Here is a 54819-nt window from a genome sequence, read left to right as displayed (position 1 = left end):
GGTGCCGGCCTCCGGCTCCACGTCACGGATCGAGCCGTCGGCGAAGTAGAGCCGCAACTGGCCACCCTGCTCGGGCTGCCAATCGGGATTGAGGTAGAGCACGGCGGAGACCGTGCGGCGATCGTCATCGCGGAAGCGGTCCACGTGCTTCCGGTAGAAGGCGCCGGGCGGGTAGAGCGCAAAGTGCGCCTCGAAATCCTCCAGCCCCAGGAACAGCTCGCGGTTGAGCACCAGCCGCAGCTCGTCCATCAGCGCCAGGTAGCGATCGGAAACCTCGGCCTGCCCCGGCTCCAGCCAATCGATGCTGTCGCCACGGATGCCCTCGCGGACCTGCAGCGCATCGCCACGGCCGATGCCGGCCTGGCTCAGCACCCCGGCCGCAGCACGCGCCCTGCATTCGCCGGCCAGCGCCGCCACGAAGTCGTTGTCCAATGCGCTGGCGAGCAGGCACCAGCCTTGGCGGGCAAGGCCATCGGCAAGCGTGTCCGGGGAAAATTCAAAGGGGGGGGTCGGCATGGTCGGGGCATTCTAAATGGGCGCTATAACGCCGCCTACAGGGCGAACGGAAAAATCTTTCACGCCCGACGAAGGCCTCCTGCAAGCACGCTTCACCGCCCCTGCAACCGCCCGCCAGGCCTGGCGTCCATAGCCTAGAACGAATTTCATGCGCAGGGCCCCGGCATGCCTCGACAAGCACCCCAAGCCCCCGGAAAATAGCCCGCGCCGCACCACCCCYGTGAATCGTCGGCACCCCGGCCGAACCGAGCCCGCCCCTCCGGGTCCTAGAACAACACCGGCTCTCGTTTCCCCCCAGGAGATCCCATGCGCCTGCTTCTCGCTGTCACCTTCCTGCTACTCGGTCTGCCGGCGTTGGCCGACGACCACGCCAGCCTTTACCAGGCGGCGGGCTGGCCGGAACAGCGGGCGCATTTCACCGACGCGCTGAGCGCCGCGCAGCAGCGTTACCAGAAGAGCCTGCCGCCGGCCGTCTACCAGGCGCTGGTGGACAACAGCAACCGCCGCTTCCAGGGCCAGGCCATGGACCAGCGCGCCCTCGCCGCACTGCGAGCCAACCTGAACGATCCACGCCCGGCCCTGGCCTTCTTCCAGTCGCCGCTGGGGCGCAAGATCACCGCCGCCGAGGTTCTGGCCACCCGCCGTGACCAGCTCGCCAAGAACGCCAACGGCCTGCCGCGCATGGAAGCCAACGCCACCCGCCAGTTGCAGGTGCGCCACCTGGCCCAGGCCCTGCCGGCGCGGGAGGCGGGTGCCGAGGTCAGCCTCGCCCTGGCCGGCGTCGCCGCCGACAGCCTGAGCCAGATGCTCCCCGGCCTGCTGGGCGGCGGCCAGGCCCAGGGCATGCTCGACGGCCAGCGCCAGCGCCTGATGGAGCAGATCGGCAACGACCTGGACAACACGCTGCTGTACGTCTATCGCGGGCTGTCGGACCCGGAAATGGAAGAGTTCGTCACCTTCGCCGAATCCCGCGAAGGCCGCGCCTATTACCAGGCCGCCCTGGCCGCCGTGCGCGCCAGCCTGGCGGTGGGGCAGGACGCCTCCAGCCTCGCCCCCTGAGGCGAGGCCCGCCCACTCACTCCAGGCGCTGCCTGAGGAATTCGAAGTAGCGCTCGCGGTAGGCCGCCGACTCGTTCACCAGGTGATGCCCGGCGCCGGGCAGCATCAGCACCTCGGGCGCATCGAACTTGGCCTGCAACACCTGCAGGTTGTGCCGCCAGTCCACCGTCATGTCGCCATCGCCCTGGATCACCAGCGGCCGGTGCGGGCTGCGCTGGGCGGCCTCGATGCGCGGCACCCAGCGCGACAGGGCTCCGACCCAGGCGGTGGGCAGGCTGCGCGGCTGCAGCGGGTCGCGGTTGTGGACGAAGTCGATGAACTCCGCATCGCTGGAGTTGACGCTGAAGCGCCGGGGGATGGACTCCACGAACGGGCGCAGCATCAGGTAGCTGAAACGCGACCAACCCCAGGCACGCGGGCGCACCAGCGGGGCGAACAACAGGGTGCGGCCCAGCCCGGGCGGCGGCAAGCCGGTGAGCAGGAAGTCCAGCAGGATGGCCCCGCCCGTGCTCTGCCCGGCCAGGTGCCAGGGCTGCGGCAACCCCAGCCGCTCGGCCTCGCCCAGCAGCGCCACCAGCACCGCCTGGTACTCGGCGAAATCGCCGATGCTGGCCCGCTCGCCACTGGACAGGCCGTGCCCGGGCAGGTCGCAGGCGATCACCGTAAAGCCCATCTCCAGCGCCCAGTCCACCAGGTGGCGGTACAACCCCATGTGGTCGTAATAGCCATGCAGCATCACCAGGGTGGCGCGGGGCTGTGCCGGCCACCAGGCCTGGGTGGCGATGCGGTAGCCGCCCACGTCCAGGCTGCCGAGGCGCACATGGGGCGCCGGCTTGCGCATCGCCAGGTCCAGCCCGTAGTAGCGACGGTAGGTCGCCGCCAGCTCCAGGTCTGGGGCGTCGGCGGCCAGCGGGCGCAGCAGCGGGCGCAGTTGTTCGGGTTGCGGAGCGTCGGACATCGGGGCTTCCAGGCGGCAGGGCAGTCGGGCTCGCCGCTTCTCGGGGCGGCAGTGGCTGCCGATATTCAGCTGCACGGCCGGCCATGGCAAGCTATGCGCCCCGCACAAGGTCGGCTCCCATGCGTTCATTTCCCCTCAAGTCCCTGCTCCTCGGCCTGCTGGCCCTGGCCGTCGTCATTGCCCTGGGCCTGGCCTACCGCTGGTACGAGGGGCGCTACATCCGCCCCTTCGACGAGCGCACGGCGCTGTTCTCCGGCGATGCACTGCACCTGCCGGCCTCCCTCGCCGGGCCGGGGCCGATCCGCCTGGTGCACTTCTTCGACCCGGCCTGCCCGTGCAACGTCGGCAACCAGCAGCACCTGGGGGAGCTGATCGAACGCTTCGCCGACCAGGGCGTGACCTTCTATGCGGTGCAGAAACCCGGCAGCCAGGGGCACCTGCCGCAGAACCTGCAGCGCATGCAGCTGCTGGCCGGACTGCCGGGGGCCGAGGCCATTCCCGCCACGCCTGCCGTGGGCATCTGGGACCGCGACGGCAAGCTGGCCTACTTCGGCCCCTACAGCGAGGGGGCGGTGTGCAACTCGGCCAACAGCTTCATCGAACCCATCATCGAGGCGCTGCTCGCCGGCCGAGCTGTGGAGGCGACCCACACCCTGGCGGTGGGCTGCTACTGCGAATGGGCGCCGGCCGGCGGCTGATCCAGCCCGGCCGGGCGAAAGCGCTGGAAGATGGCCTCCGTTTCACCGCTGGCGTTCATTGCCCGCAGCTCCCCATTCAGCGCCTTCACCAGGGCCTCGCCCCGGGGCGAACTGCGCGCCACCAGCAGGTAAAAGGCCTTGCGCGACGGCAGCACGAGGTAGCGCAGGGTCCCGTCGGCCCGGTAGGCGCCCAGTTCGATGCCGCCGTAGAGCGGTTCGATTTCGCTGGGGAACAGGTCGCAGCGCTGGCGCGTCACCAGGTCCAAAGCCTGCTGCACACTGGCCACCCGCTGGGGCTCATCGGTGATGCCGTAGGGGTCGTAGTTGTAGCCGATCACGCCGCACAGCCGCTGGCTGGCCAGGGCACCCGGCGCCTTGATGTCCGGCGGTGAGGGAAAGCGGGTGGCGGAATAGAACAGCCCGAGGCGGGTGTGGTAGAGCGGCTCGCTGTAGTGGGCGAACGCCGCTCGCTCGGGGGTGTAGCTGGCGTCCCAGGTCACCTCGCAGTTCTGGCGGGAGGCGTAGTCCGCCAGTTCCTGCTGCACCCGCGCCCAGGGCAGGTAGCTCACGTCGTAGTCGTATCCGAGGTGCTTCAGCGCGGTGAGCACCAGGGTCGCGGCCGAACCGGTGAGCCGCGATTGATCAGGCTTGCCGTCATAGCGCTCCCAGTAGGTGAAGGGTGGCCACTCGTTGCCGCCACCGAGGCAGATCTTCACCGGCTCCGCCGCCCAGGCGCCTGCGCCCCCGGCCAGCAGCCCCAGCATTGCCACACATCTGAGCATTGCACCGCCCTCATCCAGGTCTGGCCGACGCCCCTGTCACTACGGTCGCCTTCCCTGCCGCCACCGCGATGGCCCTTGAGGACGCGGTGTCATTCCGAGCATAGACCAGCCGAGGCGACCGACAGGTGCCGGGCGCCCGGCGTATGCCCCTCCCAGCGCTGGAAGGCCCGGTAGAACGGCGACAGCTCGGCGAAGCCGCAGGCCCGGGCCACCTCGCGCACGCCGTGGCCGGCGTCGAGCAGCTCACGGGCACGCATGCGCCGCACCTCGTCATGCAGGGCGCGAAAGCCCGTGCCCTGTTCGGCCAGACTGCGCTGCAGGGCACTGCGGGTCATGCCCAGGGCCTGGGCGCAGGCAGCCAGGGTGCAGTCACCACGCTCCAGGCGCAGGGCCAGCCAATAGCGCACCCGCTCCTGCAGCTGGTTCTCCACCAGCTCCGCCAGTTGCCGCTCGGCCTCCCGCTCCAGCACCTCGAACACCCTCGGGCTGGCGCTGCCCAGGGGGCGGGCCAGCAGCGACCGGGGCAACAGCAACGCATCGTGGGGCTGGGCGAACAGCGGCTCCACCCCGAACAGCCGACGGTGCTCAGCCAGGCGCCGGGGCGCGGGGTGGCGGAAGCACACACCCAGCAGCGGCAGCGGCTCCCCCAGCACCGCGCCGAGCATGCGGCTCAGCAGCAGGGCGACGCACTCCACCTGCTGGCGCAGGTGCCCCACCCCGACGTAGTGCAGGTCGATGACCAGCCGGGCCACTTCGCCGTGCTCCTCCAGGCGCGCGGCGAAGCCGCCGGAGGCGACGTGCTGGTAGCGCACGAAGGCCTCAAGGCCCTGGCGCAGGTCACGGGCGGCCTGCAGCAGGTAGCCCATGACGTCCATCGGCCGGGGGCGCATGACCTCGCCCAGGTGCAGGCCGATGTCGTCGTCACCGGTCATGCCGGCCATGGCCAGCCAGAAGCGCGGGGCGCTGTCGTGGTCCTCGCGACCGTCCAGCCAGGGCACGGACGGCGCCAGGCCGAACACCCGGCGGTAGGTGTCGGTGGGGTCCAGGCCAAGCTCGGCCAACGCTTCGTAGAGCAGGCGGCGCAGGGTCGAGGAATGGGTCAGGGCAGGGCGGGGGAACGGCGAGAAATCCATGGCACCTCCGGAGTGACCAAATGCTCTGCGCTTCGCGGCATCTGGTCAATGCCAGCGCAGCGGCCGCTGCGCAGAATGGCGCCCACTACAACAAGGAGAATCCGCCCATGAAACGTACCCTGACCGTCCTTGCCGTGGTGGTGGCCGCCGCCGCTGCCGGCGCCACCTGGTACACCCAGAGCAAGAAGCCGGTGCGCGATGGCGAACTGGCCCTGAGCAACCTCCAGGCCCCGGTGAGCGTCCGCTACGACGAACGCGGCGTGCCGCACATCCGCGCCGAGAACGAGGCCGACATGTACCGCGCGCTGGGCTTCGTCCACGCCCAGGACCGCCTGTTCCAGATGGAGATGCTGCGCCGCCTGGCCAAGGGCGAGCTGGCCGAAGTGCTGGGCCCGCGCCTGGTGGAGACCGACCGCCTGTTCCGCACCCTCGAACTGCGCCACCACGCCCAGGAATACGTGCGCCGGATGGACCGCAACAGCCCGTCGGCCAAGGCGCTGGAGGCCTACCTGGACGGCATCAACCAGTACCAGGTCAGCCGTCCGGCTCCGGTCGAGTTCGACCTGCTGGGCATCCAGAAGCAGCCGTTCACCGTCGAGGACACCTTCGCCGTGGCCGGCTACATGGCCTACAGCTTTGCCGCGGCCTTCCGCACCGAGCCGGTGCTGACCTACATCCGCGACGAGCTGGGCGCGGACTACCTGCGCGCCTTCGACCTGGACTGGCACCCCGAAGGGGTGGTGGGCCAGAAGCTGGCCGCTGCCGACTGGAAGGCCCTCAACAGCCTCGCCCGGGTCAGCCACCAGGCGCTGGTGGAGGCCGGCCTGCCACAGTTCGAGGGCAGCAACGCCTGGGCGGTTTCCGGCAGCCGTACCGCCAGTGGCAAGCCGCTGCTGGCCGGTGATCCGCACATCCGCTTCGCCGTGCCGGCCGTGTGGTACGAGGCGCAGATGAGCTACCCGGGCTTCGACCTCTACGGCCACCTGCAGGCGCTCAACCCCACCGCGTCGCTGGGGCACACCGCCCGCTTCGCCTGGAGCCTGACCATGTTCCAGAACGATGACCTGGACCTGGTGGCGGAGAAGGTCAACCCGGACAACCCCAACCAGGTCTGGTACCAGGGCCAGTGGGTGGACATGACCCAGCGCGAGGAAGTGCTGAAGGTGAAGGGCGCCGACCCCATCACCCTCACCCTGCGCCGCTCGCCCCACGGCCCCATCGTCAACGACGCCCTGGGTGCTACCGCCGGCAAGACCCCGATCGCCATGTGGTGGGCCTTCCTGGAGACCGAGAACCCGGTGCTGGACGCCTTCTACCAGCTCAACCGCGCCGACACCCTGGACAAGGCCCGGGCGGCGGCGGAGAAGATCCACGCCCCCGGCCTCAACGTGGTCTGGGCCAATGCCGACGGCGACATCGGCTGGTGGGCCGCCGCACGCCTGCCGAACCGCCCGGCCGGAGTGAACCCGTACTTCATCCTCGACGGCAGCCAGGGCGAGGCGGACAAGCCGGGCTTCCTGCCCTTCAGCGCCAACCCCCACGAGGAGAACCCGGCGCGCGGCTACATCGTCTCGGCCAACTACCAGCCGCAATCGCCCACCGGCGTGGCCATCCCCGGCTACTACAACCTGCCGGACCGCGGCCAGCGCCTGGACAGCCGCCTGGCCGACGCCAGCGTGAAGTGGGACCTGAACAACAGCCAGGCCCTGCAACTGGACACCGCCACCGGCTACGGCCCGCGCCTGCTGGCACCGCTGCTGGACGACCTGCGGGCCGCCGCCGGCAACGACGACGAGCGCGCCCTGGTGGAGCAACTGGCCGCCTGGAAGGGCGATCACCCGCTGGAGTCCACCGCCGCCACGCTGTTCGAGCAGTTGATCTACGAACTGGCCAAGGGCGCCTTCCACGACGAACTGGGCGATGCCTTCTTCGACAACCTGCTGTCGACCCGCGTGCTGGACGTGGCCCTGCCACGCCTGGCCGCCGACGCCCAGTCGCCCTGGTGGGACGTGCGCGGCACCGAGGCCCGGGAGAGCCGGGCCGATGTGGTCAAGGCCGCCTGGCAGGCTAGCCTGGCGCACCTGGAGAAAACCTTCGGCGCCGACCGCGCGAGCTGGACCTGGGGCCGGGCCCACACCCTCACCCACGGCCACCCGCTGGGTCAGCAGAAGCCGCTGGACCGGCTGTTCAACGTCGGCCCCTTTGCAGCACCGGGCGCCCACGAGATGCCCAACAACCTGGCCAACCGGGTCGGCCCGGCGCCGTGGGAGGTGGTCTACGGGCCGTCCACCCGCCGCCTGATCGACCTCGCCGACCCGGCCCACGGGCTCGGCATCAACCCGGTGGGGCAGAGTGGCGTGCCGTTCGACCGTCACTACGCGGACCAGGCCGGGCGCTACATCGAGGGCCAGTACGTGCCGATGCACATGAGCGACGAGGACGTGCGGGCCAACACCCGCGACACGCTGAAGCTGGTGCCACGCGCCCAGTGACCCGAGCACGCCCCCGGCCCCAGCGGGCCGGGGGCGTTGTCGTTGCTACGGCGTGCTCGTGGTACGTCAGGCCCGACGCGCTGGGTACGACCGGCCTGTACAGCTCCACGCCAGGACACGCCCACGAAAAAGGCCACCCGAAGGTGGCCTTTCTCGTTTCACGCGGCGATCAGGCCGAAGCCGGCTGGGCGCTGCGCTTGTTGCTGGAGGCAGCTTCCAGGGCCATGGCTTCCATGGCCTCCTGGATGGCGCGCTTGCGGCGCTCTTCGGCCTTGCGGCTGAAGTACCAGGCCAGGAAGGTGAACAACGAAACGCTCAGCAGGATCAGGCTGGCGACGGCGTTGATCTCCGGCTTCACGCCCAGGCGCACGGCGGAGAAGACCTCCATCGGCAGGGTGGTGGAGCCGGGGCCGGAGACGAAGCTCGCCAGTACCAGGTCGTCCAGGGACAGGGCGAAGGACATCATCCCGCCCGCTGCCAGGGACGGCGCGATCATGGGAATGGTGATCAGCAGGAACACCTTCCACGGGCGCGCGCCCAGGTCCATGGCCGCTTCTTCGATGGACAGGTCCAGCTCCCGCAGGCGCGCCGACACCACGATGGCCACGTAGGCCGAGCAGAAGGTGGTGTGGGCGATCCAGATGGTCACCAGCCCGCGCTCCTGGGGCCAGCCGATGAGCTGGGCCATGGCCACGAACAGCAGCAGCAGGGACAGACCGGTGATCACCTCGGGCATGACCAGCGGCGCGGTGACCATGCCGCCGAACAGCGTGCGGCCACGGAAGCGCGGGATGCGGGTCAGCACGAAGGCCGCCAGGGTGCCCAGGGCCACGGCGGAGATGGCGGTGTAGAAGGCGATCTCCAGGGAGCGCATCACCGAGGTCATCAACTGGGTGTTGTCCAGCAGGCCGACGTACCACTTGATCGACCAGCCGCCCCACACCGTCACCAGCTTGGAGGCGTTGAAGGAGTAGATGACCAGGATGACCATCGGCAGGTAGATGAACAGCAGACCCACCCACAGCATCAGGTTGGAGAAACTGAAGCGCTTCATACCTTGCCCTCCAGTTCCTTGGCCTGGTTACGGTTGAACAGGATGATCGGGACGATCAGGATCGCCAGCATCACCACCGCCAGGGCGGATGCCACCGGCCAGTCGCGGTTGTTGAAGAACTCCTGCCACAACACCTTGCCGATCATCAGCGTCTCCGGTCCGCCGAGCAGCTCGGGGATCACGAACTCGCCCACCACCGGGATGAACACCAGCATGGAGCCGGCGATGATGCCGTTCTTGGACAGCGGCACGGTGATCTTCCAGAAGCTGTTGAAGTTGCTCGAACCAAGGTCCGCAGCGGCTTCCAGCAGGCTGAGGTCGTGCTTGACCAGGTTGGCGTACAGCGGCAGCACCATGAACGGCAGGTACGAATAGACCACGCCGATGTACACCGCGAGGTTGGTGTTGAGGATCTGCAGCGGCTCGCTGATGACCCCGATGCTCATGAGGAAGCCGTTGAGCAGGCCGTTGTTGCTGAGGATGCCCATCCACGCGTAGACGCGGATCAGGATCGCGGTCCAGGTCGGCATCATGATCAGCAGCAGCAGCACGGTCTGCGCTTCCTTGCTGGCGCGGGCGATGGCGTAGGCCATCGGGTAGCCGATCAGCAGGCAGAGCAGGGTGCTGAAGAAGGCGACCTTCAGCGAGCCCAGGTAGGCCGCCAGGTAGAGTTCGTCCTCGTTCAGCATCAGGTAGTTGCCGAGGTTGAGGACGATCTGCAGCTGGTTATCGGCCCAGGTGTAGATCTCGGTGTACGGGGGGATGGCCACGTCCGCTTCCGCGAAGCTGATCTTCAGCACGATGGCGAAGGGCAGCAGGAAGAACAGGAACAGCCAGAGGAACGGGACCCCGATCACCGCATGCCGGCCCGTGGGCAGGCGCTTCTTTATGCTGGATATTTTCATGACCGCAGCACCACCCCGCTGTCGTCCTCCCACCATACGAAGACTTCATCTTCCCAGGTCGGCCGGGCACCGCGACGTTCGGCGTTGGCAACGAACGACTGGACGATGGAGCCGCCGGGCAGCTGCACGTAGAACACCGAGTGGCCGCCGAGGTAGGCGATGTCGTGGATCTTGCCGCGGGACCAGTTGTACTCGCAGGTGGGCTGCTCGGTGGTGACCAGCAGCTTCTCGGGGCGCAGGGCGTAGGTGATGCGCTTGTCCTGCACGGAGGTGGTCACGCCGTGGCCGACGTAGATCGGCCGTTCCAGCTCGGGGCAGGCGATCAGGGCATGGTCTTCGGCGTCCTCCACCACTTCACCGTCGAACAGGTTGACGTTGCCGATGAACTCGCACACCAGGCGGCTGATGGGGGTCTCGTAGATGTCCACCGGGCTGCCGATCTGCTCGATGCAGCCCAGGTGCATGATGGCGATGCGCTGGGCCATGGTCATGGCCTCTTCCTGGTCGTGGGTCACCATCACGCAGGTCACGCCCACGCGCTCGATGATCTCCACCAGTTCCAGCTGCATCTGCGAACGCAGCTTCTTGTCCAGGGCGCCCATGGGCTCGTCGAGCAGCAGCAGCTTGGGCCGCTTGGCCAGGGAGCGGGCCAGGGCCACGCGCTGGCGCTGGCCGCCGGACAGCTGGTGCGGCTTGCGCTTGGCGTACTGGGTCATCTGCACGAGCTTGAGCATCTCGTTGACCCGCTCTTCGATCTCGGCTGCGGGCAGGCGATCTTGTTTGAGTCCGAAGGCGATGTTCTGCGCGACAGTCATATGCGGGAAGAGCGCATAGGACTGGAACATCATGTTGATGGGGCGCTCGTAGGGCGGCATGTCGGTGATGTCGACACCGTCCAGGTAGATGCGCCCTTCGGTCGGGCGTTCGAAACCGGCGAGCATCCGCAACAGGGTCGACTTGCCCGAGCCCGAGCCCCCCAGGAGGGCGAAGATCTCGCCCTTGTTGATGGTCAGCGAGACGTCGTCGACCGCGAGGGTCTCGTCGAACTGCTTGGTTACCCGGTCGATCTTGACCAGCACCTCTTTGGGTTGCTGGCCGCCCTCGAGGGCTTTCTTGTAGGCGCCGGAGGCTATAGCCATTACCACACACTCCCAGATTCTTGCTTAGCCGGCCATTATGGCCGGTCGCGTTCAGTACTGCCTGAAAGGCGCGAGCCATTCATCCTGGTTCGCCCTGCGCCCGCTTGTGTAGGCACCGCACGCTCCCTGCCGCGCGGCGCCCCTGTTATCACTTGCCCGATTTCACCTTGGTCCAGGTGCGGGTCATCAGCCGCTGGACCTTGGGCGGCAGCTCTGCCGATACGTAGAGCTTGTCCAGGACCGCTTGTGGCGGATAGACGGACTCATCGGTCCGTACTTCCTGCTTCATGAACTCGCCGGCCTTGGTGTTGGGGTTTGCATAGCCGACGCTGTCACTGACCTGGGCGATCACCTCGGGACGCAGCAGGTAGTCGATGAAGGCGTGGGCCTCCTTGACGTTGGTGGCGTCGGCCGGGATGGCGATCATGTCGAACCAGAGGTTGGCACCTTCCTTCGGGATGGCGTAGGCGATCTTCACGCCCTTGCCGGCTTCCTCGGCGCGCGCAGCGGCCTGGAAGATATCACCGGAGAAGCCGGCGGCCACGCAGATGTCGCCGTTGGCCAGGTCGCCGATGTACTTGGAGGAATGGAAGTAGGTAACGTAGGGGCGCACCGCCATCAGCTTGGCCTCGGCCTTCTTGTAGTCGGCGGGGTTCTTGCTGTTGGGGTCCAGGCCCAGGTAGTTGAGCACGGCCGGCAGCATCTCGTCGGCCGAGTCGAGGAAGGCGACGCCGCAGCTGCTGAGCTTCTTGATGTTCTCGGGCTCGAAGAGCACGGACCAGGAGTCGATCTTGTCGACGCCCAGCGCCGCCTTGACCTTCTCTTCGTTGTAGCCGATGCCGTTGGTGCCCCAGAGGTAGGGAACGGCGTACTGGTTGCCGGCGTCGTTGGCCTCAAGGCGCTTGAGCAGCACGGGGTCGAGGTTGTCCCAGTTCTTCAGCCGGGCGCGGTCGAGCTTCTGGAAGGCGCCGGCCTTGATCTGCTTGCCGAGGAAGTGGTTCGAGGGGACGACCACGTCATAGCCGGTGCGGCCGGCCAGCAGCTTGCCCTCGAGGGTCTCGTTGGAGTCGAAGACGTCGTAGACCGGGCGGATACCGGTTTCCTTCTGGAAATCGGCCAGGGTGGTCTCGCCGATGTAGTCGGACCAGTTGTAGATGTGCACCGTCTGCTCTGCCTGGGCCTGGCTGGCCAGGGTCAGGACGGCAGCGGTGATCAGGGTTTTGCCGAAGGAAACTCGCACACTTCAGTCCTCTTGTTCGCGCCGGGCCGCCCGCACGCAGGCAGGGCGGCAGTCATTGGGTTCGGGGTCAGCGCCCGCTCTTTATCCGGGTCCAGTCACGGGTCAGCCAGCGCTGCACTTCGCGAGGGCGTTCCCGGGCCACGTAAAGCTTGGCCATCACGTCCGGCGCAGGGTACACGCCGGGGTTGTCGCGCACGCTGGCATCCACCAGCGGCATCGCGTCCTTGTTGGCATTGGCATAGGACACGTAGTTGCTGATGCTGGCGATCACGTCGGGCCGCATCAGGTAGTTGATGAAGGCATGGGCCTCCTCGACGTGCTGGGCGTCGCGGGGGATGGCCAGCATGTCCGCCCACATGGCGGTGCCTTCCTTGGGGATCAGGTAGCGGATCTCGTCCTGGCGTCCGGCTTCCCGGGCGCGGGTGGCGGCCTGGAGCATGTCGCCGGAATAGCCGAAGGCGATGCAGATGTCGCCGTTGGCCAGGTCGGCGATGGACTTGGAGGAGTGGAAGTAGGTGACCGAGGGGCGGACCTGGAGCAGCGCGGCGGTGGCCTTGTCGAAGTCGGCCCGCTCGTGGCTGTGGGGCGACATGCCCAGGTAGTTGATCATCTGCGGGATGACTTCGTCGCCGGTGTCCAGCAGGGCGACGCCGCAGGCGTGCAGCTTCTTCACCACGGCAGGATCGAAGAGCAGCGACCAGGAATCCAGGGCCGCGTCGTTGCCGAGGATGGCGCGGACCTTGTCGACGTTGAGGCCGATGCCGTTGGTCCCCCACAGGTAGGGGACGGAGTATTCGTTGCCCGGATCACCACTGGCCAGGCGTTCCAGCACGGCGGGATCGAGATGGGCGAGGTTGGGCAGCTTGGACTTGTCCAGCTTCTGGTAGGTACCGGCCCGCACCTGCTTGGCCAGGAAGTGGTTGGTGGGCACCACCACGTCGTAGCCGGAATGGCCAGTGGCGAGCTTGCCGTCGAGGGTTTCGTTGGAGTCGAAGACGTCGTAGACCACCCGGATGCCGGTCTCCTTCTGGAAGTTCTCCAGGGTGCCGGGGGCGATGTAGTCCGACCAGTTGTAGACGCGCACCACCCGCTCTTCCGCGCTGGCGGCGGACATGAGGAGGGCGCTGGCCAGCAACCCGTACAGCCAGGGACGTTTTCGCATGAGCGATCCTCTCGGGGATGACCGTCCCCCGGTTCAACCAGGGGACGGGGTACGACGGCTTACTTGCCCGACTTGATGGTGGTCCAGGTACGGGTCATCACGCGCTGCACCTTGGCCGGCAGGTCCGGGAAGGCGTAGAGCTTGGCCATGGTTTCCTGGCTCGGGTAGATGCCCGGGTCGGTACGGATCGCCTCATCCACCAGCGGGGTCGCGGCGGCGTTGCCGTTCGGGAACTGAACGACGTTGGTGATCTCGGCCATGATCTCCGGCTTCATGATGAAGTTCATGAAGGCGTATGCGGCGTCGGGGTTGGCGGCATCGGCGGGGATGGCGACCATGTCGAAGAAGGTGCCGGCGCCTTCCTTCGGAATGTTGTAGGCGACCTTCACGCCACCCTTGGCCTCTTCGGCGCGGGACTTGGCCTGGTACACGTCACCCGAGTAGCCGACTGCCACGCACAGGTTGCCGTTGGCCAGGTCGGAGATGTACTTGGAGGAGTGGAAGTAGGTGATGTAGGGACGGATCTTGAGGAACAGGGCCTCGGCTTCCTTCAGCTGTTTCGGGTCCTGGCTGGTGGGCTTGTAGCCCAGGTAGTGCAGGGCGATGGGGAGGATCTCGGTGGGCGAGTCGAGGAAGGAGACGCCGCAGGACTTCAGCTTCTCGATGTTCTCGGGCTTGAACAGCAGGTCCCAGGAGTTCACCGGGGCATTGTCACCCAGGACGGCCTTGACCTTCTCCGGGTTGTAGCCGATGCCGATGGAGCCCCACATGTAGGGGAAGGCGTACTGGTTGCCCGGGTCGGACACTTCGACGGTCTTCAGCAGGTTCGGGTCCAGGTTCTTCCAGTTCGGCAGCTTGGACTTGTCCAGCGGCTGGTAGACCTTGGCCTTGATCTGCTTGGCCAGGAAGTTGTTGGAGGGCACCACGATGTCATAACCGGACTTGCCGGCCAGGAGCTTGGCTTCGAGGGTCTCGTTGGAGTCGAAAACGTCGTAGACCACCTTGATCCCGGTTTCCTTGGTGAACTTCTCCACGGTGTCCGGGGCGATGTAGTCAGACCAGTTGTAGACGTGCAACACCTTTTCTTCTGCCTGGGCCACGCCGGCCACAGCGCCAGCCAGCGTCACGGCGAGCAGGGTCTTGCCGAAGGTTTTGAACATGCGGGTAGCTCCGTTTGTTGTTTAAGTGTCCGAGCGGCGTCGTAACCGAATACGCCACCGCCCGGTGAGCCTGGCCAACGCACTGGCACAGTCTAGGGTGGGGGGCGGTGCTTACAACAGCTCGCGGTAGCGATTGTTTGCAAACTCGCCCATTTGCTCAACCCAGAACTGCACTCGCGGTGAGGTCAAGGCACTTGCGAGCCTTGGTCACCAGTTCGTCGATCTCGTCCTTGGTGATCACCAGGGGGGGCGAAATGATCATCGTATCGCCCACCGCCCGCATGATCAGGCCATTGCGGAAGCAGTGCTCGCGGCACTGCATGCCCACGCCCAGGTCGTTGAAGCGCTCGCGGGTCTTCTTGTTCTTGACCAGCTCGAGTGCGCCAACCATGCCCACTCCACGCGCTTCACCGACCAGGGGATGGTCAGCCAGCTCCTGCCAGCGTTGCTGCAAATATGGTGCCGTTTCCGCCTTCACCTTCTCGACGATCTTCTCGTCACGCAGGATGCGGATGTTCTCCAGGGCCACGGCGGCCGCCACCGGGTGACCGGAGTAGGTGAAGCCGTGGTAGAACTCGCCACCCTGGTTGAGGACCTCGACGATCTCGTCACGGACGATGACGCCGCCCATGGGGATGTAGCCGGAGGTCAGGCCCTTGGCGATCGGCATCAGGTCCGGGGCGTTGCCGTAGTACTGGCTGCCGAACCATTCGCCGGTACGGCCGAAGCCGCAGATCACTTCGTCGGCGATGAACAGGATGTCGTACTTGGCGAGGATCTCGCGGATCTTCGGCCAGTAGGTTTCCGGCGGGACGATGACGCCACCGGCGCCCTGGATGGGCTCGGCGATGAAGGCGGCGACGTTCTCCTCGCCGACTTCGAGAATCTTCTTCTCCAGTTGCTCGGCCGCCCAGACGCCGAACTCGGCCGGGGCCATGTCGCCGCCCTCGCCGTACCAGTAGGGCTGGGGAATGTGCACGATGCCGGGGATCGGCAGGTCGCCCTGGCCATGCAGGGCCTTCATGCCGCCGAGGCTGACGCCGGCGACGGTGGAGCCGTGGTAGCCGTTCCAGCGGCCGATCACCACTTTCTTCTTCGGCTGGCCCTTGGTCGCCCAGTAGTGGCGGACCATGCGCAGCACGGTGTCGTTGGCCTCGGAGCCGGAGCCGGTGAAGAACACGTGGTTCATGCCGTCCGGCGCCAGCTCGGAAATGGCCTTGGCCAGTTCGATGGCCGGCGGGTGGGCGGTCTGGAAGAACAGGTTGTAGAAGGGCAGTTCGCGCATCTGGTTGGCCGCGGCCTGCACCAGCTCCTCGCGACCATAGCCGACGTTCACGCACCACAGGCCGGCCATGCCGTCCAGGATCTTGTTGCCTTCACTGTCCCAGACGTAGACACCTTCGGCCTTGGTGATGATGCGTGCACCCTTGGCATTCAGCGCCTTGTAGTCGGTGAAGGGCGGCAGGTGGTGGTCACGGCTGAGGGCCTGCCACTCAAGGGTCCTTGGATTGGTCACTTGGCTGTTCATTTCCATACCTCGTTAAACACTCTTCGGCGACGCCGGCCTTCACGGCCGGCGTGCCGGTTCCTGATCAGACGGAGAGCAGCAGGAACTCACGTTCCCAGGAGCTGATCACCCGTTTGAAGTTTTCGTGCTCGGCACGTTTCACGGCCACGTAGGCCTTGATGAACTTGCTGCCCAGGTACTTCTCGATCTCCCGGCAGGATTCCATCCGTTCCAGTGCTGCCTCGATGGTCAGCGGCAGGCGCAGGTTGCGGCGCTCGTAGCCACGGCCCTTCACCGGCGCACTCGGCTTCACGCCTTCCACCATCCCCATGTACCCGCACAGCAGGCTGGCCGCGATGGCCAGGTAGGGGTTGGCGTCGGCACCGGCCAGGCGGTTCTCCACGCGGCGGTTCTGCGGGTTGGCATCCGGCACGCGCAGGCCGACGGTGCGGTTCTCCTCGCCCCACTCCACGTTCACCGGCGCCGAGGTATCGGGCAGGAAACGGCGGAAGGAGTTCACGTTCGGGGCGAACAGCGGCAGTAATTCGGGGATGTACTTCTGCAAGCCCCCGATGTGCTGGAGGAACAGGTCGCTCATCGAACCGTCATCGTTGGAGAAGACGTTCTTGCCCGTCTTGATGTCGATCACGCTCTGGTGCAGGTGCATGGCGCTGCCCGGCTCGTCGGTGATCGGCTTGGCCATGAAGGTGGCGGCCACGTTGTGCTTGAGAGCGGCCTCGCGCATGGTGCGCTTGAACACCAGGATCTGGTCGGCCAGGTCCAGGGCATCGCCGTGACGGAAGTTGATCTCCATCTGCGCCGGGCCTTCCTCATGGATGAGGGTGTCCAGGTCCAGGTCCTGCGTCTCGCACCAGTCGTACATGTCCTCGAACAGCGGGTCGAACTCGTTCGCGGCATCGATGGAGAAGGACTGGCGGCCGGTTTCAGGACGGCCGGAGCGGCCCAGCGGGGCCTGCAGCGGGAAGTCCGGGTCGTCGCAGCGCTTGGTCAGGTAGAACTCCATCTCCGGCGCGACGATCGGCTTCCAGCCCTTGTCAGCGTAGAGCTTGAGCACCTTCTTCAGCAGGTTGCGGGGCGACAGCTCGATGGGGTTGCCCTGCTTGTCGAAGGTGTCGTGGATGACCATGGCGGTGGGCTCGATGGCCCAGGGCACCAGGTAGACGGCCTTCTCGTCCGGGCGGCAGAACATGTCGATATCCGCCGGGTCGAGCAGGTCGTAATAGATGTCGTCCTCGACATAGTCGCCGGTGACGGTCTGCAGCAGCACACTCTCGGGGAGGCGCATGCCCTTCTCGTCGAGGAACTTGTTGGTCGGCGAGATCTTGCCGCGCGCAATGCCGGTAAGGTCGCTGATCAAGCATTCAACTTCGGTGATTTTGCGTTCTTTCAGCCAGCTGGTGAGCTGGTCGAGCTTGGTAGTCATAAAGACCTCAGGGTTTGAGAGCCTCGACTGGAATAGCCGGGCTCAGCGTTGCCCCGCCCTCTCCCTGCAAGCCTCACCAAAGGCCTGGAAGATGGCGAGATATACGGGGTTGGAGCGAACCTGCCACTCGGGGTGCCACTGTACGCCGAGTGCGAAGGACCTGGCGCCTTCGACCGATACGGATTCGACCAACCCGTCGGGCGCCAGCGCTTCAACTCGAAGGCCGGGCGCCAGACGTTCAACGCCCTGGCCGTGGATGGAATTGACGAGAAACTCGCCCGGCACACCGAGGCCGGCGAGCACGCCACCCGGTTGCACGGAAACCGGGTGGCGCGGTGCGTACTGGACCTCCAGCGGCTGGTCTTCAGGCTCGCGGTGGTCCATGAAGCCCTCGACCTCATGCACCTTCTGGTGCAACGAGCCGCCGAAGGCCACGTTCATTTCCTGGAAGCCCCGGCAGATGCCCAGCACCGGCACGCCACGCTCCACTGCAGCACGCAGCAGGGGCAGGGTGATGGCATCGCGATCAGGGTCGTGGAGGGTGCCGGGCGCGCTGGCCGGGCCGGAATAAAGATGAGGTTCTACGTTGGAAGGCGAACCGGTGAACAGGAGTCCGTCTAGACTCTCCAGCAGGGCATCGATGTCCAGAATATCGCCCAGCGCCGGAATGATGAGGGGAATACCGCCAGCCCCAAGGGCTACCGCCCGAAGATATTTGTCACCTGCAACATGGTAGGGATGTGGACCGATCTGCTTGGTGCAAGCGGTTACGCCGATCAACGGCAGGCGAGACATGGGGCACCCGTTTTATTGCTGTTATGGGTTTCGGCCGAGCTTAGCGTTGTTCATTTTTTTACACAATAGGGCTGTAAAAAATTGAACACACCCCACTGGACGCCGCGCCGGGCATGGCTCCGAGCAGGGCCAAGATGCCCTGAAACGCCCCAAAATTGGCCATCGAGCCCCGCTTTAGGGCAAAATAGGGCGCTATTGACATCCAGGGGGCTTTTCGATTGACTCAACCCCTAGTCAATACGTGATTGATATTTTTAACAAGAAAGGTGTTGCATCATGTCGGTACCCCCGCGTGCCGTTCAGCTTCAAGAAGCGAACGAGTTCCTTAAGGAACATCCTGAGGTCCAGTTCGTCGATCTCCTGATCGCAGATATGAATGGTGTGGTTCGAGGCAAGCGAATCGAACGCGCCAGTCTCCACAAGGTCTACGAAAAAGGTATCAACCTCCCCGCCTCCTTATTTGCCCTCGACATCAACGGCTCTACCGTCGAAAGCACCGGCCTCGGCCTGGACATCGGCGATGCGGACCGTATCTGCTACCCGATCCCCGGCACCCTGTGCGACGAGCCCTGGCAGAAGCGCCCCACCGCGCAACTGCTGATGACCATGCACGAAATCGAAGGTGAGCCGTTCTTCGCCGACCCGCGTGAAGTCCTGCGCCAGGTCGTGGAGAAGTTCGACGAGCTGGGCCTGACCATCTGCGCCGCGTTCGAGCTGGAGTTCTACCTGATCGACCAGGAGAACGTGAACGGCCGTCCGCAGCCGCCGCGCTCCCCGATCTCCGGCAAGCGCCCGCAGTCCACCCAGGTCTACCTGATCGACGACCTCGACGAGTACGCCGATTGCCTGCAGGACATCCTCGAAGGTGCCAAGGTCCAGGACATCCCGGCCGACGCCATCGTCAAGGAAAGCGCCCCTGCCCAGTTCGAAGTCAACCTGCACCACGTGAACGACGCTCTCAAGGCGTGCGACTACGCGGTCCTGCTCAAGCGGTTGATCAAGAACATCGCCTACGACCATGAGATGGACAGCACCTTCATGGCCAAGCCCTACCCGGGCCAGGCGGGCAACGGTCTGCACGTGCACATCTCCCTGATCGACAAGAAGACCGGCAAGAACATCTTCGCTGCCGATGATCCCGAGCAGAACGCCGCCCTTCGTCATGCGGTCGGCGGTGTGCTCGAGACCATGGCCGCCTCGATGGCCTTCCTCTGCCCCAACGTCAACTCCTACCGCCGCTTCGGCGCACAGTTCTACGTGCCGAACGCGCCGAGCTGGGGCCTGGACAACCGCACCGTGGCCGTTCGCGTGCCCACCGGCAGTTCCGACGCAGTGCGCATCGAACACCGCGTAGCCGGTGCCGACGCCAACCCGTACCTGATGATGGCGGCCATCCTGTCCGGCATCCACCACGGCCTGACCAACAAGATCGAGCCCGGTGCGCCCATCGAGGGCAACTCGTACGAGCAGCTGGAGCAGAGCCTGCCGAACAACCTGCGCGATGCCCTGCGCGAACTGGATGACAGTGAAATCCTGGCCAAGTACATCAGCCCGGACTACATCGACATCTTCGTCGCGTGCAAGGAAAGCGAGCTGGAGGAGTTCGAGCACTCCATCTCCGACCTCGAATACAACTGGTACCTGCATACCGTGTAATCGAGTCCAGAAACGCCGGCCCCAGGGCCGGCGTTTTTTTGCCTGCAATCCGCCTCCCCGCGTGCGGAATGGGCAGTGGAAAATGCGCAAAGGCCCGAGCTAGAGAGGCCCAGGCGCTGATGTGAATCAACCTGCTGAACCTCATGCCGCCGCACAATGCTGCGCCATCCACCAGGGAGGACTCCATGCCCCGCTTCCTCGCCCCATTGCTGCTCGCGTTGCTGCCGACCCTTGCCGCCGCCGACGAGAGCATCCGCGTCTACAACTGGAATGACTACATCGCGCCCCAGGTCCTCAAGGACTTCGAGCAGCAGACCGGCATCCGCGTCGACTACCGCACCTACACCAGCGCCGAAGAGCTGCTCAAGGTCATCGACAGCGGCGAAGCGGCCGACGTGGTGGTGCCCTCCCACAACAACCTTCCCGAGCTGATCCGCGCCGGCAAGCTGCAGCCGCTGGACCTCGCCCGCCTGCCCAACCGCAAGCACCTCGACCCGCAGCTGATGAGCAAGCTCGCCGGCGTCGACCCCGACAACCGCTACGCCGTGCCCTACCTCTGGGGCGCCGTCGGCCTCGCCGTGAACGGCCCGCAGGCCGAGAAAGCCTTCGGCGGCCCGCTGCCCAACAGCTGGGCCGTGCTCTTCGACCCCGCGCAGAGCAAGCGCCTCTCCAGCTGCGGCATGAGCGTGCTGGACGCCCCGGACGAAGCCCTCTCCGTACTCATGACCTACCAGGGCCGCAGCCTCGCCCGCACCGCGCCCAGCCGGCTCAAGCGCTCGGCCGAAGTCCTGGCAGGCCTGCGCCCGAACCTGCGCTACATCGACAGCGAGCGCTATATCGAGGACCTCAACAAGGGCCACCTGTGCGTCGCCATGGCCTGGGTCGGCGACGCCCTGAACGCCGCAGCCGCCGGCCAGCCGGTGCGCTTCGTGGTACCCGACGAAGGCTCGGTGCTGTTCATCGACAACCTGGTCATCCCCAAGAGCGCCAACCGCGCCGACCTGGCCCACCGCTTCATCGACTTCCTGATGCAGCCCGAGGTCGCCGCCCGGATCACCAGCGAAACGCTCTACCCCAACGGCAACGTCGACTCGCGCCAGTTCCTCGAACCCAGCCTGCGAGACCAGCCCGGCCTCTACCCGGACAAGGAGACCAAGCGCCGCCTGTTCGCCCTGGAACCCCTGCCCGAGAAGCTCGGCGCCACCCGCGACGAGATCTGGACCGCCTTCCGCGACGGCCGCTGAGCCATTCAGCCCAGGCAGTCGCGCAGACCGCGCTCCAGGGCTTCACGCCCGGCAAACCCCTGCCGGGCGATGAACACCAGCTGTGAACCCTCCGCCCGCTCCCGCATCGCCTCGAACTGGCTACGTCCGCCCACCTGCTGCAGCCAGAGGCTCTCCTCCCGCCCGGCCAGCCGTATGCAGCCCTTGATGCGGAACACCTCCGCCGGCACCTGCCCCAGCCAGGCCTGCAGGCGCGCACCGTCGAAGCGCTCACCGCTGCGCCACAGCCAGCTCTCGAACAGCCCGGCGTGGGCCACGCCCGCCACCGGTACCAACCCCGGCGCCCGCTGCACCGGCTCCAGCCACAGCGCCTCCGGCAGGTCGGCCTGCACCCCGACATGCACCAGCGCCCGCCCCGGCAGGGCCTGCCGCACGGCGGCCAGCGTGGCCTCGCCCACCAGGTCCGCCTTGTTCAGCAGCAGCACGTCGGCCGCCGCCACCTGGGCGCGGGCCAGGCGTGCGTAGTCGCCCTCCAGCGCCAGATGCCGCGTGGCGTCCACCAGGGTGATCACCAGGTCCAGCCGCAGCAGGTCACGCAACTGTGGATAACCCAGGGTCTGCACGATGCGCTGCGGGTCGGAAACACCGCTGCACTCGATGACGATGCGCTCCAGGCGCGGCGAGAGCTGCGCCAGGCTGGCCAGCTGCGCCAGCAGGTCCTCCTGCACCGTGCAGCAGATGCAGCCGTTCTGCAGGCTGTACACCGCATCGGTCACCTCGGCCACCAGCGCCGCATCGATGTTCAGCGCACCGAAATCGTTGACGATCACCGCCAGCCGGCTGTCCCCGGCCTGCCGCACCATGCGGTTGAGCAGCGTGGTCTTGCCAGCGCCGAGAAAGCCCGCCACCACCGTGACCGCGATGCGCTCAGCCATCCTGGCGTACCCCCGACTCGATCACCGGCGGCTCGCCGCGCCACACCGCCTGCAGACCAAGGCCCGCCAGCGCCTCGTCCCGGTCGTACACCAGTTGCCCCTCGACGAAGGTCAGCAGCACCTGGGTACGGTGGATGTAGTTGCGCGCCGGCTGGGCGAACAGGTCGCGGTCGAGCACGATCAGGTCCGCTGCCTTGCCCACTTCCAGGCTGCCGGTGCTGGCCTCCAGCCCCATGGCGAGCGCCCCGTTCAGGGTGGCCACCCGCAGCGCCTGGGGCAGGCTGATGGGCTCGCCGAAGCAGGCCGGGTCGTCGTTCCAGGGGTTCTGCCGGGTCACCATCGTTTCCAGCGCCAGCCAGGGATCGATGGACGCCACCGGCCAGTCGGTGCCGAACACCGCCGTGCCGCCGGCCTCCAGCACGCCCTTGAAGTCGTAGATGCGCTTCAGCCGCTCCTGGCCATAGCCCGAACGCGCGCCACTGGCGAAGGGCGTCGGGTACCAGGCCGCCGGGGAGAACTCGGCGATCACCTGCAGCGCCTGGAAGCGCGCCAGGTTGCCCGGGTGCAGCAGCGTGCTGTGGGCGCACTGGTGGCGCACCCCGCTGAAGCCGTTGCGCCGCCGCGCCTCCGCCACCGCATCGAGGAACACGTCGGACGCGCCATCGCCGGTGCAGTGGGCGATCACGCGGATGCCCCGGCGGTCCATGTCCACCAGCATGTCGGTGATGTGTTCCGGGGTGAGGTTGAGCTTGCCGCGCCAGTCCGACTCGTTCGGCCAGGGCGTCAGCAGGAAGGAGGAGCGCGGCTCCACCGTGCCGTCGAAGTGGAACTTCACCGCGTTGGCGCTCAGGCGGGCGCTGCGGTAGTAGTGGCGCTCACCGGCCAGCAGCTCCCAGCGCCGACGCACCGGGAAGATGTCGTCCTGCCAGCTGATCGCCGCCTCGATGCGCACCGTCAGCTCGCCGGCGTCGTCCAGCGCCTTCAGCGCCTGCAGGCGGTGTTCGCAGACGTGCACGTACTTGCTCGCCGTGACCCCGCGTGAACTCTGGAAATGCACCCCATCACGGTAGGCCCGGCGCAGCACCGCCACCGGGGTCGGCGGCATGGCGGCGTGGATCATCGCGTAGGCGCCGTCGATCATCAGCCCGGTGGGCTCGCCGGTCAGCGGGTCGCGCTCCAGGTAGCCGTTGCGCGGGTCGGGGGTATGGCGGTCGATGCCCGCCAGCTGCAGCGCCTTCGAGTTGACCATCATGGTGCCCCACATGCGGTCCAGCAGCGCCACCGGGCGGTCCGGCATCACCGCATCGAGCCAGGCGCGGCCGGGCACCAGGCCCGCCTCGCGGAAGGTGTAGCGCACCCAGTACTGGCCGTGGATCCAGCCCTCGCCGGGGTGGGCATCGGCATAGGCGCGGATCGCCGCCTCCAGCTGCGCCGGCGTCGGGTCCTCGATACCGACATCGAGGTCGTCGCTGTAGCGCGGCGCCAGGGCCAGGTCCGGGTGGGTGTGCATGTCGTGCAGGCCGGGCATGCAGAAGGCCCCGTCGAGGTCGTGCACGCGGGTCTGCGGGCCACGCAGCGCCTGCACGGCGGCACGGCTGCCCACGGCCAGCAGGCGCCCCCCGCCGATGGCCACCGCCTCGGCCCAGGGCTGCGCCGGGTCCTGGGTGTAGAAGCGGCCGTTGTCGAGGATCAGGTCGGCAAAATGGCCCGTGGCCGAATGGGTCGAGGAGAAATTGTCGGCGTCAGTCATGGCGGCACCTTGTGATTTTCGGGCGTGGCCAGGCCCGGCGCGCGAACGCACCGTGAGCCTGGTTCGGTCAGGAATTGCGGTGGGTCAGCGCGAGCGTTGCAGGCGCTGGATAAAGCCGGCGATGCGACGGCAGGCTTCCTCCAGCTCGGCATCGGAGACGGTGAACGAGAGCCGCACGAAGCCCCGGCAACTGGCGCCGAAGGCTTCGGCATCGAGCACCGAGACGCCGGTCTCGCGGAACAGCTGCCAGGCGAAGTCCATGCCCGAGAGCCCCGTCTCGCGGACGTCCACCAGCATGAACATGCCCGCTTCCGGCACCTTGCAGCGCAGCAGCGGCACATCGGCGAGCCCCCGCACCACCAGGTCGCGGCGGCGGCGGTAGGTCTCGCGGGCGTCCCCCACCACCGCATCGTCCAGCTCCAGGGCCTTCAGCGCAGCGGCCTGGATGAAGCCCGGCAGGCCATAGATCATGCACAGCATCAGGTTGTCCAGGTGGCCGATCAGCGCCGGCGGCGCCACCACCCAGCCCACCCGCCAGCCGGTCATCGCATGGGTCTTGGACAGGCTGTTGAGCACCACCGTGCGCGCCGCCATGCCCTCCAGGCTGGCGATGCTGCGGTGGCTGCGCTCGTAGGTGAGCTGCCCGTACACCTCGTCGGAAATCACCCAGAGGTCATGACGACGGGCCACCTCGGCCACCGCCTGCAGCTCCTCGGCGGTGTAGACGTTGCCGGTGGGGTTGTTCGGCGTCGCCAGGGCGATGCCCCGGGTGCGCAGCGTGAGCACCGCCTCCAGGGCTTCGGCGGTGAGGCGGAAGTCGCCCTCCGCCGGCTGCGGGATGCTCACCAGGCGGGCGCCGGAGGCCTGGATGCTGGCAGCGTAGGTCAGGTACATCGGCTCCGGCACCAGCACCTCGTCGCCGGCCTCGAACAGGCACAGAGCCGTGGCGAACAGGCCGTTCTGCGCCCCGGCGACCACCGCCACCTGCTCGGCGCCCACCGGGATGTCCAGCAGCCAGCGCTGCTTGGCGGCGATGGCCTCGCGCAGGGCAGCGCGGCCGATCACTTCGGTGTAGTGGGTGTCGCCCTGGGCCAGGGCCTCGACGGCCGCCGTGCGGATCGGCTCGGCGGTGGTGAAGTCCGGGTCGCCGATGCTCAGCACGATGGCGTCCTCGCCGCGCGCCTGGGCGGCACAGGCCGCGTAGTGGATGTCCCAGGCGCTGACGGTCTCGCCGCTGATGCGCCCGACCAGGGATGAATACTTCATGCACGGCTCCTTGGGGTCCGGGTCCATGGGTTCAGGCCTGGCGCTGCGGCGTGCGGCCGATGCGCGCGAAGCCCTGTTCGATGAGGAAGGCGAGGACGATGTACACCACCGCCACCACCAGCAACGGCTCGTACACCTTCAGCGTCTGCGCGCGCACCAGGTTCGCCGCCCCCAGCAGGTCGGTCACCGCCACGGTGGAGGCCAGCGCCGTGGACTTGAGCAGCATCACGCTCTCCCCGGCCAGGGCCGGGCGCAACATCTGCAGGGCCCGTGGCATCCACACCCGCCGCAGCACCTGCCCGGGTCGCATGCCGTAGGCCCGCGCCGCCTCCAGCTCGCCCCGGGGCACCGCCCGCAGGCCACCGCGCAGCACCTCGCCCACATAGGCCCCCACGCTCAGGGTCAGGGCCAGGGCCACGTACCAGAAGCCCTCGCGCAGGTAGGGCCAGAGCAGGCTGTGGCGGATCAGCGGGAAGCTGGCGAACACGCTGCCGAGGCCGTAGTAGAGGATGTAGATCTGCACCAGCAGCGGCGTGCCCCGCAGCACGCTGGTGTAGAACCGCGCCGCGCCGGCCAGCAGCGGGTTGCGGGCCAGGCGCGCCAGCGCCACGGCAACGGCCAGCAGGAAGCCGAAGACCGCCGACACCAGCAGCAGCTGCACCGTCAGCAGCACGCCACGGGAGAGCTCGCCGATGAAACCGTCCAGCCAGGAAAAGTCCATGGGGCCTCCTAGGCGAGCCGGGGCATCCACCGCTCGAAGCGCGCTTCGATACGGCGGAAGACCAGCCCGGAACACAGGGTGATGACGTAGTAGAAGGCCGCGACCACCAGGTAGAACATCAGGTAGTGCTTGGTCGAGGCCGCCGCCTGGCGACCCGCGCCCAGCAGTTCGCTGTAGCCCACCACGCTGATCAGCGCGCTGTCCTTGACCAGCACCAGCCAGAGGTTGGACAGCCCGGCGACCACGTGGGGCAGCATGCTCGGCAGCAGCACCCGGCGCAGCACCAGCAGCGGGCGCATGCCGTAGGCCCGCGCCGCCTCCACCTGGCCCACCGGGATGGCCTCGATGGCGCCACGGATGATCTCCGCCGAATAGGCGCCCTGGACGATGCCCAGCACCACGACGGCGGCGAGGAAGCCGTTGACCTCCACCGGCGGCTGGCCGGCGGCGGCCATCAGCAGGTTGAGCAGGTCGGAGCCGGCGTAGTACAGCAGCAGGATCAGCAGCAGCTCCGGCACCGCACGGTACAGCGTGGTGTAGCAGTTGGCCCAGATCACCAGCCAGCGCGGCCCCCACAGCTTCAGCAGGGCCACGCTCAGCCCCAGCACCAGGCCGAGTACGAAGGCCCCCAGGGAGATGCCCAGGGTGCGGACGGCACCCTCGGCCAGGGCCTGCAGCCAGCGGTCGGCGAACAGCAGCCGGGAGAAGTCGGGCGCCATCATGGCCGCGCCGCGATGTCGGTCTTGAAGTAGCGGCTGCGGATGGCGTCGTAGGTGCCGTCGTCGCGCAGGGCCTGCAGGGTCTGGTTGAGGCGCTCGCGCAGGGCATCGTTGCCCTTGCGCACCGCCGCGCCGACGCCTTCGCCCAGCAGCGGGTCCTGGGGCGCCACGCCCTTGCTGGCGAGCATGGCGTTGTCCGGCAGGTCGAGCAGCGGCTCCACCGCCAGCTGGTCGGCGAGGAGGATGTCGACCCGGCCGCTGCGCAGGTCGGCGAGCAGGTCGTCCTGGTCGTTGTAGTAGCGCACCGTGGAGGTCTTGCCGTAGTGAGCCTTGACGTACGCCGAGTGGGTGGTGGAGCCCTGCACGCCGATGATCAGGCCCTTGAGCCCCTCTGGCGTGGGCGCCACGTCCAGGCTGCGGTCGGCGACCCACAGCGCCGGGGTGAAGAAATAGGGCTCGCTGAAGTCCACCACCTGGCGCCGCTCGGGGGTGATCGACAGGGAGTTCAGCACCACGTCCACCTGCTGCGCCTTGAGCGCCGGGATCAGCCCGTCCCAGGCCATCTCGTTGAGCGGGCACTGGGCCTGCAGGCGTTCGCACACCGCACGGATCAGCTCCGGCTCGAAGCCGCTCCATTCACCTTTGCCGCTCTTGAAGGAGAACGGCGGGTAGGGCTCCAGGGCGATGCCGAAGACGATGGTCTCCTGGGCCGTCGCTGCGTGGCTGGCGGTGGCCAGGAGCAGGGCGAGAAGGGTTTTCTTCATGTGGATTCCCTCGGTTGTGGTCGTTGTTGTCAGGGGATTCAGCGGTTGTCCTGGGCCATCACGAACTGCCGGCAGCGCTCGCTGCGCGGGTCCAGCAGCACCTGCTCGGGCGGGCCCTGTTCCTCGATGCGGCCCTGGTGGAGGAACACCACCTGGCTGGAGACATCACGGGCAAAGGCCATCTCGTGGGTGACCAGGATCATGGTGCGGCCCTCCTCGGCGATGCTGCGGATCACCCGCAGCACATCGCCCACCAGCTCCGGGTCCAGCGCCGAGGTGGGCTCGTCGAACAGCATCACCCGGGGCCGCACGGCCAGCGCCCGGGCGATGGCCACGCGCTGCTGCTGGCCGCCGGAGAGGAAGGCCGGGTAGGCGTGGCGCTTGTCCGCCAGGCCGACCCGCTCCAGCAACTGCTCGGCGTGGGCAATGGCCTCCGCGCGGGGCTCGCCGAGCACGTGCACGGGCGCCTCGATGACGTTCTCCAGCACCGTACGGTGGGGCCAGAGGTTGAAGTTCTGGAACACCATCGCCAGGCGCGCCCGCAGCCGCTCCACCTGGCGCGGGTCGCCGATGCGCCCATGGCCGTGGCGGTCACGCTTGAGCAGCACGGCCTCGCCGTTGATGCGCAGGCTGCCGGCATCGGGAATCTCCAGCAGGTTGATGCAGCGCAGCAGGGTGCTCTTGCCCGAGCCGCTGGCGCCGATCAGCGACACCACGTCGCCCTCCCGCGCCTCCAGGGAGATGCCCTTGAGCACGGCATGGTCGCCGTAGCTCTTGTGCAGCCCCTCGATGGCCACCACCGGGGTGGCGCCGTCACATGCCTGGTTCATCGCTTCGCTCCCGTTCATTCGTCGTCCCGCGCCGGAATCCACCACTCTTCGCCCCGCACGGTGCGGATGTACTCCGGCCAGCGGAATCGGTGCGGCGCCTCGAAATCGGCCGGCAGCAGCGGTGCCTGCCAATGCTCGCCGCCGATGCCGCCCCCGGTGCGCCGGACGAACTCGTCCCGCGCGGCCCCCAGCAGCTCGGGCCGGGTGAGCAGGTCCACCAGGGTCGCGGCGATGGTCTTGGCCGCCACCTGGATCATCGGGTCGATGGTCTCGCGGATGCCGCCCAGGGCATTGGCCACCCAGTCCGGGTAGGGCGTGCCGGCGGCGGCGAGCATTGGCCGCGCCACCAGCAGGCGCACCGTCGGGCAATGCCAGGTGTACTCCGGGTAGTCGTCGGAGGTGAGGTGGCGCTGCCAGGCCGGCATCTGCAGGCGCAACTGGCGCTCGCACTCGCGGGGGTCGATGAGGGCCTCGGTGGCCGCGAGGAAGGGCCGCTCCATGGGCTCCAGCCCCAGGTTGGCCTGGATCTCCCGGGCCACGGCGATGGCCGACTCGCCCCACTGCGGCGCACCGACGGCGGCCAGGTTGTCGTAGGTGGCCTGGGCCAGCACGTGGTTGGGCAGTCCGCCACGGGACTTGCACACCCAGGTCTTCTTCCACTGGCAGCCGGTGGCCAGGGCCGCCGCAGCGGCGTTGTTGTCCATCACCCGGCAGATGGTCTCGGCCTGCTCGATGGAATCGCAGCGCAGCAGGTACTGGATCTGCGCCAGGTGCGGCGGCAGGTTGTCGGCGGTGGCCTGGCCGGCGGTGAGGATGGCCTCGTTGAAGCTCCACAGGCCGGTGAACGGCAGGGTGGAGCGACGCAGGCTCTCGTTGAGGGTGTAGAAGTGCACCAACGCGTCGTTGGCGCCCGGCGCGCGGGCCGCCAGGTGGTTCTGCGGGATCGGGCTGTAGGCGTCGGCGGCGATCCAGTCCTGGGGCGCCTCGCAGGTGAAGCTGTAGATGAAGGCGTAGGCGATGCCGCAGTGGGTGTCCCAGGTGGTGGTGTTGTTCAGCGGCAGCATGTAGGTGGGGTGGAAGCTGATGGCCGCGTCGAGGTCGTCGTAGTACCCCTTGGCCGCGTGCACCGGCTTGGAGGCGCGCAACTTCTCCGCCGGCTCGCCGAAGAAGCGCAGGGTGCCCTTGAGGCCATGCGCCTGCATGGCGGCCTTGGCGGCCAGCACCCCGCCCAGGGCGCTGATGCCCAGGGCCGAGTGCGGGTCGGTGTGGCCCGGGGCGAAGCGCGACAGACCCTCGCGGGGCATCGGCCGGGTGGTGGCGGCCTGGCAGTTGCCGGGCACCGCGTCGTACTCGGCGTAGCTGGCCAGCACCGGTCCGTCGCCGGTGCTGAAGGTGGCGCAGAAGGCCGTGGGCATGCCGCCACTGGCCTCCTCCACGGTGAAGCCCTCGCGGCGCAGCAGGTCGACGTACCAGGCGCAGGACTTGTACTCGCGGAAGGCCGGCTCGGCGAAGTGCCAGATCACCTGGTGCCAGTCGGACAGCGGCTGGCGATGGCGTTCCACCCAATCGAGGGCAAAGGCTTTGGCAGGCATGGGCGCTCCGGGCTCAGGCAGGCAGGAAGTCGGCGGCGTCGAGCTCGACCAGGTGCGGCTCGGCGCTCCCATCCAGCTCGCCGAGCAGCGCACCCAGCGCCTCCAGGCCGGCCACGCGGTGGTGGCGGACATGGCAGGCACGGGCCAGGGCGGCGAAGTCCGGCGCGAGGATGTCCACCCCCAGCGGCGGCACCTCGCGGGCCAGCATGCTGTCGCGGATCTCGCCGTAGCAGCGGTTGTTCCACAGCACCAGGATCACCCCGGCACCGGCCTCGCGGGCGGCGATCAGCTCGGCGCTGGAGAACTGCAGGCCGCCATCGCCCACCAGCGCCAGCACCGGGCGACGGGGGCAGGCCAGCTTGGCGCCGATGGCCGCCGGCAGGGCGTAGCCGAGGGTGCCGTAGCCGGTGCCGGCGTTGAACCAGCTGGCCGGCGCCGGGGCCCGGTAGCCCAGGGCGCCCTGGTAGACCGGCTGGGTGGAGTCGCCCACCAGGATCGGTGCCGGCAGGCTGTCGCGCAGGGTGTCCAGCAAGGCCTGCATCGCCCGTTGCCGGGGGCTCCAGCCGTCGCGCTCGCAGGCATTGACCCGCGCCACGGCGGCCCGGGCCCAGTCACCGTCGCCCGCCCCGGCGGGCAGTGCCGCCAGCAGCGCCTCCAGGCCAAGACGGGCATCGCCCAGCAGGCCGACGTCGGCCCGGGCTGCACCGAGCACCTGCAGCGGGTCGATGTCCAGGCGGATCAGCGGCGCCTCGACACGGAAGGGGCCGAGGCCGAAGAAGTCGTAGTCGGTCTCGCCCAGCTCGGTCCCGACGGCCAGGACCGCATCGGCCTCGGCGAACAGCGCCCGGCCGTGGGCAGCGGACTGCACCCCGTCGAGCAGCAGCGGATGCCCGGGCTCCAGCAGGCCCCGGGCGTTGGTGGTGAGGGCCACCGGCGCCTGCAGGCGCTCGGCCAGGTGACGCAGGGCAGGGCCGGCATCCCGGGCCCCGCCGCCGGCGAGGATCAACGGGCACCGGGCGTGGGCCAGCAGGGCGACCGCCTCGGCCACGGCGGCCGGTGCCGGCGCGGCAGCCTCGGGCAGCGGGCGCGGACGCAGGTCCAGGCCATCGGCGGGCATCTCCAGCACGTCCAGGGGAATCTCGATGTGCACCGGGCGCGGGCGGGCGCAACGGAACAGGCCGAAGGCGCGGGCCAGCACCTCGGGCAGTTCGTCGGGGCGCTGCAGGGTGTGGCTGAAGGCGCAGACGCCGGCGACCATGGCGCGCTGGTCCGGCAGCTCGTGGAGGTAGCCGTGGCCCAGGGCCTGGTGCTCGCGGCGGCTGGTGGTGGAGATCACCAGCATGGGCACCGAGTCGGCGTAGGCCTGGCCCATGGCGGTGAGGATGTTGGTCATGCCCGGGCCGGTGATGATGAAGCACACCCCCGGCTTGCCGCTGGCACGGGCATAGCCGTCGGCCATGAAGCCGGCCCCCTGCTCGTGGCGCGGGCTGACATGCCGCAGGCGGCTGCCGTGCAGGCCGCGATACAGCTCGACGGTATGCACGCCGGGAATGCCGAAGACGGTGTCGACACCGTAGCCTTCGAGCAACTGGACGAGCGCCTGGGCACAACGGGCCATGCGAGCACCTCTTGTTCTGGTTATGGGCTCCCGGCTTCCGCCGGAGGAAGGGCTCCAGTATTGGTGAACGACACGCAACTACAATCGAATTGTTTTTGCCTTATTGTTCGATCCTGCTCACCATTCGACCTTTACCGCCGCTCTGGAGCCGCCCATGCGCTTCCCTTCGATGACCGCCCTGCGCGCCCTCGACGCCGTCGCCCGGCTGGGCAGCGTCTCCGCCGCCGCCCGCGAGCTGAGCCTGACCCGCAGCGCCATAAGCCACCAGATCAGCAGCCTGGAAGAGGCCCTCGGCTTCGCCCTCACCGAGCGCATCGGCCGTGGCATCGGCCTCACTTACCGGGGCGAGCGCTACGCCCGGGAAGTGCAGCGGGCGCTGTCCAGCCTGCGCGAGGCCGCCCTGGGGCTGGACCAGCAGGAGGTCTCCGGGCGGCTCTGCGTGAGCTGCAACCCCGGCTTCGCCACCTACTGGCTGTGCCACCACATCGGCTCCTTCCAGCGCCAATACCCGCAGGTGCAGCTGCAGGTGGTCTCGCCCCGCACGCCCGACGACACCCTCAACCCCCAGGCCGACCTGTTCATCGCCTACGGCATGGGCGACTGGCCGGACCAGTGGGTGGAGCAGATCGTCGCCTTGCGCTTCTTCCCGGTGTGCAGCCCACGCCTGATCAATGCCCACGGCGGGCTCAAGCACCCAACCGAGCTGGCGGGCTTCCCCCTGCTGCACATGAACGACCACAGCGACTGGCGGGTCTGGCTGGCCACCGCCGGCGCCTCCCAGGTGGACGCCTCCAGCGGCATCGTCTTCTCCGATGCCCATTGCGCCCAGTCGGCCTGCATCGCCGCCCAGGGCGTGGCCATCGGCGACAACCTGCTCAGCGGCGATGCCCTGGCCCGGGGCCTGCTGGTGCGCCCCTTCGAGACCAGCATCGATTCGCCCCGGGGCTACTACCTGGTGGCCGACCCGTTGAAGGCGGAACGCCCGGCGGTGCGCGCCTTCGGCAACTGGGTGCGGCACCAGCTGCAGGCCACCACCGGCGACCTGCGCCGCGAGCGGCCCCACCCGGGCGAGCCGCAGGCGCTGGTTTGACAGCCCCAACGCCTTCACGGAAGCTGCCGCCTTCCGTGCCCATGCGCCACAGCGGACGTCTGCATGCCTGATCCGAGCCCCACGCCCTCCACCCGCCCTCGCCGCAGCTACGTGCTGCCGGTGCTGCTGTCGCTGGCGGTGCTGCTGGGGCTGGGCAGCTGGCTGTGGATCGCCGGCGGGCGTCCCTACACGCCGGCCAGCACGCCCCGCGCCAGCCTCGACGACAGCCCCGCGCAGTGGGTGGACGAGCAGCAGTGCGCCACCTGCCACGCGCCCCAGGCCCGTGCCTGGAAGGGCTCCCACCACCAGCTCGCCCTGCAGGAGGCCAGCGCCAGTACGGTGAAGGGCGACTTCAACGACGCCCGCTTCGAGGATGGCGCCGGCGCCACGCGCTTCTTCCAGCGCGACGGCGGCTTCTGGGTGAACACGGCAGGAGCGGACGGCCAGCAAGGCGACTACCGAGTGGCCTGGGTGATCGGCGTCGAACCGCTGCAGCAGGTCCTCCTGGCCTTCCCGGACGGACGCTACCAGGCCCTGGACATCGCCTGGGACGTGCAGCGCCAGGCCTGGTTCCGCCTGCCGGCGGGCCAGGGCGTCGACAGCAGGGCCGACAGCCATTGGGCCCAGCCCGGGCAGAACGCCAACCTGCAGTGCATCGACTGCCACACCAGCGGCTTCCAGAAGCACTACGACGCCGCGACCGACCGCTATGCCAGCCAGTGGCAGAGCCCCGGCGTCGGCTGCCAGGCCTGCCACGGCCCGGCCTCGCGCCACCTGGAATGGGCGCGCTTCAGCGGCCTGCACGCCCAGGCCGGCTTCAGCCTGGACCTCAGCCGCGCCAGCAGCCGCCTCCAGGTGGAAAGCTGCGCGCGCTGCCACGCCCGTCGCACGCCCCTGGGCGAGGGCTACCAGGTGCAGGACCGCTTCATGGACGACTACCTGCCCGCCGCCCTGACCCGCGAGCTGTACGAGCTGAATGGCCACTTCAAGGAGCAGGTCTACGAATACGGCGCCTTCACCCAGAGCCGCATGTACGCGCGCGGCCTGAGCTGCACCACCTGCCACGATCCCCACGCCGGCACCCTGAAGGTGGAAGGCGACGGCCTTTGCACCCAGTGCCACAACCCCGAGGGCCGCAGCCGCGTCGCCGGCATCGACGACCGGGGTTTGCGGGCGCGGGACTACAGCAGCCCCGAACACCACCACCACCGCTCCGGCGAGGCCGGCTCGCGCTGCGTCGACTGCCACATGCCGTCACGCACGCTGCTGGGCAACGACCTGCGCCACGACCACCGCTTCAGCCTGCCGGACCCGGCCCACGCCCTGAAGCTGGGCACCTCGGATGCCTGCCAGGCCTGCCACGCCAACCTGCCCAACGAGACCCTGGTGGGCGAGTTCGAGCGCTGGTACGGCCGCACCCAGGCCGGTGCGCCACGTTATGACGAGAGCCTGGCCCTGGTGCGCCAGGGCAAGCCGGGCGCCTCGCGGGCGCTGTTCCAGCAGTTGGAGCGTGCCGACCTGCCGGCCATCCGCCGCGCCACCCTGCTGGCGGAGCTGCCGGCCTACCCCAGCGAGCGGGCACTGAAAGTGGCCGCCAACGACCTCAACCACGCCGCGCCCCAGGTGCGCGAGGCGGCCATCCGCGCCGTCAGTGCCCTGCTTCCACCCGAGCAGCGCCGCGACCTGCTGGGCCCGCTGCTGAGCGACCGCGTGCGTGCCGTGCGCATCGCCGCCGCCCGCGACCTGCTGGGCATGCGCACCACCGGGCTGGGCAACTACCAGCGTGCCTGGAGCCAGGCCATCGGTGAGTACGAGGCGGCCCTCAGCAGCCAGGCCGAGCGCCCGGAGGTGCAGTTGGCCCTGGCCGCCCTGCAACAGGCCGACGGCCGCGCCGACCAGGTGGAAGGCCGCCTGCGCACCCTGCTGGCACGCAACCCGGACTACCTGCCCGGCACCGTCGCCCTGGCCCAGTGGCTGGACGCCAACCAGCGCGGCGACGAAGCCCTGGCCCTGCTGGACCAGGCCCTGGCCCGGCACCCTGAGGCGGGCGCCCTGCACCATGCCCGGGGCCTGGCCCTGCTGCGCCGGGGTGATCGCAGCGGCGCGCTGCAGGCCCTCGAACACGCCGTCCGGCTGGAGCCGGGCAACCCGGGCTACGGCTACGCACTGGCCACGCTGCTGCACGATGCCGGCCGGCTGGAGGAGGCCTGCCGGCGCCTGGAGCTGGTGCTGGAAAGCCAGCCGGCCCACCGCGAGGCCCGCCTGGCGCTGATCGCCTACTGGCGCGAGGCGGGGCAGATCCAGCGGGTGCAGGCCCTGCTGGCCGAGCTGGAGCAACTGAACCCGGACGACCCGGCGCTGCGTCGCGAGTGACGCCACGACGGTTCGCATCGAGCCGGCGGAACTCCGGGCACGGGCCTAGAATCCAACGTGTCAGGTCCCCCCCCAACACCCTGGAGCCCGCCATGCGTACCCGTCTTGCTGCCACCGTCCTCGCCCTGATCGCCCTCCCCGCCGGTTCGGCCATGGCCGACACCTTCTGGCGCAACGTGATCTCCTCCGGCGCCACCACCGCCTCCACCTACGTCACCTTCAAGGACCACAAGCTGATCGTCGCCGCCCGCGAGGATGCCAGCAGCTTCGTCGCCAGCGACGGGCAGATCCGTGGCCCTTACCTGGAGGCCGCGCTGCGCCAGGTGCGCGCCGACAACCCCGGCCTCACCGCCAGCGACGAGGAGCTGGCCAGCGCCATCCTCGCCAGCGAATAACGCGAAACGGACGATACGCCGCACGGAACGCAACGGGAGGCCGGGTTAGACTGGCCTCCCGCAACCGGCACAAGGACCGCGCCCCATGGGCAATCCGATTCCCACCCTCAAGGTCATCCTGATCCTCACCATCGCCGTCGACATGTTCTGGTTCGGCGACCGCCTGCTGTCGATCTTCGGCTTCAGCTTCTACGAGATCCTCCCCGACAAGCTGATCAGCCTCATCGCCATGATGAGCAACGCCCTGATGATCCTCTTCAACGTGCTGCTGATCGGGCTGCTCTCGCGGCTGCAGCTGAAGGACGAAAAATGAGCGCACGCCACCACCGCCCGGCAGGGGCAGCGCTCTGGCATCCAAAGGCAAACGATTGGGAATAAACGCAGCCCCGACCGGTGATGACACCGGCCGGGCGCGCCCCATTGCGGGGCGCAGGCGTGATCAGGCTTCGGCGACGGCGGCGTAGCCGGCAGCGTCCAGCAGCTTGTCCAGCTCGGCGGTGTTGGCCGGCTTGAGCTTGAAGAACCAGGCACCGTAGGGGTCGCTGTTGACCAGCTCGGGCGAGTCGGCCAGTTCTTCGTTGATGGCGATCACTTCGCCGGAGACCGGCGCATAGATGTCGGACGCGGCCTTCACCGACTCCACCACACCGGCTTCCTGGCCAGCGGCCAGGGCCTTGCCCAGCTCCGGCAGTTCGACGAAGACCACGTCACCCAGGGCCTCCTGGGCATGGTCGGAGATGCCGACGGTCACGGTGCCGTCGGCTTCCAGGCGCGCCCACTCGTGGCTGGCGGCGTAACGCAGGTCGGCGGGAATGTTGCTCATTGTTCTGGCTCCTAAGGACAGTGGCGGGCAGCCCGCCTGGGAAATTTAGATCAAGGCCCTGCCATTGCGAACGAAGTTCGGCTGGACCACGCGAACCGGGTACCACTTGCCACGGATCTCCACTTCGGCGCGCTCACCGGTGGCCGCCGGGACCCGCGCCAGGGCGATGGACTTGCCCAGGGTGGGGGAGAAGCTGCCGCTGGTGATCTCGCCATCGCCGATGCCCTCGACCCGCACCACCTGGTGGGCGCGCAGCACGCCGCGCTCCTCCAGCACCAGGCCCACCAGCTTCGGGTGGGGGCCGGCGGCGCGCTCGGCCTCCAGGGCGCTGCGGCCGATGAAGTCGCGTTCGACAGGCTCCCAGGCGATGGTCCAGCCGAGGTTGGAGGCCAGGGGCGAGGTGTTCTCGTCCATGTCCTGGCCGTAGAGGTTCAGGCCGGCCTCCAGGCGCAGGGTGTCGCGGGCGCCGAGGCCGATGGGGGAGATGCCGGCGCCGACCAGCTCGTTGAGCATGTCCACGGCCTGGTCACGGGGGAACATGATTTCCAGACCGTCTTCACCGGTGTAGCCGGTGCGGGCGATGAACCAGTCGCCTTCGGGCAGGCCCTGGAAGGGCTTGAGTTCATGGATCAGCGCGGCGCGTGGGCTGCTCACCAGGTCGGCCAGGCGCTGGCGCGCGGTGGGACCCTGGATGGCCAGCAGGGCCAGGTCGTCGCGCAGGGCCAGGCGCACGTCGAAGGATTCGGCGTGGCGCTGCATCCAGGCGATGTCCTTGTCACGGGTGGCGGCGTTGACCACCACGCGGTAGCCCTCGACGGTGAGGTAGACGATGAGGTCGTCCACCACGCCGCCCCGCTCGTTGAGCATGACGCTGTAGAGCGCCTTGCCGAGGCTCTGCAGGCGGCTCACGTCGTTGGCCAGCAGGCGCTGCAGGTAGGCCGTGGCCTGGCTGCCGGCAACATCGACGACCGTCATGTGGGACACGTCGAAGACGCCACAGTCGCTGCGCACCTGGTGGTGCTCCTCGACTTGCGAGCCGTAGTGCAGCGGCATGTCCCAACCGCCGAAATCGACCATCTTGGCGCCAAGGGCCAAGTGCAGGTCATGGAGCGGTGTGCGCTGTCCCATGGGTTTCTCCTTCCGGGCTTGGCGAACTGCGATCCGCGCTCAAGCCCCCGCCAATCCTGGCGTTCAGGGCTGCCGGGGGCCTTTCGTGACACGGGGTCCGAGGGGCGGGCCGCAACGAATGGCGCGCATTGTAGCTGCAAGGTCGGAGACTGGACACCCGACGGGTGACCGGCTGGTCGAGCGGCTATCCGCCACCCACCGGGCGGGCCGAACGGCGGATCAGCAGCACCACCGGCAGCAGCCCCACCAGCACCAGGCTGAGGGCCGGCAGCGAGGCCCGTGCCCACTCCCCTTCGCTGGTCATCTCGAAGACCCGCACGGCCAGGGTGTCCCAGCCGAAGGGGCGCATCAGCAGGGTGGCGGGCATTTCCTTGAGCACATCGACGAACACCAGCAGCGCGGCGCTCAGCAACCCCGGTGTGAGCAGCGGCAGGTAGACCCGGCGGAACAGGCCGAGCCCGCCCACGCCCAGGCTGCGGGACGCCTCCGGCAGTGACGGGCGGATCCGCGCCAACGCGCCTTCCAGCGGGCCGTGGGCCACCGCGAGGAAGCGCACCAGATAGGCCACCAGCAGGGCACTGAGCCCACCCAGCAGCAGCGGCTTGCCGGCCCCGCCGAGGGCGGAGGACAGCGGCACGACGACGGCCCGGTCCAGGTGGCTGAACACCAGCATCAGCGCCACCGCCAGCACCGAACCGGGCAGGGCGTAGCCGAGGTTGGCCAGGCCCACGGCGGCACGCACCGGCCGCGTCGGCTGCCGGCGCCGGGCGAACACCAGCAGCAGGGCGACGCCCACGGTGATCAGCGCCGCCAGGCCGGCCAGGGCCAGGCTGTGCAGCACCAGTGCCTGGTAGCGCTCGTCCAGGTCGAAGCGGCCGCGCTGCCAGAACCAGGCCAGCAGCTGCAGCAGGGGAATGACGAAGGCGCAGGCGAACACCAGGGTGCACCAGCCGCTGGCGGCGAGGGCGCGCCAGCCCTGCAGCCGGTAGAGCGGTGCGCCGCGACCGCGCTCCTTGGCCGGGCGCGGCACGCCCCGGGCACGGCGCTCGCCGTAGAGCACCAGGCCGACGCCGAGCAGCAGCAGGCTGGCCAGCTGGGCAGCGCTGGACAGGCTGAAGAAGCCGTACCAGGTCTTGTAGATGGCAGTGGTGAAGGTGTCGAAGTTGAACACCGAGACGGCGCCGAAGTCCGCCAGGGTCTCCATCATGGCCAGTGCCAGCCCGGCACCGATGGCCGGCCAGGCCACCGGCAGGGCGACCCGCCAGAACGCCTGCCAGGGGGACTGCCCGAGGGTGCGGGCGGCTTCCATGAGGCCGCGCCCCTGGGCCAGGAAGGCGGCCCGCGCCAGCAGGTAGACGTAGGGGTAGAACACCAGCGACAGCACCAGGATGACGCCCCCGGTGGAGCGCACCCGGGGCAGCCGCACGCCGCTGCCGAACCACTCGCGCAGGGCGCTCTGCACCGGGCCGGCGAAGTCGAACAGGCCGATGAAGACGAACGCCAGGACATAGGCCGGGATGGCGAAGGGCAGCATCAGCGCCCAGTCGAGCCAGCGCCGGCCGGGGAATTCGCAGAGCGCCACCAGCCAGGCCAGGCTCACCCCGAGCAGGGTGACGCCGGTGCCGACGCCGAGCACCAGCACCAGGCTGTTGCCCAGCAGGCGGGGGAGCTGGGTGTCCCAGAGGTGGGCCCAGATCTCCCGGTCCACGTCCTGCCAAGCCAGCAGCAGCACCAGCAACGGCAGGACCACCAGGCTGGCGGCGGCGAATGCCGGCCAGTGCCAGTGGCGACGCGGCGAGCGCGGGGGCGCCGGCTCGCCGCTGGCGGGGTTTGTCAGAACCCCTTGGGCGGGGCTCAGCGCCACGCCACCCGGTCCATCATGCGGATGGCCTCGGCCTGGCGCTGGCCGGTGACTTCCACCGGCATGTCGTCAGCCTTGAAGGGGCCCCAGGCGGCCACTTCGTCAGACGGGTTCACCTTGGGGTTGGCGGGGAACTCCTGGTTGAGGCTGGCGAACAGGCCCTGGGCGTCGGGGCCGGTCATCCACTCCACCAGGGCGCGGGCAGCCTCCGGGTGCGGCGCGTGGCGGGTCAGGCCGATGCCGGAGAGGTTGACGTGCACGCCACGGTCCGCCTGGTTGGGCCAGTAGAGCCTGGCGCGCAGCTGCGGGTTCTGCTTGTGCAGGCGCCCGTAGTAGTAGGTGTTGACGATGCCGACGTCGCACTGGCCGGCGTCCACGGCCTGGATCACCGCGTTGTCATCGGCGAAGGGGTCGGTGGCCAGGTTGGCGACCCAGCCCTTGAGCACCTGTTCGGCACGCTCGGCGCCCTGGGCTTCGATCAGCGCGGCAGTCAGCGACTGGTTGTAGACCTTCTTCGAGGAGCGCAGGCACAGGCGACCCTCCCATTCCGGGCCGGCGAGGGCTTCGTAGGTGGAGAGGTCTTCGGGCTTCACCCGCTCGGTGGAATAGACGAGGGTGCGGGCCCGCAGGGAGAGGCCGGTCCACTGGTCGCTGCTGGAACGGTACTGGGCGGGGATGTTGGCCTTGACCGCATCCGAGCCCAGGGGCTGGAGGATGCCCATCTGCTCGGCCTGCCAGAGGTTGCCACCGTCGACGGTGAGCAGCAGGTCGGCGACGCCGTTCTCGCCCTCGGCCTTGATGCGCTGCATCAGCGGCGCTTCCTTGTCGGTGATGAAGCGGACCTTGACGCCGGTCTTGGCGGTGTAGGCATCGAACACCGGCTTGATCAGCTCGTCGATGCGCGAGGAGTACACCACCACCTCGTCGGCGGCTTGCACGCTGGGGATGCCGAGGCCGACGGCCATCAGGGTGAGAAGGGTCTTGCGCGCCTTCATTGCTCATGCCTCTCGTGGTCGGAAAGGCTGGCGATAGTAATCAATCTCAGTTGCATGCAGGCCGGCCATGTATGACCGGGTGTTTCTCCGGGGCGCGAGGCCCCGGATGGTCAGGCGCGGGCGAGGTCCGGCAGGTCCCCGGAGAGGCCGAGGGCCTGGCGCACGAACAGCGCCTTGGCCTCGGGCTGCTGGTTGACCCAGCGCAGGCCGGCATTGCGCAGCCAGCGCAGGGGCAGCGGGTCGGCCTGGAACAGGCGCTCGAAGCCCTCCATGGCGGCCATCATTCCCAGGTTGTAGGGCATGCGGCGGCGCTCGAAGCGGCTGAGCACCTTCTCGTCCGCCAGGCGCTCGCCACGGGCGTGGGCGTGCAGCAGCACTTCGGCCAGCACGGCGGCGTCGAGGAAGCCGAGGTTGACCCCCTGGCCCGCCAGCGGGTGGATGGTGTGGGCGGCATCGCCGATCAGCGCCAGGCCGGGCTCGACGTAGCGCTTGGCGTGGCGCTGGCGCAGGGGGATGCACAGGCGCGGGTCGCTGTGCTCGACGCGCCCCAGGCGGTGCTCGAAGGCCTCGCCGAGGGCACTGCAGAAGGCTTCGTCGCCCAGCGCCATGAGTCGCTCGGCTTCTTCCGGGGTGACGGACCAGACGATGGAACACCAGTGCTCATCGCCCTGGCGGTCCAGCGGCAGGAAGGCCAGCGGGCCGTCGTCGGTGAAGCGCTGCCAGGCGGTGCGCCGGTGCGGCTGCTCGCAACGCACGCTGGTGACGATGGCGTGGTGCAGGTAGTCCCACTCGCGGGTGGCGCAGCCGGCCAGGCGGCGTACGGCGGAATTGGCGCCGTCGGCGGCGATCACCAGCGGGGCACGGAGCTGGCGGCCGTCCACCAGGGTCAGCAGCCAGTCGTCGCCGGAATGGCGCAGGTGTTCGAGGCGGGCATTGGGCATCAGGCCGATGCCGCTGTCGTGCAGGGGCTCCAGCAGGGCGTCCTGCACCACGCGGTTCTCGACGATGTGGCCGAGCACGTCGGCATGGACGCTGGCGGCGGAGAAGTGGATGGCGCCGGTGCCGGTGCCATCCCAGACCTGCATCTCGCCGTAGGGGCTGGCGCGCCGCGCGACGACGCCCGGCCAGGCGCCGAGGCGGTCGAGGATGCGCTGGCTGGCGGCGGACAGGGCGCTGACGCGGGGCTCGAATGCGGCCTCGGCATCGAAGGGCTTGACGCTGAGGGGGCTGCCGTCGATCAGGAGGATGTCCAGCCCGCTGTCCTTGAGTGCCAGGGCCAGGGCGCTGCCCACCATGCCTGCACCGACGATGATCAGATCCGCTTGCATGTCCGTTCCTTATGCGCCTTGTCGCGCCTGCGGCTTGAGCCGCACGTAGAGGGTCTTTCGCACCCGGGCCACCAGGGTGCCTTGGCCGTCGTGCACGTCGACGTGCAGGTCGGGCAGGTACTTGTCGCCGCCGGCGGTGTGCTGGCGGATGCGCTCGATCAGCGCGTCGTCGATGTGGAACTCGGCGTACACCGGCCCGCGCCCGGGGGCGATGAAGTCGATGTGGGCGGCCTTGTCCCAGACGATGTAGTCGCGCCCCAGCAGCTGCATCAGCATGAGCATGTAGAAGGGGTCGGTCATGCTGTAGAGCGAGCCGCCGAACTGGGTGCGGACGTAGTTGCGGTTGTACCAGCCCAGGCCCATCTTGACCCGCACCAGGCGGAAGTCTGCGCTGATCTGCCGCACGCGGATACCCGCCCCGAGGTAGGGCGGGTAGAGGTTCAAGGCCCAGCGCAGGATGCGCGCCTTGCGCGCCAGTCGGCGGTCCGCCATGGCGCGGTCAGACCGGGCGGGTGCCCAGGCCCATGGCCTGGCGGGCGAACCAGCGCTTGGCCGGGGGCAACAGGTCGAGGCCGAGCAGGCCCAGGTTGCGCCCGGTGGCCAGCAGCGGCTCCTTGTTGGAGAACAGCCGCGTGACCTGGTCGGAGAAGCCGACGGTGAGGTCCTGGTCCAGGCGCTGGCTGGCGAGGTAGCCCTGCAGGGTGGCGAGGTCGCCCAGGGGCGCGGTGCTGGCCAGCAGGGTTTCCGCCAGGGCCACGGTGTCGCGCAGGGACAGGTTGTAGCCCTGGCCGGCGATGGGATGCAGGCTGTGGGCGGCGTTGCCGAGCACCACCAGGTTGGGGCGCACCTGCTCCTCGGCCTCGATCAGGGTGAGCGGGTAGAGGTGGCGGGCGCCGACCTGGGAGAAGGCGCCCAGGCGGTAGCCGAAGGTGGCCTGCAGTTCGCCGAGGAAGGCGCGGTCGTCGAGGTCGGCCAGGCGCTGGGCGTCATTGCCCGGCCGGGTCCATACCAGCGCACAGCGGTTTTCCGGCAGCGGCAGCAGGGCCATGGGGCCTTCGTCGGTGAAGCGCTCGAAGGCCTGGCCACGGTGGGATTCCAGCGGGCTGACATTGGCGATCAGTGCGGTCTGCCCGTAGGGGTTGCGGCGCACGCCGATGCCCAGCTGCTCGCGCAGGCTGGAGCGGCCGCCGTCAGCGAGGATCGCCAGGTCGCATTCGAGCTGGGTCTCGTCGTTGAGGCTGAGGCGGTAGCCGCCTTCCAGCGGCTCCATGCGCACCACTTCCGCCGGGCAGTGCCAGGTGACCACGTCCGGGTCGAGGGCCTGCCAGAGGCACTGTCCGAGCCAGGCGTTCTCCACCACGTAGCCGAGGGCGGGGACGCCCTCTTCGATGGCGGCCAGCCGCGCCGCGCCGAAGCGGCCACGGTCGGAGACGTGGATCTGCAGGATGGGCTCGGCGCGCTGGGCGATGGCCAGCCACAGGCCGAGGCGTTCGTAGATGCGCCGGGTGCCGAAGGAGAGGGCGGAGGAGCGGGCGTCGTAGCTGGGCTGGTAGCTGTTGCCGGGGGCGAAGGGCTCGATCAGGACGATCTTCCAGCCCCGCTCGCGGGCACCTTGCTGCAGGGCCAGGGCCAGGCTGGCACCCACCAGGCCGCCGCCGACGATCGCCAGTTGGGTGCGGGCCATGTCAGGCGGCCTCGCTGCGGGCGGCGGCCATCAGGGCTTCGATCTCGGCGACGGTCTTGGGTACGCCACCGGTGAGGATCTCGCAGCCTTTCCGGGTGACCACGACATCGTCTTCGATGCGCACGCCGATGCCGCGCCACTTCTTCGGCACGTCCTGGTTGTCGACGCCGATGTAGATGCCGGGCTCGACGGTCATCGCCATGCCGGGCTCGAGGACGCGCCATTCACCGCCGACCTTGTATTCGCCGACGTCGTGCACGTCCATGCCCAGCCAGTGGCCGGCGCGGTGCATGTAGAAGGGCTTGTAGGCTTCGCGGGCGATCAGCTCGTCCACCTCGCCCTGCAGCAGCCCCAGCTCCACCAGGCCGGCGGTGATGACCCGCACGGTGGCTTCGTGGGCTTCGTTCCAGTGCTTGCCGGGGGCGATCTCGAGGAAGGCGGCCTCCTGGGCGGCCAGCACCAGCTCGTAGATGGCCTTCTGCTCGGGGCTGAAGCGGCCGCTGACGGGGAAGGTGCGGGTGATGTCGCTGGCGTAGCAGTCCAGCTCGCAGGCGGCGTCGATCAGCACCAGGTCGCCATCCTTGAGGAGGGCGTCGTTCTCGCGGTAGTGCAGGATGCAGGCGTTCTTGCCGGCGGCGACGATGGAGCCGTAGGCGGGCATCTTCGCGCCGCCCTTGCGGAACTCGTATTCCAGCTCGGCTTCCAGGCTGTATTCGTAGAGGCCGGCGCGGGCGGCCTGCATGGCGCGGACATGGGCACGGGCGGAGACTTCGCCGGCTTCGCGCATGACCTTGATCTCGGCGGCGGACTTGTACAGGCGCATGTCGTGCAGCAGGTGGTCCAGGGCGACGAACTCGTTCGGCGGCTGGGCGCCCTGGCGGGCCTTGGAGCGGATGACGTTGACCCACTCCATGAGGTGGTGGTCGAACTCGGGGTTGGTGCCGATGGAGTAGTAGACCCGCGAGCGGCCTTCGATCAGGCCGGGCAGGATGTCGTCGATGTCGCCGATGGGGAAGGCGTCATCCGCGCCGTAGTCGCGGGTGGCGCCGTCCTGGCCGGCACGCAGGCCGTCCCACAGTTCACGCTCGGGGTCACGCTCGCGGCAGAAGAGCACGTACTCGCCGTGTTCCCGTCCGGGGATCAGCACCATCACCGCTTCCGGCTCGGGGAAACCGCTGAGGTACTGGAAGTCACTGTCCTGGCGGTAGACGTGCTCGACGTCGCGGTTGCGGATGTATACCGGCGCGGCGGGCAGGATGGCGATGCTGTTGGGCACCATCTGCTCCATCAGCGCCTTGCGGCGACGGGCGAATTCGGACTTCGGGATACGGGTCATGCGCGCTCCTTGATCGAGGGTGCCGGGATGGCACCCGTGACGCGGGTCAGTGCAGGGAGGTCTTCGGCGCCGGTGCGGCGCCCCGGTTGCATTCGCTGAACAGCAGCAGGGGGGCGACGCGCAGGTACTCCATCACTTCCATGTAGTCGGTCTCGCCGTCCTCGGAATCTTCCAGGGCGCTCTGCACCTGGGCGATGGAAGCAAGGTCCTGTAGGACTTCGACCGCTTCGCCTGACAGCGCACCTTCACGCGCGGTGAGGCCGAAGCCGCCGAGGAAACCCTGGCACCACTGGCCCAGGGCCGCAGCGCGTTCGGACAGGGGCGTTTCGTCGTCGGGCAGCAACAGCACGACGGCCATCTCGCCGCCGGTGAGTTCGCCCTTGACCATCTCCTGCAGGCCGATCAGGGCCTGGCGCAGGTTGTCCTCGGGCGAGGCGCCGAGCAGCTCGGCAGCGTCCTCCAGCCAGGGCTCGGGCTCGAAGCCGGCTCCGGCGCAACTACGCCCCAGGAGCAGGCCGTGGAGTTCGGCAGGGGAAACGGGCTGGCCGGTGCTGGCGAGCAGCGCGGCGAATGCGGAATACGGGGAGTTCGGGCTGGGCATGGGTGGCTAGGCGCCGGGGGGCGCAATCACTAGAATGACGGCCTCGTATCCTAGCATCGGCACGCGCGCCAAGACCATGCGACGTCGCCGCGGGGTTTGTCCCTGGATCGGGCCGGTCCTGTATAGTCCCCGTCCACTCATCGCCGAGTAGAAAGCCCATGGAAGATGCCGACCTGAAAGCACTCGCCACCCGCCTGGAACACCTGATCCAGCGCGTGGAGCAGCTCAAGGCGCACAACCGGCAACTGCTCGCGAACGAGAGGATGTGGAAAGAAGAACGCGCTCATCTGATCGAAAAGAACGAACTGGCCCGGCAGAAGGTCGAAGCGATGATTTCGCGCCTGAAAGCCCTGGAGCAGGATTCATGACCCAGTCCAATACCGTCACCGTCCACATCCTCGACAAGGATTACTGCATCGCCTGTCCCTCGGACGAGCGCGCCAACCTGGAAAGCGCTGCCCGCTACCTGGACGGCAAGATGCGCGAGATCCGCAACAGCGGCAAGGTGATCGGCGCCGATCGCGTCGCCGTGATGGCGGCGCTCAACATCACCCACGAACTCCTGCACAAGCAGCAGCGCCTCGACCAGGAGGCCACGTCCACCCGCGAACGGGTGCGCGACCTGCTGGAACGGGTCGACCACGCCCTGGCCACCGATCAGGATGCACCCGGGGCCTGACGCCACCGACCTTTCTTGGGGTATACTCGCCGCCAGCTCCCTGGTGTGTTTGCCAGTCGGTGATGTCCCTGAGCCGATACGCACAACCACGGGGGTTGTAAGTGGGGCCGGTGTGCATGTCCGCCTGACGGAAAGCCTTAACGCCTCCTGCAACCTCCACCTTGAACTTTCGGGTTCAAGGGCTAACCCGACAGCGGCATAACCGGGGAGTCATATTTTCATGGTCACTGCCGGCACCCTCTCCCGCCCGGCCCTGCGGCGCCTCCTCAGGCAACAACGCCGCCAGCTCTCCCCCCTCCAGCAGAAGAAAGCCGCCCGTGCGCTGTACCGTCAGCTCGCGCAGCACCCGCTGTTCCGCCGTGCCCGCCACCTGGCGCTGTACCTGCCCAACGACGGCGAGATCGATCCGCGACCGCTGCTGCGCGAGGCCCAGCGACGGGGCAAGGCCACCTACCTGCCGGTGCTCAATGCCTGGCCGCGCACGCGCATGGCCTTCCAGCGCCTGATGCCCGGCGAGCGCCTGGTGCGCAACCGCTTCCGCATCGAAGAGCCGCGCACCAATACGGCGCGGCAGCGGCCGGTGTGGACGCTGGACCTGGTGCTGATGCCGCTGGTGGGATTCGACGAGGAGGGCGGCCGGCTGGGCATGGGCGGCGGCTTCTACGACCGCAGCCTGGCCTACCGGTCACGCCGCAAGCAGGGGCAGAAACCGACGTTATTGGGCCTGGCCCATGAATGCCAGAAGGTGGATCGGCTGCCGCTGGCGAGCTGGGACGTCCGCCTCCAGGGCACGGTGACGGACGGCGGCTGGTACCGCTGAGGGCGCCAAAAGGACGGGCGCCCGGGGGTCAGGGCTGTTGCTGCTGGGTGATCACGCCAGCGGGAGCGCTGCCCTGGCGCTGCTCCCAGAGGCTCTGGGTGTAGCCCGTGGTGACCACGCCCAGGCCGAAGATGATGACCAGTACCCAGAGAAGATCGGGTTTACGCTTCATCGAAATGCCTCCCCCTTCAAGGCATGGTGCCCGCGATGACTTGCGGCGATTTTCTGGTTTTTTGAGTGGGCTGTGCGGCAACGTCCGGCTCGAAGCGCGGCATTTTCAGGCAAGCCGTGATAACGCGCAATTATGACGCCAACCGATTGTCGGCTAATCGTTACATTTCTTTCCGTTGGCGCAAGGACCACTTTTCAGGAGCAAAGTTCATGCCCCACTGGCTGATGAAATCAGAACCCGACGAACTGTCGATCCACGATCTGCAACGCCTCGGCCAAGCGCGCTGGGACGGGGTGCGCAACTACCAGGCGCGCAACTTCATGCGCGCGATGAACCCGGGCGACCTGTTCTTCTTCTACCACTCCAGCTGCCCGGAGCCGGGCATCGCCGGGATTGCCCGCATCGTCGGCGCCACCTACCCCGACCCGACGGCCCTGGACCCGCAGAGCCACTACTTCGACGCCAAGGCCAGCCACGAGAAGAACCCCTGGAGTGCCCTGGACGTGGAATTCGTCGAGGCCTTCGCGCGGGTCATCCCCCTGGCGCAGCTGCGCGAGGCAGAAGCCCTGCAGACAATGCCACTGGTGCAGAAGGGCTCGCGCCTGTCGGTGATGCCGGTGACCGATGCCGAGTGGCAGACCGTGCTGGCCCTGCGCTGAAACCGCAGCCCGTCAGGGCTGCACGATCAGGTTGTTGAACAGCAGGTCCTCGACCAGCGGCTTGCCTTCTTCCTCGTTGAGCGCCTGCTGCACCTGCTTGAGCGCTTCCTGGCGCAGCGCTTCCTTGCCCTCCACCGAGCTGAGCGACTCGTCGGTCTGCTGGGCGAACAGCATCACCAGCTGGTTGCGGATCAGCGGCTCGTGATACTCCACCGACTTCTTCGCGTCCTCCCCGGTGACCCGCAGGGAAATGTCGGCCTTGAAGTATTTCAGCTTCGGGCCGGCGCCGTAGTTGCCTACCAGCGCGGGCACCAGGTCGAGGTAGAGCACCTTGGGCCCCTCGCCCTCCTTGGCCCCTCCCTCGGATTCCGAGGCGAAGGCGGAGAAGGGGATCAGCAGGGCCAGCAGCAGAGCGAGAGTGGTTTTCACGGGAGGGATTCCTGATGGGGCGTGCCCGCTAGCATAGCCACAGCCCGGGGCGAGCCCAAGCCCGATGCTTATGCAGCCCTATCAGGACCGGCCATGCTCGTTGACCGACCCTGCCCCCCGCCTACACTGCCTGACCACAGGGCCGGCGCCGGGCCGGTCGCCAACGAGGATCGAATCCCCCATGAAAGCCGTCCTGTGCAAGGCCTTCGGCCCCGCCGAGACCCTGGTGCTCGAAGAGGTTGCCAGCCCCGAGCCGAAGAAGAACGAAGTGCTGATCGACGTGCACGCCGCCGGGGTCAACTTCCCCGACACCCTGATCATCGAAGGCAAGTACCAGTTCAAGCCGCCGTTCCCCTTCTCCCCGGGTGGCGAAGCCGCCGGCACCGTCGCTGCCGTCGGCGAGAAGATCACCCACCTCAAGCCCGGCGACCGGGTCATGGCGCTGACCGGCTGGGGCAGCTTCGCCGAGCAGGTGGCCGTGCCCGGCTACAACGTGATGCCGATCCCCAAGGGCATCGACTTCAATTCCGCCGCCGCCTTCGGCATGACCTACGGCACCTCCATGCACGCGCTCAAGCAGCGCGCCAACCTGCAACCAGGGGAAACCCTGCTGGTGCTCGGCGCCTCCGGCGGCGTCGGCCTGGCGGCGGTGGAGATCGGCAAGGCCATGGGCGCGCGGGTCATCGCCGCCGCCAGCAGTGACGAGAAGCTGGAAGTGGCCAAGGCTGCCGGCGCCGACCTGCTGATCAACTACAGCACCAGCAGCCTGAAGGAGAAGGTCAAGGAACTGACCGGCGGCCAGGGTGCGGACGTGATCTACGACCCGGTGGGGGGCGACCTGTTCGATGAAGCCATCCGCTCCATCGCCTGGAACGGCCGCCTGCTGGTGGTCGGTTTCGCCAGCGGCCGCATCCCCGAGCTGCCGGTGAACCTGGCCCTGCTCAAGGGCGCGGCGGTGGTCGGCGTGTTCTGGGGTTCCTTCGCCCAGCGCCAGCCCCAGGACAACCTGGCCAACTTCCAGCAGCTGTTCGCCTGGCATGCCGAAGGCAAGCTCAAGCCGCTGGTGTCCCAGACCTTCCCCCTGGAGCGGGCCGCCGAGGCCATCAATGCCCTCGGCCAGCGCAAGGCCGTGGGCAAGGTGGTGGTCACCGTCCGCTGAACCCTGGCCCCGGGCAGCGCCGGGGGCCTGCTCCATCACCCCTGCGCCAGCAGGGGTGGCGGGCGACGCGCGTACCACTGCGTCACCTGCTCGTAGGCATGGGCCAATTGCAGCACCGCCAGGTCCGCGTGGTGCCGGCCGATGACCTGCATCCCCATCGGCAACCCCATCTCGTTGAACCCCACCGGCACGCTGGCCACCGGGCAGCCGGACAGGGTTCCGGGGATCACCACCTCCATCCAGCGGTGGTAGGTGTCCATGGACCTGCCAGCGATGGCCTTCGGCCAATCCCAGTGCTTGTCGAAGGGAAACACCTGGGCGCTGGGCAGCAGCAGGAAGTCATAACGCTCGAACAGCCGGCTGATGGCGCGATACCAGTCGCTGCGGGTGACGGACGCGCGGTACACCTCCATGGCCGACAGCTGCAGGCCGTTCTCCACCTCCCACACCGCCTCGGGCTTGAGCCGCTCGCGCCGCGCCGGATCGGCATGGGCCGCCGCCAGCGAGCCGGCCACCAGCCAGTGGCGCAGGGTTCGCCAGCAGGCCCAGAGGCGCTCCGGAGCAAAACCCAGGGCCGCTTCCTCGACCTGGCAACCCAGTGCCTCGAAATCCGCCAGGGCGCTGCCGCACAGCGCCAGCACGCCGGGCTCCATGGGCAGGTAGCCGCCCAGGTCACCGAGCCAGCCCAGGCGCGCGCCCTTGAAGTCCCGCTCCAGCGCACCGGCGAAGGCCGCACCGGATTCGGCGATGGACAGCGGCGCGCGGGCGTCGAAGCCGGCCTGCACCGAGAGGAGCAAGGCCACGTCCCGCACGCTGCGACCCATGGGGCCCTCGTAGCCGAGCTGGTCGACGAACAGGTCGGCGCTGTCATCGAAGGGCACCCGCCCCTGGGACGGGCGGAAGCCGACGATGTTGTTGAACGCCGCCGGGTTGCGCAGCGACCCCATCATGTCGCTGCCGTCGGCCACCGGCACCATCTGCAGCGCCAGTGCCGCCGCCGCGCCGCCGCTGCTGCCACCGGCGCTGCGAACAGGGTCGTAGGCACAGCCGGTGACGCCGAAGACCGGGTTGTAGCTGTGGGAACCGAGGCCGAATTCGGGGGTGTTGGTCTTGCCGATGAGGATCGCGCCGGCCGCGCGGATGCGCTCCACCATGATGCCGTCGCGCTCGGGTACGTGGTCGCGGAACAGCGGCGAACCGAAGGTGGTGCGGATGCCCCGGGTCAGCGACAGGTCCTTGATGGCGTGGGGCAGCCCGTGCATCCAGCCGCGGTACTCGCCGCGGGCCAGCTCGGCATCGCGCTGGTCGGCCTCGGCCAGCAACTGCGCCTCCGGCTGCAGGCTGACCAGGGCGTTGACCTCGGGGTTGAAGCGCTCGATCTGCGCCAGGTAGGCCTGCATCACCTCGCGGCAGGACACCTGGCGCAGGCGGATGCGTTCGGCCAGCTCATGGGCCTGCAGCTGGACGAGTTCGGGGTGAAGCGTGTTCGGGCTCATGGCGTGCAGCCTTCTTCCAGTTCCATCGGGGGTCGGGTCGCGTCGCTTGCGGTGCGGGCGCGTTGCCGAGGCGAGCGATACCGCTGCGCCTGCCGGGGCAGGCGCGCATCGTCTGGCCTCGGGTGAGTCGGGTCAGCGCATCAGGCTGGTCCAGATGCGGTCCGCCAGGCGGATCGCCCCTTCGCCGCAGGTCTGGCTGAACACCACGCGGGTGCCCTCGGGAATGTGCAACTCCGGCGCATCCTTGAGGCTGGCGTCCAGGTAGGGTTCCACACCCTTGATCGGGCTCTGGTGCTTGAGGAAGTTCTGGGTCAGCGCCGCGTTCTCCGGCTGGCTGAGGAAGGCGATGAAGCGCTTGGCGTTCTCCGGATGCTTCGCCCCGGCGGGGATCACCAGGTTATCCACCCAGGCCATCACCCCCTCCTTCGGGTAGAGGTAGGTGAGGCTCGGCTTCATCTCCCGCGCCCGCATGGATGAGCCGCCCCAGAACATCGACATGTCCACCTCGCCCGAGGCCAGGTTCTCGCGGATCGAACCGGCCTTGGAGCTGTAGGTCTTCACGAAGGGCTTCTGGTTCTTCAGCAGCGTCAGCACCTGCTGCATCTGCTTCGGGTCCTCGCTGCACAGCGGGATGCCCAGGTAGAGGCTGGCGGTGTCGATGACCTCGCTGGCCGAGTCGAACATGTTGATGCGCCCTTGCAGCGCAGCGGGCGGGGTGAACAGCACGGCGTAGCTGTCGGCCGGGCCGTCGTAGCGGGCGCGATCGAGCACCACGCTGGTGGTGCCCCAGATGAAGGGTACGGCGTAGGCGCCTTCCGGGTCCCAGGCGGGCTTCTTCAGCTGGTCCTGGATGTTGGCGTAGTAGGGCTGGCTGGCCGGGTCGAAGCGTTCCAGCAGCTTCTCCTGCACCAGGATCGGCACGAACTGGTGGGAGGGGATGGCCACGTCGTAGCCCGCGCCGCCCTGCTTGAGCTTGGCCAGCAGCGTCTCGTTGGAGTCGTAGGAGTCCACGGTAACCTTGATGCCGGTCTCCTGCTCGAACTTGGCCAGGATCGGCGGCGAGAAGTAGCCGCTCCAGCTCACCACGTTCAACTGCTCGGCCGCCTGGGTGGCCGACGCCAGGCCCAGGGCCAGCGAAATACCTGCAACAGCGCTCAATGTGTTCATCGTCTTGCTCCGGTTTGGGCTCAGGCCTTCTTCTTGCCGAGCAGATAAGAGAGGGTCACGAACAGCACGGAGACCCCGAGGATCAAGGTGGAAACGGCGTTGACGTCAGGCGTCACGCCCATGCGCAACAGCCCGAAGATGAAGATCGGCAGGGTGGTGGTGCCGGCCTGGGCCACCATCATCGAGATCACGAAGTTATCCAGCGAGACGATGAAGGCCAGCATCAGCCCCGAGACCATGCCCGGCGCCAGCAGCGGCAGGGTGACCTTGCGGAAGGTCCGCCAGGGGCCGGCGTAGAGGTCGGCGGCGGCCTGCTCCAGGGAGAGGTCCATGTCGTTCAGCCGGGCGCGGATCGGCAGGTAGGCGAACGGGATGCAGAACACCGTGTGGGCGATGATCAGGTTGCCGTAGCCCAGCGACAGGCCGAGGGTGGAGAACAGCGCCAGGGTGGCGACGCCGACCACGATCTCCGGCAGCACCAGCGGCAGCATGATCGTCCCCATGGACAGCCGCAGCCCCTTGAAGCGCGCCCCGCGTGAGGTGCCCAGGGCCGCCAGGGTGGCGATGGCGGTGGCTGCCAGGCTGGCGCACACGGCGATCAGCAGGCTGTTGCCGGCCGCCTGGCGCAAGGCCTGGTTGGCGAAGGCGGCGCGGTACCAGTCCAGGCTGAAGCCGGTCCACACGGTGGCCGACTGGTTGGCGTTGAACGACAGCACCACCAGCACCAGGATCGGCGCGTAGAGGTACAGGTAGAACAGCAGGCTGAGGGCGCCGAAGCCGGGAAAATCACGCACGCCGGGGCGACGGCTGCGGAACAGGGCACGGATCATCGGGCACCTCCCGCCGCACGGCCGGCGCGCCAGGCGTAGACCATCAGCACCAGCATCACCGCCGCCATCAGCACCAGCGACAGGGCGGAGCCCAGCGGCCAGTTACGGGCGTCGCTGAACTGCCGGAAGATCAGGTTGCCCAGCATCATGCGGGTACCACCGCCAAGCAGCTCAGGAGCCACCATCGCCCCCAGGCAGGGCACGAAGGTGAGGATGGCGCCGGCGAGGATGCCGGGCCGGGCGATGGGCAGCACCACCTTGCGCAGGGTGCGCCAGCGTCCGGCGTAGAGGTCCTGGGCGGCCTCCAGCAGGCGCAGGTCCATGCGCTCCAGGGTGGCGTAGATCGGCAGCACCACAAAGGGCGCGTAGGTGTACACCAGCCCCAGCAGCACGGCGCCGTCGGTGTACAGCAGGTTCAGCGGCTGGTGGATCAGGCCGAGGCCCATCAGCGTGCCGTTGACCACGCCGGTGCCGCGCAGCAGCAGGATCCAGGCGTAGGTACGGATCAACAGGTTGGCCCAGAACGGCACGGTGATGAGGAAGATCAGCAGGCCCCGCCGGTGCGCCGGCTGCATCGCCAGCCAGACGGCCACCGGAATGCCCACCAGCAGGGTGATGACGGTGGTGGCAGCGGCGATGCCGATGGAGCGCAGGGCGATCACCAGGTAGGCATCGGCGAAGGCCAGGCTGTCGTCCAGCTGGCGTTCGAACAGCAGCGAGACATAGGCCTCGACGCTGAACTGCGGGCTCMCCCCGCCGTAGGGGTTGGCCTGCATGAGGGAATAGCCGACCACGATGAGGATCGGCACCACCAGGAACAGGCCGATGGCGACCAACGCCGGCGAAACGCCGAGCAGGCTGGCCAGGGCGCGGCGGCGTTCCAGGCTGTGGGTGAGGGTGCGCATGGTCCTGTCCTCCTCAGTCCAGCAGCACGCAGGCGCTGCCCGGCTCGACCCGCAGGCCGGCACGGGCGCCCACCTCGGGCTGGCGTCCCTGGATGGCGTTGTTGGGCAGGCGCACGGTGAGCGGCGTGCCGTCGTCCAGGGCGACCCGGTACTGCAGGTCGGTGCCCAGGTAGACCCGTGCCAGCACCTGGCACGGCAGGCTGTCGGGCGTGGCGTCCGCCAGCAGGTGCAGGCGCTCGGGGCGCACCGACAGGCTGGCCTCGGCCCCGATGGCCAGGCCGTTGCAGGCCGGTGCCTGGAGCACCGCGCCACCGGGCAGGCGGAAGCGCGCGACCTGGCCGTCGAGTGCTTCGAGGCGGGCCGGGAGGAAGTTGGTCTCGCCGATGAAGTCGGCGACGAAGCGGTTGCGCGGGCGCTCGTAGATGTCGTCCGGGCCGCCAACCTGCTGCACCTCGCCCTGGGCGAGCACGGCGATGCGGTCGGACATGGCCAGGGCCTCTTCCTGGTCATGGGTGACGAAGATGAAGGTGATGCCGGTGCGGGTCTGGATGCTCTTCAGCTCCTCGCGCATGGCCTGGCGCAGCTTCAGGTCGAGGGCGGAGAGCGGCTCGTCCAGCAGCAGCACCTTGGGCTGCGGCGCCAGGGCACGGGCGAGGGCGATGCGCTGCTGCTGCCCGCCGGAGAGCTGGGCCGGGCGGCGCTCGGCGAAGGCCTCCATCTGCACCAGCGCCAGCATCTCGCGCACCTGCTCGGCCACGGCGGCCTTGCTCAGGCGCCGGCCCATGGGGTGGGATTCCAGGCCGAAGGCGAGGTTCTCGGCGATCGTCATGTGCGGGAACAGCGCGTAGTGCTGGAACACGGTGTTCACCGGGCGGGCGTAGGGCGGCCGGTCGGCGATGTTCTCGCCGAACAGGCGGATCTCGCCTTCGGTGGGGAACTCGAAGCCGGCGATCATGCGCAGCAGGGTGGTCTTGCCGCAGCCGGAAGGGCCGAGCAGGGTGAAGAACTCGTTGTCGCGGATGTCCAGGTCGACGCGCTTCAGCGCCACCGGGCCGCTCTGGGGGTCGCCGTAGACCTTGCGCACGGCGCGGATGGACACCGCCGCGGTGGTCGACGGGCTGTGCAGGGCACTCATGAATACCTCCGGTTCCTTCCCCTGCGCCCGGTGGGCGGGGGTCTTGTCGTTGTTCTGGCAGGACTAGAGACAGGTGCAGCGTCGGGCTCGGGGCCCGGTTGTTGTGGGGCTGCTGGGGACGGATGGTCGGGGAAAGGCGGTTGAGCAGAAAGCTCAATTTTCTTACAGTCGCTGTTAAAAAATTTAATACCTGACCGCGAGCCCTTCAGCCATGTCGATCCAGCGCCTGCCGCCGCTCAATGCCGTGCGTGCCTTCGAGGCCGCCGCCCGCCTGGGCAGCTATGTTGCCGCCTCGCGGGACCTCCACGTCACCCAGCCGGCCATCGGCCGCCACGTGAAGCTGCTGGAGGAGTGGCTGGGGGTGCGCCTGTTCGACCGCACGCCACGCGGCGTGTCGCTGACCCCGGCCGGGCAGCGCTACTACGAGAAGATCGCCAGCGCGCTGCAACAGATCGCCGATGCCGGCCACGAGCTGACCCCGGGCGGGACGGCGCGCTGGCTGAAGATCATGGTGGTGCCGGCCTTCGCCAAGCGCTGGCTGATGCCGCGCCTGGAGGCCCTGCTGGAACAGCGACCGGGGCTGAAGATCGCCATCGAGCCCAACCCCACCTTCGAGGCGGTGGACGGCCAGCGGGC

General features: G+C 68.5%; 52 protein-coding genes, 1 other RNA gene and 1 pseudogene (1 of these 54 only partly in view). 16 read left to right on the top strand and 38 right to left on the bottom strand.

What is annotated here, in order from left to right; all coding sequences use genetic code 11:
* Positions 1-516, bottom strand: the 5' portion of a protein-coding gene (locus SZ55_RS04865; protein ID WP_044402234.1) for a 2OG-Fe(II) oxygenase. It extends 108 nt beyond the left edge of the window; the window shows 516 of its 624 coding nt (coding positions 1-516); it begins with the start codon at positions 514-516; its stop codon lies beyond the left edge, outside the window.
* Between the two features lie 306 nt (positions 517-822).
* Between SZ55_RS04865 and SZ55_RS04860 the strand changes: the two genes are divergently transcribed.
* Positions 823-1575 (top strand): DUF2059 domain-containing protein, encoded by a 753-nt coding sequence (locus SZ55_RS04860; RefSeq protein ID WP_044402232.1) that lies wholly within the window; start codon positions 823-825, stop codon positions 1573-1575.
* Between the two features lie 16 nt (positions 1576-1591).
* Here the strand turns inward: SZ55_RS04860 and SZ55_RS04855 are convergent, their stop codons facing one another.
* Positions 1592-2533: an alpha/beta hydrolase gene (locus SZ55_RS04855; RefSeq protein ID WP_044402230.1), complete on the bottom strand. Its 942-nt coding sequence runs from the start codon at positions 2531-2533 to the stop codon at positions 1592-1594.
* Positions 2534-2616: 83 nt separating this feature from the next.
* Between SZ55_RS04855 and SZ55_RS04850 the strand changes: the two genes are divergently transcribed.
* Positions 2617-3231 (top strand): DUF6436 domain-containing protein, encoded by a 615-nt coding sequence (locus SZ55_RS04850; RefSeq protein WP_394328311.1) that lies wholly within the window; start codon positions 2617-2619, stop codon positions 3229-3231.
* Here the strand turns inward: SZ55_RS04850 and SZ55_RS04845 are convergent.
* Entirely contained in the window at positions 3201-3995 is a 795-nt protein-coding gene (locus tag SZ55_RS04845; RefSeq protein WP_201774859.1) for a substrate-binding periplasmic protein, read from the bottom strand. The genes SZ55_RS04850 and SZ55_RS04845 overlap by 31 nt on opposite strands.
* Positions 3996-4102: 107 nt before the next feature.
* Positions 4103-5146 (bottom strand): AraC family transcriptional regulator, encoded by a 1044-nt coding sequence (locus SZ55_RS04840; protein ID WP_044402223.1) that lies wholly within the window; start codon positions 5144-5146, stop codon positions 4103-4105.
* A 107-nt stretch (positions 5147-5253) separates the two neighbouring features.
* Here SZ55_RS04840 and SZ55_RS04835 point away from each other — a divergent pair, with 107 nt between their 5' ends.
* Positions 5254-7638: a penicillin acylase family protein gene (locus SZ55_RS04835; RefSeq protein ID WP_044402333.1), complete on the top strand. Its 2385-nt coding sequence runs from the start codon at positions 5254-5256 to the stop codon at positions 7636-7638.
* A gap of 169 nt (positions 7639-7807) precedes the next feature.
* Here SZ55_RS04835 and SZ55_RS04830 read toward each other — a convergent pair whose 3' ends face one another.
* The 9 genes from SZ55_RS04830 to SZ55_RS04790 all read right to left on the bottom strand — a co-directional run bounded on the left by SZ55_RS04830 (position 7808) and on the right by SZ55_RS04790 (position 18044).
* On the bottom strand, positions 7808-8692 hold the full coding sequence (locus SZ55_RS04830) for an ABC transporter permease subunit (protein WP_044402221.1): 885 nt from the start codon (positions 8690-8692) through the stop codon (positions 7808-7810).
* Entirely contained in the window at positions 8689-9570 is an 882-nt protein-coding gene (locus tag SZ55_RS04825) for an ABC transporter permease subunit (protein ID WP_162484932.1), read from the bottom strand. The genes SZ55_RS04830 and SZ55_RS04825 overlap by 4 nt, the downstream gene beginning before the upstream one ends.
* A gap of 23 nt (positions 9571-9593) precedes the next feature.
* On the bottom strand, positions 9594-10736 hold the full coding sequence (gene potA / locus SZ55_RS04820; protein WP_044402217.1) for a polyamine ABC transporter ATP-binding protein: 1143 nt from the start codon (positions 10734-10736) through the stop codon (positions 9594-9596).
* 148 nt (positions 10737-10884) lie between these two features.
* Positions 10885-11976 carry a polyamine ABC transporter substrate-binding protein gene (locus SZ55_RS04815; protein WP_044402215.1) on the bottom strand — a complete coding sequence of 364 codons (1092 nt, stop codon included), beginning with the start codon at positions 11974-11976 and terminating at the stop codon, positions 10885-10887.
* A 67-nt stretch (positions 11977-12043) separates the two neighbouring features.
* Positions 12044-13138 carry a polyamine ABC transporter substrate-binding protein gene (locus SZ55_RS04810; RefSeq protein WP_044402213.1) on the bottom strand — a complete coding sequence of 365 codons (1095 nt, stop codon included), beginning with the start codon at positions 13136-13138 and terminating at the stop codon, positions 12044-12046.
* Positions 13139-13197: 59 nt separating this feature from the next.
* Entirely contained in the window at positions 13198-14298 is a 1101-nt protein-coding gene (locus SZ55_RS04805) for a polyamine ABC transporter substrate-binding protein (protein ID WP_044402212.1), read from the bottom strand.
* A 157-nt stretch (positions 14299-14455) separates the two neighbouring features.
* Positions 14456-15826, bottom strand: coding sequence for an aspartate aminotransferase family protein (locus tag SZ55_RS04800; RefSeq protein ID WP_107328487.1), 1371 nt, complete (start codon positions 15824-15826; stop codon positions 14456-14458).
* Positions 15827-15890: 64 nt separating this feature from the next.
* Complete coding sequence (locus SZ55_RS04795) at positions 15891-17249, bottom strand: glutamine synthetase family protein (protein WP_044402210.1); 1359 nt, start codon at positions 17247-17249, stop codon at positions 15891-15893.
* Positions 17250-17291: 42 nt separating this feature from the next.
* Positions 17292-18044, bottom strand: a complete 753-nt coding sequence (locus tag SZ55_RS04790) for a gamma-glutamyl-gamma-aminobutyrate hydrolase family protein (protein ID WP_044402208.1) — start codon at positions 18042-18044, stop codon at positions 17292-17294.
* A 276-nt stretch (positions 18045-18320) separates the two neighbouring features.
* Here SZ55_RS04790 and SZ55_RS04785 point away from each other — a divergent pair, with 276 nt between their 5' ends.
* Both SZ55_RS04785 and SZ55_RS04780 read left to right on the top strand, forming a co-directional pair.
* Positions 18321-19700 carry a glutamine synthetase family protein gene (locus SZ55_RS04785; protein ID WP_044402205.1) on the top strand — a complete coding sequence of 460 codons (1380 nt, stop codon included), beginning with the start codon at positions 18321-18323 and terminating at the stop codon, positions 19698-19700.
* A gap of 185 nt (positions 19701-19885) precedes the next feature.
* Positions 19886-20944 carry a polyamine ABC transporter substrate-binding protein gene (locus SZ55_RS04780; RefSeq protein WP_044402202.1) on the top strand — a complete coding sequence of 353 codons (1059 nt, stop codon included), beginning with the start codon at positions 19886-19888 and terminating at the stop codon, positions 20942-20944.
* A 5-nt stretch (positions 20945-20949) separates the two neighbouring features.
* Here SZ55_RS04780 and SZ55_RS04775 read toward each other — a convergent pair whose 3' ends face one another.
* From SZ55_RS04775 to SZ55_RS04735, 9 genes and pseudogenes are all read right to left on the bottom strand, one after another.
* Entirely contained in the window at positions 20950-21858 is a 909-nt protein-coding gene (locus tag SZ55_RS04775) for a CobW family GTP-binding protein (protein ID WP_044402199.1), read from the bottom strand.
* Positions 21851-23608 (bottom strand): amidohydrolase, encoded by a 1758-nt coding sequence (locus SZ55_RS04770; RefSeq protein ID WP_044402196.1) that lies wholly within the window; start codon positions 23606-23608, stop codon positions 21851-21853. The genes SZ55_RS04775 and SZ55_RS04770 overlap by 8 nt, the downstream gene beginning before the upstream one ends.
* An 84-nt stretch (positions 23609-23692) precedes the next feature.
* On the bottom strand, positions 23693-24874 hold the full coding sequence (locus tag SZ55_RS04765; RefSeq protein ID WP_044402193.1) for a pyridoxal phosphate-dependent aminotransferase: 1182 nt from the start codon (positions 24872-24874) through the stop codon (positions 23693-23695).
* Positions 24875-24905: 31 nt separating this feature from the next.
* On the bottom strand, positions 24906-25595 hold the full coding sequence (locus SZ55_RS04760; protein ID WP_044402190.1) for an ABC transporter permease subunit: 690 nt from the start codon (positions 25593-25595) through the stop codon (positions 24906-24908).
* An 8-nt stretch (positions 25596-25603) separates the two neighbouring features.
* Positions 25604-26314: an ABC transporter permease gene (locus tag SZ55_RS04755; RefSeq protein ID WP_044402328.1), complete on the bottom strand. Its 711-nt coding sequence runs from the start codon at positions 26312-26314 to the stop codon at positions 25604-25606.
* A complete protein-coding gene (locus tag SZ55_RS04750; RefSeq protein ID WP_044402187.1) occupies positions 26314-27078 on the bottom strand; it encodes a transporter substrate-binding domain-containing protein in 765 nt (254 codons plus the stop codon). Before SZ55_RS04750 ends, SZ55_RS04755 begins: the two co-directional genes overlap by 1 nt.
* A gap of 38 nt (positions 27079-27116) precedes the next feature.
* Positions 27117-27839, bottom strand: a pseudogene (locus tag SZ55_RS04745) (ABC transporter ATP-binding protein); the annotation flags it as partial.
* A gap of 83 nt (positions 27840-27922) precedes the next feature.
* Complete coding sequence (locus tag SZ55_RS04740; RefSeq protein WP_044402181.1) at positions 27923-29500, bottom strand: peptidase M20; 1578 nt, start codon at positions 29498-29500, stop codon at positions 27923-27925.
* A gap of 13 nt (positions 29501-29513) precedes the next feature.
* Positions 29514-31118: a 5-guanidino-2-oxopentanoate decarboxylase gene (locus SZ55_RS04735; RefSeq protein WP_044402178.1), complete on the bottom strand. Its 1605-nt coding sequence runs from the start codon at positions 31116-31118 to the stop codon at positions 29514-29516.
* A 154-nt stretch (positions 31119-31272) separates the two neighbouring features.
* Here SZ55_RS04735 and SZ55_RS04730 point away from each other — a divergent pair, with 154 nt between their 5' ends.
* From SZ55_RS04730 to SZ55_RS04715, 4 genes are all read left to right on the top strand, one after another.
* A complete protein-coding gene (locus SZ55_RS04730) occupies positions 31273-32208 on the top strand; it encodes a LysR substrate-binding domain-containing protein (protein ID WP_044402175.1) in 936 nt (311 codons plus the stop codon).
* Between the two features lie 63 nt (positions 32209-32271).
* Positions 32272-34581 (top strand): tetratricopeptide repeat protein, encoded by a 2310-nt coding sequence (locus tag SZ55_RS04725; protein WP_044402172.1) that lies wholly within the window; start codon positions 32272-32274, stop codon positions 34579-34581.
* A 92-nt stretch (positions 34582-34673) separates the two neighbouring features.
* Entirely contained in the window at positions 34674-34976 is a 303-nt protein-coding gene (locus SZ55_RS04720) for a DUF2388 domain-containing protein (RefSeq protein WP_044402169.1), read from the top strand.
* Positions 34977-35061: 85 nt separating this feature from the next.
* On the top strand, positions 35062-35289 hold the full coding sequence (locus tag SZ55_RS04715) for a hypothetical protein (RefSeq protein WP_044402165.1): 228 nt from the start codon (positions 35062-35064) through the stop codon (positions 35287-35289).
* Positions 35290-35415: 126 nt separating this feature from the next.
* On the opposite strand, the gene gcvH is transcribed toward SZ55_RS04715, so the two are convergent.
* From gcvH to SZ55_RS04670, 9 genes are all read right to left on the bottom strand, one after another.
* Positions 35416-35799: a glycine cleavage system protein GcvH gene (gene gcvH, locus SZ55_RS04710; protein WP_044402162.1), complete on the bottom strand. Its 384-nt coding sequence runs from the start codon at positions 35797-35799 to the stop codon at positions 35416-35418.
* A gap of 45 nt (positions 35800-35844) precedes the next feature.
* Positions 35845-36927 carry a glycine cleavage system aminomethyltransferase GcvT gene (gene gcvT / locus SZ55_RS04705; protein WP_044402157.1) on the bottom strand — a complete coding sequence of 361 codons (1083 nt, stop codon included), beginning with the start codon at positions 36925-36927 and terminating at the stop codon, positions 35845-35847.
* Positions 36928-37111: 184 nt separating this feature from the next.
* A complete protein-coding gene (locus tag SZ55_RS04700; protein ID WP_044402325.1) occupies positions 37112-38764 on the bottom strand; it encodes an ABC transporter permease in 1653 nt (550 codons plus the stop codon).
* A gap of 17 nt (positions 38765-38781) precedes the next feature.
* A complete protein-coding gene (locus tag SZ55_RS04695) occupies positions 38782-39783 on the bottom strand; it encodes an extracellular solute-binding protein (RefSeq protein WP_044402154.1) in 1002 nt (333 codons plus the stop codon).
* A 110-nt stretch (positions 39784-39893) separates the two neighbouring features.
* On the bottom strand, positions 39894-41111 hold the full coding sequence (locus SZ55_RS04690; RefSeq protein WP_044402151.1) for a 2-octaprenyl-3-methyl-6-methoxy-1,4-benzoquinol hydroxylase: 1218 nt from the start codon (positions 41109-41111) through the stop codon (positions 39894-39896).
* A gap of 9 nt (positions 41112-41120) precedes the next feature.
* Positions 41121-41603, bottom strand: coding sequence for a DUF4442 domain-containing protein (locus SZ55_RS04685; RefSeq protein WP_044402148.1), 483 nt, complete (start codon positions 41601-41603; stop codon positions 41121-41123).
* A 7-nt stretch (positions 41604-41610) separates the two neighbouring features.
* Positions 41611-42795, bottom strand: coding sequence for a 2-octaprenyl-6-methoxyphenyl hydroxylase (ubiH, locus tag SZ55_RS04680; RefSeq protein ID WP_044402146.1), 1185 nt, complete (start codon positions 42793-42795; stop codon positions 41611-41613).
* Between the two features lies 1 nt (position 42796).
* On the bottom strand, positions 42797-44131 hold the full coding sequence (pepP, locus tag SZ55_RS04675) for a Xaa-Pro aminopeptidase (RefSeq protein WP_044402143.1): 1335 nt from the start codon (positions 44129-44131) through the stop codon (positions 42797-42799).
* 46 nt (positions 44132-44177) lie between these two features.
* Positions 44178-44732, bottom strand: coding sequence for a YecA/YgfB family protein (locus tag SZ55_RS04670; protein ID WP_044402140.1), 555 nt, complete (start codon positions 44730-44732; stop codon positions 44178-44180).
* A gap of 158 nt (positions 44733-44890) precedes the next feature.
* Between SZ55_RS04670 and SZ55_RS04665 the strand changes: the two genes are divergently transcribed.
* The 4 genes from SZ55_RS04665 to SZ55_RS04655 all read left to right on the top strand — a co-directional run bounded on the left by SZ55_RS04665 (position 44891) and on the right by SZ55_RS04655 (position 46231).
* Complete coding sequence (locus tag SZ55_RS04665) at positions 44891-45100, top strand: TIGR02449 family protein (protein WP_044402137.1); 210 nt, start codon at positions 44891-44893, stop codon at positions 45098-45100.
* Positions 45097-45411 carry a cell division protein ZapA gene (locus tag SZ55_RS04660; RefSeq protein ID WP_044402134.1) on the top strand — a complete coding sequence of 105 codons (315 nt, stop codon included), beginning with the start codon at positions 45097-45099 and terminating at the stop codon, positions 45409-45411. Before SZ55_RS04665 ends, SZ55_RS04660 begins: the two co-directional genes overlap by 4 nt.
* A 34-nt stretch (positions 45412-45445) precedes the next feature.
* Positions 45446-45624: non-coding RNA, 6S RNA (gene ssrS / locus SZ55_RS27300), on the top strand.
* A 7-nt stretch (positions 45625-45631) separates the two neighbouring features.
* Positions 45632-46231, top strand: a complete 600-nt coding sequence (locus SZ55_RS04655) for a 5-formyltetrahydrofolate cyclo-ligase (protein ID WP_044402131.1) — start codon at positions 45632-45634, stop codon at positions 46229-46231.
* Positions 46232-46259: 28 nt separating this feature from the next.
* Here SZ55_RS04655 and SZ55_RS28435 read toward each other — a convergent pair whose 3' ends face one another.
* Entirely contained in the window at positions 46260-46403 is a 144-nt protein-coding gene (locus SZ55_RS28435) for a hypothetical protein (protein WP_164707296.1), read from the bottom strand.
* Positions 46404-46612: 209 nt separating this feature from the next.
* Here SZ55_RS28435 and SZ55_RS04650 point away from each other — a divergent pair, with 209 nt between their 5' ends.
* Positions 46613-47062, top strand: coding sequence for an EVE domain-containing protein (locus SZ55_RS04650; protein WP_044402128.1), 450 nt, complete (start codon positions 46613-46615; stop codon positions 47060-47062).
* A 12-nt stretch (positions 47063-47074) separates the two neighbouring features.
* Here SZ55_RS04650 and SZ55_RS04645 read toward each other — a convergent pair whose 3' ends face one another.
* Positions 47075-47491 carry a flagellar basal body-associated protein FliL gene (locus SZ55_RS04645; RefSeq protein ID WP_044402125.1) on the bottom strand — a complete coding sequence of 139 codons (417 nt, stop codon included), beginning with the start codon at positions 47489-47491 and terminating at the stop codon, positions 47075-47077.
* A gap of 181 nt (positions 47492-47672) precedes the next feature.
* Between SZ55_RS04645 and SZ55_RS04640 the strand changes: the two genes are divergently transcribed.
* On the top strand, positions 47673-48650 hold the full coding sequence (locus SZ55_RS04640) for an NADPH:quinone oxidoreductase family protein (protein ID WP_044402123.1): 978 nt from the start codon (positions 47673-47675) through the stop codon (positions 48648-48650).
* 35 nt (positions 48651-48685) lie between these two features.
* Here the strand turns inward: SZ55_RS04640 and SZ55_RS04635 are convergent, their stop codons facing one another.
* The 5 genes from SZ55_RS04635 to SZ55_RS04615 all read right to left on the bottom strand — a co-directional run bounded on the left by SZ55_RS04635 (position 48686) and on the right by SZ55_RS04615 (position 54183).
* The gene (locus tag SZ55_RS04635) at positions 48686-50146 is read right to left on the bottom strand and encodes an amidase (RefSeq protein WP_044402121.1); all 1461 of its coding nucleotides are present in this window, start codon (positions 50144-50146) and stop codon (positions 48686-48688) included.
* A 132-nt stretch (positions 50147-50278) separates the two neighbouring features.
* On the bottom strand, positions 50279-51313 hold the full coding sequence (locus SZ55_RS04630) for an ABC transporter substrate-binding protein (protein WP_044402118.1): 1035 nt from the start codon (positions 51311-51313) through the stop codon (positions 50279-50281).
* Positions 51314-51333: 20 nt separating this feature from the next.
* The gene (locus SZ55_RS04625; RefSeq protein ID WP_044402114.1) at positions 51334-52143 is read right to left on the bottom strand and encodes an ABC transporter permease; all 810 of its coding nucleotides are present in this window, start codon (positions 52141-52143) and stop codon (positions 51334-51336) included.
* Complete coding sequence (locus SZ55_RS04620; RefSeq protein WP_044402112.1) at positions 52140-53048, bottom strand: ABC transporter permease; 909 nt, start codon at positions 53046-53048, stop codon at positions 52140-52142. Before SZ55_RS04620 ends, SZ55_RS04625 begins: the two co-directional genes overlap by 4 nt.
* A 13-nt stretch (positions 53049-53061) precedes the next feature.
* Positions 53062-54183: an ABC transporter ATP-binding protein gene (locus SZ55_RS04615; RefSeq protein ID WP_044402109.1), complete on the bottom strand. Its 1122-nt coding sequence runs from the start codon at positions 54181-54183 to the stop codon at positions 53062-53064.
* A gap of 211 nt (positions 54184-54394) precedes the next feature.
* On the opposite strand from SZ55_RS04615, the gene SZ55_RS04610 reads away from it, so the two are divergent.
* Positions 54395-54819: LysR family transcriptional regulator (locus SZ55_RS04610; protein ID WP_044402106.1), on the top strand; the 425-nt coding region annotated here is incomplete at its 3' end.

The organism is Pseudomonas sp. FeS53a (assembly GCF_000931385.1).
Classification (GTDB): Bacteria; Pseudomonadota; Gammaproteobacteria; order Pseudomonadales; family Pseudomonadaceae; genus Metapseudomonas; species Metapseudomonas otitidis.
The sequence above is the reverse complement of the archived record's forward strand: the minus strand, read 5'-3'. Positions and strand labels throughout refer to the sequence as shown.

Bases quoted from the DNA above. Each gene is read 5' to 3' on its own strand.
- SZ55_RS04860 (WP_044402232.1), top strand. From the start codon at position 823: ATGCGCCTGCTTCTCGCTGTCACCTTCCTGCTACTCGGTCTGCCGGCG.
- SZ55_RS04855 (WP_044402230.1), bottom strand. From the start codon at position 2,533: ATGTCCGACGCTCCGCAACCCGAACAACTGCGCCCGCTGCTGCGCCCG.
- SZ55_RS04850 (WP_394328311.1), top strand. From the start codon at position 2,617: ATGGCAAGCTATGCGCCCCGCACAAGGTCGGCTCCCATGCGTTCATTT.
- SZ55_RS04845 (WP_201774859.1), bottom strand. From the start codon at position 3,995: ATGCTGGGGCTGCTGGCCGGGGGCGCAGGCGCCTGGGCGGCGGAGCCG.
- SZ55_RS04840 (WP_044402223.1), bottom strand. From the start codon at position 5,146: ATGGATTTCTCGCCGTTCCCCCGCCCTGCCCTGACCCATTCCTCGACC.
- SZ55_RS04835 (WP_044402333.1), top strand. From the start codon at position 5,254: ATGAAACGTACCCTGACCGTCCTTGCCGTGGTGGTGGCCGCCGCCGCT.
- SZ55_RS04830 (WP_044402221.1), bottom strand. From the start codon at position 8,692: ATGAAGCGCTTCAGTTTCTCCAACCTGATGCTGTGGGTGGGTCTGCTG.
- potA (WP_044402217.1), bottom strand. From the start codon at position 10,736: ATGGCTATAGCCTCCGGCGCCTACAAGAAAGCCCTCGAGGGCGGCCAG.
- SZ55_RS04810 (WP_044402213.1), bottom strand. From the start codon at position 13,138: ATGCGAAAACGTCCCTGGCTGTACGGGTTGCTGGCCAGCGCCCTCCTC.
- SZ55_RS04805 (WP_044402212.1), bottom strand. From the start codon at position 14,298: ATGTTCAAAACCTTCGGCAAGACCCTGCTCGCCGTGACGCTGGCTGGC.
- SZ55_RS04800 (WP_107328487.1), bottom strand. From the start codon at position 15,826: ATGAACAGCCAAGTGACCAATCCAAGGACCCTTGAGTGGCAGGCCCTC.
- SZ55_RS04795 (WP_044402210.1), bottom strand. From the start codon at position 17,249: ATGACTACCAAGCTCGACCAGCTCACCAGCTGGCTGAAAGAACGCAAA.
- SZ55_RS04790 (WP_044402208.1), bottom strand. From the start codon at position 18,044: ATGTCTCGCCTGCCGTTGATCGGCGTAACCGCTTGCACCAAGCAGATC.
- SZ55_RS04785 (WP_044402205.1), top strand. From the start codon at position 18,321: ATGTCGGTACCCCCGCGTGCCGTTCAGCTTCAAGAAGCGAACGAGTTC.
- SZ55_RS04780 (WP_044402202.1), top strand. From the start codon at position 19,886: ATGCCCCGCTTCCTCGCCCCATTGCTGCTCGCGTTGCTGCCGACCCTT.
- SZ55_RS04775 (WP_044402199.1), bottom strand. From the start codon at position 21,858: ATGGCTGAGCGCATCGCGGTCACGGTGGTGGCGGGCTTTCTCGGCGCT.
- SZ55_RS04770 (WP_044402196.1), bottom strand. From the start codon at position 23,608: ATGACTGACGCCGACAATTTCTCCTCGACCCATTCGGCCACGGGCCAT.
- SZ55_RS04765 (WP_044402193.1), bottom strand. From the start codon at position 24,874: ATGAAGTATTCATCCCTGGTCGGGCGCATCAGCGGCGAGACCGTCAGC.
- SZ55_RS04760 (WP_044402190.1), bottom strand. From the start codon at position 25,595: ATGGACTTTTCCTGGCTGGACGGTTTCATCGGCGAGCTCTCCCGTGGC.
- SZ55_RS04755 (WP_044402328.1), bottom strand. From the start codon at position 26,314: ATGGCGCCCGACTTCTCCCGGCTGCTGTTCGCCGACCGCTGGCTGCAG.
- SZ55_RS04750 (WP_044402187.1), bottom strand. From the start codon at position 27,078: ATGAAGAAAACCCTTCTCGCCCTGCTCCTGGCCACCGCCAGCCACGCA.
- SZ55_RS04740 (WP_044402181.1), bottom strand. From the start codon at position 29,500: ATGCCTGCCAAAGCCTTTGCCCTCGATTGGGTGGAACGCCATCGCCAG.
- SZ55_RS04735 (WP_044402178.1), bottom strand. From the start codon at position 31,118: ATGGCCCGTTGTGCCCAGGCGCTCGTCCAGTTGCTCGAAGGCTACGGT.
- SZ55_RS04730 (WP_044402175.1), top strand. From the start codon at position 31,273: ATGCGCTTCCCTTCGATGACCGCCCTGCGCGCCCTCGACGCCGTCGCC.
- SZ55_RS04725 (WP_044402172.1), top strand. From the start codon at position 32,272: ATGCCTGATCCGAGCCCCACGCCCTCCACCCGCCCTCGCCGCAGCTAC.
- SZ55_RS04720 (WP_044402169.1), top strand. From the start codon at position 34,674: ATGCGTACCCGTCTTGCTGCCACCGTCCTCGCCCTGATCGCCCTCCCC.
- SZ55_RS04715 (WP_044402165.1), top strand. From the start codon at position 35,062: ATGGGCAATCCGATTCCCACCCTCAAGGTCATCCTGATCCTCACCATC.
- gcvH (WP_044402162.1), bottom strand. From the start codon at position 35,799: ATGAGCAACATTCCCGCCGACCTGCGTTACGCCGCCAGCCACGAGTGG.
- gcvT (WP_044402157.1), bottom strand. From the start codon at position 36,927: ATGGGACAGCGCACACCGCTCCATGACCTGCACTTGGCCCTTGGCGCC.
- SZ55_RS04695 (WP_044402154.1), bottom strand. From the start codon at position 39,783: ATGAAGGCGCGCAAGACCCTTCTCACCCTGATGGCCGTCGGCCTCGGC.
- SZ55_RS04690 (WP_044402151.1), bottom strand. From the start codon at position 41,111: ATGCAAGCGGATCTGATCATCGTCGGTGCAGGCATGGTGGGCAGCGCC.
- SZ55_RS04685 (WP_044402148.1), bottom strand. From the start codon at position 41,603: ATGGCGGACCGCCGACTGGCGCGCAAGGCGCGCATCCTGCGCTGGGCC.
- ubiH (WP_044402146.1), bottom strand. From the start codon at position 42,795: ATGGCCCGCACCCAACTGGCGATCGTCGGCGGCGGCCTGGTGGGTGCC.
- pepP (WP_044402143.1), bottom strand. From the start codon at position 44,131: ATGACCCGTATCCCGAAGTCCGAATTCGCCCGTCGCCGCAAGGCGCTG.
- SZ55_RS04670 (WP_044402140.1), bottom strand. From the start codon at position 44,732: ATGCCCAGCCCGAACTCCCCGTATTCCGCATTCGCCGCGCTGCTCGCC.
- SZ55_RS04665 (WP_044402137.1), top strand. From the start codon at position 44,891: ATGGAAGATGCCGACCTGAAAGCACTCGCCACCCGCCTGGAACACCTG.
- SZ55_RS04660 (WP_044402134.1), top strand. From the start codon at position 45,097: ATGACCCAGTCCAATACCGTCACCGTCCACATCCTCGACAAGGATTAC.
- SZ55_RS04655 (WP_044402131.1), top strand. From the start codon at position 45,632: ATGGTCACTGCCGGCACCCTCTCCCGCCCGGCCCTGCGGCGCCTCCTC.
- SZ55_RS28435 (WP_164707296.1), bottom strand. From the start codon at position 46,403: ATGAAGCGTAAACCCGATCTTCTCTGGGTACTGGTCATCATCTTCGGC.
- SZ55_RS04650 (WP_044402128.1), top strand. From the start codon at position 46,613: ATGCCCCACTGGCTGATGAAATCAGAACCCGACGAACTGTCGATCCAC.
- SZ55_RS04640 (WP_044402123.1), top strand. From the start codon at position 47,673: ATGAAAGCCGTCCTGTGCAAGGCCTTCGGCCCCGCCGAGACCCTGGTG.
- SZ55_RS04635 (WP_044402121.1), bottom strand. From the start codon at position 50,146: ATGAGCCCGAACACGCTTCACCCCGAACTCGTCCAGCTGCAGGCCCAT.
- SZ55_RS04630 (WP_044402118.1), bottom strand. From the start codon at position 51,313: ATGAACACATTGAGCGCTGTTGCAGGTATTTCGCTGGCCCTGGGCCTG.
- SZ55_RS04625 (WP_044402114.1), bottom strand. From the start codon at position 52,143: ATGATCCGTGCCCTGTTCCGCAGCCGTCGCCCCGGCGTGCGTGATTTT.
- SZ55_RS04615 (WP_044402109.1), bottom strand. From the start codon at position 54,183: ATGAGTGCCCTGCACAGCCCGTCGACCACCGCGGCGGTGTCCATCCGC.